Annotated in this window: 48 protein-coding genes, 2 pseudogenes and 1 other annotated feature (1 of these 51 running past the window's edge); of the genes and pseudogenes, 2 read left to right on the top strand and 48 right to left on the bottom strand. The window is 40.9% G+C overall.

The features are described from left to right. The 16 genes from D8793_RS06965 to treP all read right to left on the bottom strand — a co-directional run. Positions 1 to 4,005: KxYKxGKxW signal peptide domain-containing protein (locus D8793_RS06965; protein ID WP_185761031.1), on the bottom strand; the 4,005-nt coding region annotated here is incomplete at its 3' end. Positions 4,006 to 4,436: 431 nt separating this feature from the next. Continuing rightward, positions 4,437 to 4,613: an XRE family transcriptional regulator gene (locus D8793_RS06970; protein WP_125371290.1), complete on the bottom strand. Its 177-nt coding sequence runs from the start codon at positions 4,611 to 4,613 to the stop codon at positions 4,437 to 4,439. A gap of 71 nt (positions 4,614 to 4,684) precedes the next feature. Continuing rightward, positions 4,685 to 6,013, bottom strand: coding sequence for an accessory Sec system glycosylation chaperone GtfB (gene gtfB / locus D8793_RS06975; RefSeq protein ID WP_125371291.1), 1,329 nt, complete (start codon positions 6,011 to 6,013; stop codon positions 4,685 to 4,687). Between the two features lie 30 nt (positions 6,014 to 6,043). Continuing rightward, positions 6,044 to 7,573 carry an accessory Sec system glycosyltransferase GtfA gene (gene gtfA, locus D8793_RS06980; protein WP_125371292.1) on the bottom strand — a complete coding sequence of 510 codons (1,530 nt, stop codon included), beginning with the start codon at positions 7,571 to 7,573 and terminating at the stop codon, positions 6,044 to 6,046. Positions 7,574 to 7,587: 14 nt separating this feature from the next. Then, complete coding sequence (locus tag D8793_RS06985; RefSeq protein ID WP_125371293.1) at positions 7,588 to 8,442, bottom strand: hypothetical protein; 855 nt, start codon at positions 8,440 to 8,442, stop codon at positions 7,588 to 7,590. 267 nt (positions 8,443 to 8,709) lie between these two features. Then, a complete protein-coding gene (locus D8793_RS06990; protein WP_125371294.1) occupies positions 8,710 to 9,885 on the bottom strand; it encodes a family 1 glycosylhydrolase in 1,176 nt (391 codons plus the stop codon). 63 nt (positions 9,886 to 9,948) lie between these two features. After that, positions 9,949 to 12,864 (bottom strand): hypothetical protein, encoded by a 2,916-nt coding sequence (locus D8793_RS06995; RefSeq protein ID WP_125371295.1) that lies wholly within the window; start codon positions 12,862 to 12,864, stop codon positions 9,949 to 9,951. Positions 12,865 to 12,933: 69 nt separating this feature from the next. Further along, the gene (secA2, locus tag D8793_RS07000; RefSeq protein ID WP_125371296.1) at positions 12,934 to 15,321 is read right to left on the bottom strand and encodes an accessory Sec system translocase SecA2; all 2,388 of its coding nucleotides are present in this window, start codon (positions 15,319 to 15,321) and stop codon (positions 12,934 to 12,936) included. Further along, a complete protein-coding gene (asp3, locus tag D8793_RS07005) occupies positions 15,311 to 16,345 on the bottom strand; it encodes an accessory Sec system protein Asp3 (RefSeq protein WP_125371297.1) in 1,035 nt (344 codons plus the stop codon). The genes secA2 and asp3 overlap by 11 nt, the downstream gene beginning before the upstream one ends. Further along, complete coding sequence (gene asp2, locus D8793_RS07010; RefSeq protein ID WP_125371298.1) at positions 16,342 to 17,901, bottom strand: accessory Sec system protein Asp2; 1,560 nt, start codon at positions 17,899 to 17,901, stop codon at positions 16,342 to 16,344. Before asp2 ends, asp3 begins: the two co-directional genes overlap by 4 nt. Further along, positions 17,888 to 19,489, bottom strand: a complete 1,602-nt coding sequence (gene asp1, locus D8793_RS07015) for an accessory Sec system protein Asp1 (RefSeq protein WP_125371299.1) — start codon at positions 19,487 to 19,489, stop codon at positions 17,888 to 17,890. Before asp1 ends, asp2 begins: the two co-directional genes overlap by 14 nt. 6 nt (positions 19,490 to 19,495) lie before the next feature. Continuing rightward, positions 19,496 to 20,755: an accessory Sec system protein translocase subunit SecY2 gene (gene secY2 / locus D8793_RS07020; protein ID WP_125371300.1), complete on the bottom strand. Its 1,260-nt coding sequence runs from the start codon at positions 20,753 to 20,755 to the stop codon at positions 19,496 to 19,498. 166 nt (positions 20,756 to 20,921) lie between these two features. After that, on the bottom strand, positions 20,922 to 22,145 hold the full coding sequence (locus tag D8793_RS07025) for a glycosyltransferase (RefSeq protein WP_125371387.1): 1,224 nt from the start codon (positions 22,143 to 22,145) through the stop codon (positions 20,922 to 20,924). 348 nt (positions 22,146 to 22,493) lie between these two features. Continuing rightward, positions 22,494 to 23,291, bottom strand: coding sequence for a pyruvate formate-lyase-activating protein (gene pflA / locus D8793_RS07030; RefSeq protein ID WP_005590787.1), 798 nt, complete (start codon positions 23,289 to 23,291; stop codon positions 22,494 to 22,496). 378 nt (positions 23,292 to 23,669) lie between these two features. Continuing rightward, positions 23,670 to 25,295, bottom strand: coding sequence for an alpha,alpha-phosphotrehalase (treC, locus tag D8793_RS07035; protein ID WP_125371301.1), 1,626 nt, complete (start codon positions 25,293 to 25,295; stop codon positions 23,670 to 23,672). Positions 25,296 to 25,357: 62 nt separating this feature from the next. Continuing rightward, positions 25,358 to 27,325 (bottom strand): PTS system trehalose-specific EIIBC component, encoded by a 1,968-nt coding sequence (treP, locus tag D8793_RS07040; protein ID WP_125371302.1) that lies wholly within the window; start codon positions 27,323 to 27,325, stop codon positions 25,358 to 25,360. 185 nt (positions 27,326 to 27,510) lie between these two features. Here treP and treR point away from each other — a divergent pair, with 185 nt between their 5' ends. Continuing rightward, on the top strand, positions 27,511 to 28,224 hold the full coding sequence (treR, locus tag D8793_RS07045; protein ID WP_125371303.1) for a trehalose operon repressor: 714 nt from the start codon (positions 27,511 to 27,513) through the stop codon (positions 28,222 to 28,224). A 392-nt stretch (positions 28,225 to 28,616) separates the two neighbouring features. Here treR and D8793_RS07050 read toward each other — a convergent pair whose 3' ends face one another. The 24 genes and pseudogenes from D8793_RS07050 to typA all read right to left on the bottom strand — a co-directional run bounded on the left by D8793_RS07050 (position 28,617) and on the right by typA (position 53,528). Next, positions 28,617 to 28,958 (bottom strand): hypothetical protein, encoded by a 342-nt coding sequence (locus D8793_RS07050; RefSeq protein WP_260471086.1) that lies wholly within the window; start codon positions 28,956 to 28,958, stop codon positions 28,617 to 28,619. A gap of 8 nt (positions 28,959 to 28,966) precedes the next feature. Beyond that, complete coding sequence (locus tag D8793_RS07055) at positions 28,967 to 29,260, bottom strand: hypothetical protein (protein WP_125371305.1); 294 nt, start codon at positions 29,258 to 29,260, stop codon at positions 28,967 to 28,969. Positions 29,261 to 29,268: 8 nt separating this feature from the next. Next, entirely contained in the window at positions 29,269 to 30,780 is a 1,512-nt protein-coding gene (locus D8793_RS07060) for a hypothetical protein (RefSeq protein WP_125371306.1), read from the bottom strand. Then, positions 30,771 to 31,379 (bottom strand): hypothetical protein, encoded by a 609-nt coding sequence (locus D8793_RS07065; RefSeq protein ID WP_125371307.1) that lies wholly within the window; start codon positions 31,377 to 31,379, stop codon positions 30,771 to 30,773. The genes D8793_RS07060 and D8793_RS07065 overlap by 10 nt, the downstream gene beginning before the upstream one ends. A gap of 44 nt (positions 31,380 to 31,423) precedes the next feature. After that, a complete protein-coding gene (locus D8793_RS11900) occupies positions 31,424 to 32,032 on the bottom strand; it encodes a hypothetical protein (RefSeq protein ID WP_185761032.1) in 609 nt (202 codons plus the stop codon). A gap of 238 nt (positions 32,033 to 32,270) precedes the next feature. After that, complete coding sequence (locus tag D8793_RS12195; protein WP_260471087.1) at positions 32,271 to 32,609, bottom strand: hypothetical protein; 339 nt, start codon at positions 32,607 to 32,609, stop codon at positions 32,271 to 32,273. A 258-nt stretch (positions 32,610 to 32,867) separates the two neighbouring features. Further along, on the bottom strand, positions 32,868 to 34,205 hold the full coding sequence (locus D8793_RS07080) for a hemolysin family protein (RefSeq protein WP_125371308.1): 1,338 nt from the start codon (positions 34,203 to 34,205) through the stop codon (positions 32,868 to 32,870). A gap of 90 nt (positions 34,206 to 34,295) precedes the next feature. After that, positions 34,296 to 35,942 (bottom strand): phosphoenolpyruvate carboxykinase (ATP), encoded by a 1,647-nt coding sequence (locus D8793_RS07085; protein WP_125371309.1) that lies wholly within the window; start codon positions 35,940 to 35,942, stop codon positions 34,296 to 34,298. Between the two features lie 97 nt (positions 35,943 to 36,039). After that, positions 36,040 to 37,164, bottom strand: coding sequence for an AI-2E family transporter (locus tag D8793_RS07090; protein WP_125371310.1), 1,125 nt, complete (start codon positions 37,162 to 37,164; stop codon positions 36,040 to 36,042). 274 nt (positions 37,165 to 37,438) lie between these two features. Beyond that, entirely contained in the window at positions 37,439 to 37,741 is a 303-nt protein-coding gene (locus tag D8793_RS07095) for a DUF1827 family protein (protein ID WP_125371311.1), read from the bottom strand. A gap of 99 nt (positions 37,742 to 37,840) precedes the next feature. Continuing rightward, on the bottom strand, positions 37,841 to 38,293 hold the full coding sequence (locus D8793_RS07100) for an NUDIX domain-containing protein (protein ID WP_015605494.1): 453 nt from the start codon (positions 38,291 to 38,293) through the stop codon (positions 37,841 to 37,843). A 193-nt stretch (positions 38,294 to 38,486) separates the two neighbouring features. Beyond that, positions 38,487 to 41,279 carry an isoleucine--tRNA ligase gene (ileS, locus tag D8793_RS07105; RefSeq protein WP_125371312.1) on the bottom strand — a complete coding sequence of 931 codons (2,793 nt, stop codon included), beginning with the start codon at positions 41,277 to 41,279 and terminating at the stop codon, positions 38,487 to 38,489. Positions 41,280 to 41,331: 52 nt separating this feature from the next. Next, positions 41,332 to 41,535 (bottom strand) — a binding site (T-box leader). Beyond that, entirely contained in the window at positions 41,532 to 42,317 is a 786-nt protein-coding gene (locus tag D8793_RS07110) for a DivIVA domain-containing protein (protein ID WP_061910821.1), read from the bottom strand. (Overlaps the previous feature by 4 nt.) A 9-nt stretch (positions 42,318 to 42,326) precedes the next feature. Continuing rightward, positions 42,327 to 43,112, bottom strand: a complete 786-nt coding sequence (locus D8793_RS07115; protein ID WP_125371313.1) for a YlmH family RNA-binding protein — start codon at positions 43,110 to 43,112, stop codon at positions 42,327 to 42,329. Continuing rightward, positions 43,106 to 43,381, bottom strand: a complete 276-nt coding sequence (locus D8793_RS07120) for a YggT family protein (RefSeq protein ID WP_061422496.1) — start codon at positions 43,379 to 43,381, stop codon at positions 43,106 to 43,108. The genes D8793_RS07115 and D8793_RS07120 overlap by 7 nt, the downstream gene beginning before the upstream one ends. Positions 43,382 to 43,384: 3 nt before the next feature. Beyond that, positions 43,385 to 43,756: pseudogene (locus D8793_RS07125) on the bottom strand (cell division protein SepF); the annotation flags it as partial. A gap of 204 nt (positions 43,757 to 43,960) precedes the next feature. Next, entirely contained in the window at positions 43,961 to 44,632 is a 672-nt protein-coding gene (locus D8793_RS07130; protein WP_125371314.1) for a YggS family pyridoxal phosphate-dependent enzyme, read from the bottom strand. A 4-nt stretch (positions 44,633 to 44,636) separates the two neighbouring features. Next, positions 44,637 to 45,902, bottom strand: a complete 1,266-nt coding sequence (gene ftsZ, locus D8793_RS07135) for a cell division protein FtsZ (RefSeq protein ID WP_125371315.1) — start codon at positions 45,900 to 45,902, stop codon at positions 44,637 to 44,639. Between the two features lie 16 nt (positions 45,903 to 45,918). Beyond that, on the bottom strand, positions 45,919 to 47,283 hold the full coding sequence (gene ftsA / locus D8793_RS07140; protein WP_125371389.1) for a cell division protein FtsA: 1,365 nt from the start codon (positions 47,281 to 47,283) through the stop codon (positions 45,919 to 45,921). 123 nt (positions 47,284 to 47,406) lie between these two features. Beyond that, complete coding sequence (locus tag D8793_RS07145; RefSeq protein WP_125371316.1) at positions 47,407 to 48,606, bottom strand: cell division protein FtsQ/DivIB; 1,200 nt, start codon at positions 48,604 to 48,606, stop codon at positions 47,407 to 47,409. Next, a complete protein-coding gene (locus tag D8793_RS07150; RefSeq protein WP_125371317.1) occupies positions 48,603 to 49,673 on the bottom strand; it encodes a UDP-N-acetylglucosamine--N-acetylmuramyl-(pentapeptide) pyrophosphoryl-undecaprenol N-acetylglucosamine transferase in 1,071 nt (356 codons plus the stop codon). Before D8793_RS07150 ends, D8793_RS07145 begins: the two co-directional genes overlap by 4 nt. 1 nt (position 49,674) lies before the next feature. Then, positions 49,675 to 51,027, bottom strand: a complete 1,353-nt coding sequence (murD, locus tag D8793_RS07155; protein WP_125371390.1) for a UDP-N-acetylmuramoyl-L-alanine--D-glutamate ligase — start codon at positions 51,025 to 51,027, stop codon at positions 49,675 to 49,677. Positions 51,028 to 51,388: 361 nt separating this feature from the next. Continuing rightward, entirely contained in the window at positions 51,389 to 51,646 is a 258-nt protein-coding gene (locus D8793_RS07160; protein WP_005590808.1) for a DUF3165 family protein, read from the bottom strand. Between the two features lie 34 nt (positions 51,647 to 51,680). Further along, positions 51,681 to 53,528, bottom strand: coding sequence for a translational GTPase TypA (typA, locus tag D8793_RS07165; RefSeq protein WP_062122682.1), 1,848 nt, complete (start codon positions 53,526 to 53,528; stop codon positions 51,681 to 51,683). Positions 53,529 to 53,720: 192 nt separating this feature from the next. On the opposite strand from typA, the gene D8793_RS07170 reads away from it, so the two are divergent. Beyond that, on the top strand, positions 53,721 to 54,446 hold the full coding sequence (locus D8793_RS07170) for a 16S rRNA pseudouridine(516) synthase (protein ID WP_125371318.1): 726 nt from the start codon (positions 53,721 to 53,723) through the stop codon (positions 54,444 to 54,446). A 35-nt stretch (positions 54,447 to 54,481) separates the two neighbouring features. On the opposite strand, the gene D8793_RS07175 is transcribed toward D8793_RS07170, so the two are convergent. The 8 genes and pseudogenes from D8793_RS07175 to D8793_RS07210 all read right to left on the bottom strand — a co-directional run. Next, positions 54,482 to 54,718: a DUF4190 domain-containing protein gene (locus D8793_RS07175; protein WP_125371319.1), complete on the bottom strand. Its 237-nt coding sequence runs from the start codon at positions 54,716 to 54,718 to the stop codon at positions 54,482 to 54,484. 83 nt (positions 54,719 to 54,801) lie between these two features. Next, a complete protein-coding gene (locus D8793_RS07180) occupies positions 54,802 to 55,182 on the bottom strand; it encodes a rhodanese-like domain-containing protein (RefSeq protein ID WP_125371320.1) in 381 nt (126 codons plus the stop codon). Position 55,183: 1 nt separating this feature from the next. Continuing rightward, entirely contained in the window at positions 55,184 to 55,402 is a 219-nt protein-coding gene (locus D8793_RS07185) for a YqgQ family protein (protein ID WP_005590812.1), read from the bottom strand. A 418-nt stretch (positions 55,403 to 55,820) separates the two neighbouring features. After that, positions 55,821 to 56,573, bottom strand: a pseudogene (locus D8793_RS07190) (SH3 domain-containing protein); the annotation flags it as partial. Between the two features lie 80 nt (positions 56,574 to 56,653). Further along, positions 56,654 to 56,914 carry a phage holin gene (locus tag D8793_RS07195; RefSeq protein ID WP_125371322.1) on the bottom strand — a complete coding sequence of 87 codons (261 nt, stop codon included), beginning with the start codon at positions 56,912 to 56,914 and terminating at the stop codon, positions 56,654 to 56,656. Next, positions 56,911 to 57,318 (bottom strand): hypothetical protein, encoded by a 408-nt coding sequence (locus D8793_RS07200; protein WP_260471088.1) that lies wholly within the window; start codon positions 57,316 to 57,318, stop codon positions 56,911 to 56,913. The genes D8793_RS07195 and D8793_RS07200 overlap by 4 nt, the downstream gene beginning before the upstream one ends. Positions 57,319 to 57,330: 12 nt before the next feature. Next, positions 57,331 to 57,585, bottom strand: a complete 255-nt coding sequence (locus D8793_RS07205; protein WP_125371323.1) for a hypothetical protein — start codon at positions 57,583 to 57,585, stop codon at positions 57,331 to 57,333. A gap of 2 nt (positions 57,586 to 57,587) precedes the next feature. Further along, positions 57,588 to 57,671 carry the 3' portion of a hypothetical protein gene (locus D8793_RS07210; protein ID WP_125371324.1) on the bottom strand. 108 nt of this gene lie beyond the right edge of the window, so the window shows 84 of its 192 coding nt (coding positions 109–192); its start codon lies off the right edge, out of view; it ends in the stop codon at positions 57,588 to 57,590.

Below are 57,671 nucleotides of genomic sequence, written 5' to 3' on the forward strand. Positions count from 1 at the left end.
AGTACTTTGACTTGCAGATACAGACGCTGAGGCGCTTTGGCTCGCACTAATTGACGCAGACTGGCTCGCGCTTACTGAGATAGACGCTGAGTTCTGGTTGTTAGATGCTGAAGCTGAGGCACTGATGCTTGCGCTCACTGATGCTGAAGTACTTTGACTTGCAGATACAGAAGCTGAGGCGCTTTGGCTAGCTGATACAGATGCTGAGTGACTTGCACTGATGCTTGCTGATACAGAAGCTGAAGCACTTTGGCTTGCACTAATTGACGCAGACTGGCTCGCGCTTACTGAGATAGACGCTGAGTTCTGGTTGTTAGATGCTGATGCTGAAGCACTGATGCTTGCGCTTACTGAGGTTGAAGCACTTTGGCTTGCAGATACAGAAACTGAGGCGCTTTGGCTAGCTGATACTGATGCTGAGTGACTAGCACTTACTGATGCTGAAGCTGATTGACTTACAGATACTGATGCGCTAGCTGATTGACTTGCACTTACAGAAGCTGAGGCTGATTGACTTGAGCTTACTGATGCTGAAGCGCTTTGGCTTGCACTTACTGAGGTTGAAGTACTTTGACTTGCAGATACAGATGCTGAGTGACTTGCACTGATGCTTGCTGATACAGAAGCTGAGGCACTTTGGCTTGCGCTTACTGATGCTGAAGTACTTTGACTTGCAGATACTGAAGCTGAGTGACTAGCACTGATGCTTGCTGAGATAGATGCTGAAGTGCTTTGGCTCGCACTAATTGACGCAGAGTGGCTCGCGCTTACTGAGATAGACGCTGAGTTCTGGTTGTTAGATGCTGAAGCTGAGGCACTTTGGCTTGCGCTTACTGAGGTTGAAGCACTTTGGCTTGCAGATACAGAAACTGATGCGCTTTGGCTAGCTGATACTGATGCTGAGTGACTAGCACTGATGCTTGCTGATACAGAAGCTGAGGCACTTTGGCTTGCGCTTACTGATGCTGAAGTACTTTGACTTGCAGATACTGAAGCTGAGTGACTAGCACTGATGCTTGCTGAGATAGATGCTGAAGTGCTTTGGCTCGCACTAATTGACGCAGAGTGGCTCGCGCTTACTGAGATAGACGCTGAGTTCTGGTTGTTAGATGCTGAAGCTGAGGCACTTTGGCTAGCTGATACAGATGCTGATTGACTAGCACTTACTGATGCTGAAGCGCTTTGGCTTGCACTTACTGAGGTTGAAGTACTTTGACTTGCAGATACTGACGCTGAAGTGCTTTGGCTAGCTGATACAGATGCTGAAGCTGATTGACTTGAGCTTACTGATGCTGAAGCGCTTTGGCTTGCACTTACTGAGGTTGAAGTACTTTGACTTGCAGATACTGACGCTGAAGTGCTTTGGCTAGCTGATACAGATGCTGAAGCTGATTGACTTACAGATACTGATGCGCTAGCTGATTGACTTGCACTTACAGAAGCTGAAGCTGATTGACTTGAGCTTACTGATGCTGAAGCGCTTTGGCTTGCACTTACTGAGGTTGAAGTACTTTGACTTGCAGATACAGAAGCTGAAGTGCTTTGGCTAGCTGATACAGATGCTGAGTGGCTAGCACTGATGCTTGCTGAGATAGATGCTGAAGCGCTTTGGCTCGTACTAATTGACGCAGAGTGGCTCGCGCTTACTGATGTTGAAGCACTTTGACTAGCTGATACGGATGCGCTGGCTGATTGGCTTGCTGATGCACTTTGGCTAGCATTTACTGAGCTTGATGCTGATTGGCTAGCACTGATGCTTGCTGAGATAGATGCTGAAGCACTTTGACTTGCAGATACAGAAGCTGAAACTGATTGGCTAAGGGATCCGCTTTCTTTAACATTTACTTGAATGTCCTTAAAGTTAAGCTGTCCCGCTTCGTCAGTGATCTTATATTTGAGTGTTACAGTTCCTGTTCCAGTAGGCGTTCCAGAAATTTGGATAGATGGGATATAGCCAGTTTTACCAGCCCCTGGTTCATCGGTTCTAGTAGTAACTGTTAATCCAAGTGCTTCTAGTTCTTTCTTGCCATGAATCAGTTCAACCGCTTGATCTGCAAGGTAAGAACTCTGCCAAGAACCAACAGACTTATCTCCTTTGTTATTACCATCATGAACATATAAAGTTTCATTAACTCGTTTACCGACTTCAATCTCAGGAACTAGTGGTTCAGGGGAAGGAATTAGTGAATCTTTGCTCTTGTTGATAATTGACTCCTGCGCAGCCTCAGTTACAACTTCTTCTGGACGGCCTAGATAGCTAAAGAAGTCAGCATCCTTACCACCCGATCCATTAGTATGTCTGACGAGCACATTAGGATTTTCAGTTAAAACGGTCCCTGTAATAGTGACTTTTGGAACATAGGTGAAATCAGCACGCCTTTCCACCCCTGTAACATACCTCAAGCCACTATATTTGGTTGTACCACCATTACCAGTGTACAAAGACATAGAATTTTTAGCATCTTGCTCATATCTATACTGTTTATCATTATGGAAATATAAAGTTTCATTAACTTTGTCTCCTACTTTATATTTTGCAAGAGGAGCCAGTGCTTCTTGTTTCCCTTCAGCATCATACGTTACGGCAGGACCCTTAAACTGAGTAGTAGTAAGACTTACTTTTATGTTGGTTTCAGGAAAACTACGTCCGTCAAAGGTCGCATTCATATAAAAAGTACTGTTTACTGCTTTTGGATTGTCACTCTTGAAAGTTATATATGGGATATAACGTCCGGGTGCCACTTCCACACGACCTGTTTCCGCGGTAATATTATATTTCTCTTGTGCTTCTTCCCAGTTTCGAGTCTCTAGAGTTGTTCTTGGAGAAAGTCCTGCGAACTCACTATCCTTATATGAACCGTAAGGATATTCGTCTGCATCAAATTGAGACTTATGCATATAATATGTCACTGAGAAAGGAACACCTTCTCGTCCCAGAAAGACCCGTTGTCTATTTAAACGACCCGTTGTTTCTGGAGAATTGATGCTATATGGATCGGTATTTAGAAAGAAAGGTTCTTTTGATCCAGTATCGATCGGATTTGCTCTAAATCCAGAATACCCTGTCTTTGGTGCAGTCGCTACAGTATTGTCAACCTTTTGGTTTTTCTCAGCTTGCTTGGTTGTATCCTTACCTTGGGCTTGGTTCTTATCTGCTACAACACCAGCTGCGATGTTGTTGCTTGTTGTTGCTGCTTGGCTTGTGCTAAGAGCTGCACTTGCCAAACTTTGGTTAGCACTACCTGATACAAGACTTGCCGCAGGGTTGACCTTAAGGTTGAGCGATGCAGAAGCTGAGGTAGACACAGAAGCCTGAGCTGATGGTTCGCTAACAACTGATGTACTCTCAACTACAGAGGCAGGTGCTTGAGCGCTTGCTGACTCTGATGGTGTAGAGCTTACTGATGCAGATGCTTTTGCACTTGCTGAGACTGATGTAGGAGCTGATGCTGATTGACTTGCTGAGGCAGATTGACTGACTGAAGCTGACTGACTTGCTGAGGCAGATTGACTGACTGAAACTGACTGACTCGCACTCGCTTGATCCTCAACAGATTGACTGACTGATACAGAAGCTGTTGCAGACGCTTGTTCTGCTTGAGCTTTCTTTACTTCTGCTTGCGCTTGAGCGATGATTGAGTTGGCACTTGTTTCAGTTGTTTCAGCCGCTTTCGATTCAGCTGCGATGACTGTTTTATCCTTTTCTGTATACTCAGATGTTTCATCCGCATAAACAGTTTGCTCTTGAGTCATCACAAATCCTGCAGCCCCCGCGGCCAGGATTCCCCCTATACCCGCTAGCGTGTTAAAACTAAGGTGTGCGTGATCAAGTTCTTCAGTGTCTGACAGGGTACTAGATACAACTTCGCCCACCCCACCGATACGAAAGAGATCCAATTGAGAGTTCGAGGCTTTTACCCAGTTTTTACCCAACTTGTAAAGCTTATAACGCTTTTTCTCATCTACGATCTCGAAATCTTTGTTAAATTTTTTACTTCGAAACATTCGATTCCTTTCTTTTATCCAATTGCGACCCTTTGTTAATCTCATGACCATTAACAAAGTGTAGATTGCGCTGCCTCCCAAAACCAGAGTTAATAAAAGTTGCAGTCAGTTTCAGTTTTTATCCCTTTGACTCAGAAAAAGCAGATTCCATCTGGGATATACCAGCCGTTTTTATCCAGTATATACCACTCATCATTTTACCAAAACGGATTCCCCTTTTCAAGTAATTATATGTAAAATAACAAATGAAAATAGCTAATTTTTTCAGAAAATCCGCTTTTAAGCTTCAAATTGTTGAAAGCGTTTTATTATCTTTCGAACCCCCTACTCCCCCTTTCACACTAGTTCAATTAGATAGAGGCAAAAAAACCTTGACGATTTGCTCGTCAAGGTTCATCTTTTCCAGAGACCTCCTCCATCCAGAAAAAATCCTAGAAAAAGTGTCCCAACTGCATGATGATTGTGACCAAGAGGGTGATAAGAAAAAGAATACCGCCTAAAACTGCAATCATACTAAACTCTTGCTTCTCTCTTTTCAACGGTTTTCTACGATTATCTAGTTGCTCGTTGATATGTTCCTGCAGAATTCCCTTTTTCTTCTCTGGCATGATTGTCCTCCCTTACTAAATCTGCATGAAGGAACTTGCCTTCATCGAAAGCAAGCCCTTGTCTTCTTAGCTTATAAAATTGCCTTGTAGGCTTCCAGATCAGCCTGATTCGCCACCTGTTTTTGCTTAGCAAGTGCCGCTTCCATCTCTGATGAGTGGGCAAGGACACTTTGAATCTTATCCACCATGCCTGAGACATTTTCTGGCGCATAAATGTGATTATCCGCAATAAATCGATGGCTATGGCAAGTATTTTTGAAGCTGAGAATCAGCATGTTGTTCTCAAAAGCTGTGCGACATGCATTGAGGATTTCATCGCTGATATTGATATCTAGATACAAGTCACATCTCTCAAAAAGCTCTGCAACCTTTGCCGGACGAATATTTGGATAAAGCGAAACATTCGGATAACGATTGAGCCCCATCAAATGGCTAGACATTTCTGTGATGGCTCCAATATGGAAATGTACATTTGGCAACTGATTCAAGAGCTGCTCTATTTGCTCAAGTTGATCACTATTGGTCAAAATCAAGGCTTCTGGATTCATATTATTAAGACGCTGGTAATCATAAATATAACCAATATTGTGGAAATAGACTTTTTCTTCTGGTATTGCCAAGCTTTGAATTTTCTCATATACCTGCCTGTCCTGAACAGCGATGCGGATATTGCGATGAGGCATTTTCATAGCTACTTTCATATTTCCAGGTAAGGCTTCTCCGATAGGCTCTTGCCAGAAAAGAACATCTTCTGCACGACCATTTTTAGGACGAAGAGAGTAGGCGACCAAGAAGGGGGTTGCTAGAGAATTATAAATAATACGATCTGTATCATATCCACGATATTGCAGATAAAAGACGACAAATTCTTGTTTAGATTTAAAGATATGACGCTTTCCTTCAAGTGTCAAGATGATATCACCAGTCAGATGATTTTCCATAATGACCACGACATTGCTCTGGTCAAAATAACGAGTATGGGTCGGACGTTGTGTCTGGTCGTAGGTTATTTGTGCAAAAAGCCGTCCTTTGCGATTGTAGATATCTGCCGCTCGAACCTGCCCCTCTGTATCCAGCCATTCGACAGCCCGCACACGTCTTTCATGCGTCGGTTGGCGATAGAAAATATTGGCACGCTTCTTTCCCATATCCAAGATTTCCCCATTTACATTGCTGGAGCGAATCTCCCATAGGTGCGGTTTGGGGACAAGATTAAAATAAATTGGACGGCCCTCTGGTGTGTCCAAATCTCCTGTAAAATAACTGTAAGGAGACTCGACATCTGGTGAAAGATAGCCATCGTCTTGTACAACAACAACAGGACAATCAAGTCCTGTTGCTTTTAATGAACGTAATAAATCAAAACTTGCTTGATCATAGCGGTCAAACAAACAAATCATAGTGGTTATGCCTTTCTTTCTGAATCCTACTTAGTTAGTCTGAGCCGATTGGACAAGATCAGACCAGCGCTGGGCAATATGCTCATCAAGGTAAGGCTCAGCTATCTCGTAGGATACACGGGATAAATCTTCCTGAGAATGTTGAGTTAATAGCTGAACAATCTTTTCTGCGTACTCTGTCGTCATGGCATCTAGATCATCTGGACGAGCCTTAGGAATCAAGTAGCCATTTTCCCCATCACGGATAAAGGTTGGATTTCCATAACGTACATCAAAACCAATAATTGGCAGGCCAGAACCTACTGCTTCTAACAGAGTCAGACCAAAACCTTCACTTGTAGATGCTGCTAGATAAGCGGAATAATTTTTGTAAATATCCGCCATATGATGATGCCCCATCAGTCGAATATACTCTTCTGCTTGCAGATCCGCAATCAGCTTCCGCAGCATAGCTTCCTCACCACCGGTACCATAGATATCGAAGGTGATTTCCGGTAGTTGTTCATGCGCCTTCACCACAGAGTGAATCAGCCAATCAATATGCTTTTCACTGGCCAAACGAGAAGCTGTCATCAAACCAAAAGGTTTCCGCTGACCTTCTGGTCGGCGCAGCTGATCCAAGCTACCCACAGGAATAGTTAAAATATTCTTCGGCTTGATGTCGGTATATTGAGCAAACTGCTCTTTCAGAAGCTCTGTTTGAGCATCCGTCGAGTTGATGATGTAGTCCACCTCTTCCGCATATTCAAATTGATACTCGTAGTAATTATTCCACAAGATATACTCTTTTTCTGCGGGATTTTCACTGAAGTGGTCTGCGTGAACGATGACAGCTAGTTTAGCAGCCCCCTTATTAGCGAAGATTGGCTGGCCAATACCTGTCTCCCGGTCTAGAATCAGTAAATCCTTGTCTGTCAACTTCAAACTTCTCATGAAATAAGCAACAAACTCCTGCTTGGAGTAGAAGACCTGATCTGGAAAACGATAAACTTGCGTTTCTTGCTTACCGTCTACTTCATCGATAATCTCTTCGTAAGCCACACTACCGTCTTCATTGACCCAAGTCCGTTGGTAGAGACGAGCCCGACCATCTACAGGACTATAGTATTCAATAAAGTTTTTAGTATAAGTATAATATTCTTTCTGAATGAGACAGCCACGCGAAACAATCTCTGCCCGCTCAATCAGTTCATTATCCATATCGCATGAGTAGCACGTTACGAAATCATTATCTCCAAACAGGATCCGAAAGGTCTTGTTCTCAGGATTACGGACGATTTCTAGAGGTTCTCTATCAAAACTAGCTAAAACATGTGCCAGAGTGTAGGTCGTTGGAGCAATCTTAACATCTGTAAAATACTGATAGAGCCAAATGACCTCCGAGTCTTCAAAGCCGATATTCTTCGTCAAATGTTCAATATTATCGGCTGAAATAAAATCCATAAAGATGAATTTTGCCTCTAAGCCCACACTGCGAAGTAATTTTGCACGATAAATTTGTGCGTACTCAACCCCGCTGCTTGCCCAACCAATTCCTAGGTTGATGTTATAAATTGTCATAAACCATGTTCCTCTTACAAAAGATTATCTTTTTTAATTCTTGAAAGGCGTTTGATGATTTTTCCTTTCTTCTTTTTATCTTTTTCTTTATCTTTATCTTCGTCTTTAGACTTTTTGACAGGAGAAGTGAAGTAAGTAACGGGAACAGAGCTATCTGTACCTGTCTTAGCAAATGTTTGCTCAATATTTACAACTTCTTTTTGTGGAGCAGAGATTTCTACTGGGACTTCTTTCTCACCAAAAGCATCTGATTCATTTACTTCTTCTTCGTGCGCTTCAAGAGAAGCTTCATCGAATAGACTTTCAGCTTCAACTTGCTCATTTGAAGCTTCGTCTTCTTCCAAAGGCGTATCAAACAAACGCGTAGCTTCATCTTCCTCTAAAGGAGTATCAAATATGCTTGCAAATTCGTCGTCTTCCGAAGCTTCCTCAATTAGACTTGCGATATCAATTTGACCCTCTAAAGTTTCTTCGTCTAGAATCTGACCAATTTGACTAAGAAGCTCTTTGATTTTTTCCCTTTGCGCCTTATAGAGTTGTTCCGTTTCAAGACGTTTTTTCGTCAATTCATCGATCTCTTCAAGGATAGACGATCTTACTTGTAAGAAGTCTTTTTGAGCTTTCTCTAGAACCTCTTGAGCCTCTTTTTCTGCCTTTTCATGTGCTTCAATAATCAGCGATTTAGCATAAACAACGGCTTCACCGATTTCTCTTTCTTGGTTCTTTAAAGCATCCATTTTTTTATGTAAAGATTCAATTTTCTCATTCTTTTTACGAATTTCACTATCAAATCCTTCTTCTAACGATTCAATGTATTCTTCAACTTCCTTGGCACGATAGTTACCAAATAGGGTCTTTTTAAGTCTCATTCTGCTCCCTCTATTCTTCATTTATTCTAATTATATACTATCTTATCAATTGTAGCATAAAATGACGCTTATTACCATTGTTTTATAAGCCTCCGAGCAAAAAAATCCGGATACTACAAGAGCTAATAAAATTCTATCCACCTGCTAGTTCCATGGTTCTCTTAGTTTTGTAACCTTATTCTTTTATAAGCAAAAACACCTGAATAGATGATGTATGATCCATTCAGGTATTTTCATAAAAGGTAACTAGATGTAAAATCATCTAGTTTAGAAATTGAGATCTACCCAGCTAAGAGGTGTATAGCCAAGAAGTTCAACGCCATCATATTCTACTGTTTTAACGATCTCTTGAATATTCGTTTTTAGCTCTTCTATTGATCGGCTGTCTGACTCATCTAATACTAGATCATCTTCCACAATAAATAGTGGCTTTTGATAGCGGTCATAAAGATTATTCATAGCTAGACGAAGACCTACAGGATCAATTGGATTCTTATTGGTGTTATTATAGCCATATTTATTGATAAAGACTTCTTGAGAATTACTAGATGCATGGTAACTAAAGCTAACAAAATCAACCTTTCCGACTCGTAAGTCAAAGAAGTCATCATTTTCAATATCCAAAGCAATCTGCTCACGCTCTAATCGGCGCAAGAAATGGTTTGGATAAGAACCACGAACTTGTACATCTGTAAAGACATAGTTTTCACGGTTCTTAACTTCTGCTTCCATCGCATCAATCGCACTATCTAGATTCTGACTATAGTTACGACTGACTACCAACATGCCACCAAATTGAAATTCTGGATTAATTGATTTTCCAAGCTTAACAGCACGTGCCGAAGCGACTAATTGATAGTGAGCCGCCTGCCAGATTCGTTGGTTCCGATTTTCTCCATCTTCAAAGGACAGACCGCCACCAAGATATGGTAAATGGTGTAAAATATTAAATTCATTAAAGGTAATCCAATATCTTACCTTGTCTTTAAAATGTCTGAAAACAGCTTCTGTATAATGCTCATAAAGTTCAATCATCTTGCGGCTCTTCCACGCACCGTATTTTTCATACAGATGAAGAGGAAGATCGAAATGACTTAAAGTTACAATCGGTTCAATATCCTTTTGCAAAACTTGATCAATGATAGTCTCATAATATTTCAAACCTTCTTCACTTGGCTGCGCTTCTTCTCCAGTTGGGAAAATTCGTGCCCAAGAGATAGAAATTCTATAAACATTGAAGCCCATCGATTGAATCATATTCAAATCACTAACATAATCCGGTTGACTCGCTAAAGTAAATTGCCCCAAAAGATCATAGGCACCTATTGGTACTTTTTTGTAGTTGACTTCCCCTGTCAGTACTCCTATACGTGGTTCACTAATTGGTAATACATCCGTCGTTCCCAAACCTTTATTGCTGTTGGGCATCGTATTTCTAATCATAATGACTCCTTTTGATTTTGTGAATATATGTGGATACTATTGTATCCTCTAGTATCTTTAAAATTATCGCTGATCTTTCTTATTTTGAGCGATAGAAGCCAATCCAGATAATGTACTAGCGACATTTTTTAGGTCAGGAGAAATTGGCTGTAAACCTGGTCTTACCATCTGATATGCCTCTTGATCTGTCACGCTCAAGTTTGGAGTTGTAGAGACTTGAACAGACAAGCTTTCTTGAGATAGTGCAACTGCCTCTGAAAATTCCTGAGATGCAAGGTTCATACTATCAAGCGATTCTTGTTGATAAGCAAAACGCATGGATTCAGTTCTTGACAAACTATTTGAGAGAGATTCTGAGATGTATAAACTTTGTGAAATAGACTTAGACTCTGAAACGCTCTGTCTATAAGAAAGCAACTCTGAAACTGAAATGCTATAAAATTCAGATAACGAAACTCTCACAATACTTTGACTGATTTGCTCTGATTCACTCAGGGAAATCGATTCACTCAAACTAAAGGAAGTTGAGATGCTGACACTATGACTAAGAGATTCGGAAAGACTGATAGAGGTTGAGGTGCTCTGACTAGCCGACTCTGAAACTGAAATTAACTTGCTCTCATATGCAGATTGGGCAACAGAAGCACTAACTGAGAGTGAAGAACTGAGCCAATTATACTCTGAAATTGATTGACTCAAACTTAAAGAAGTTGAAAGGCTCGCACTTTCACTTAATGATTCAGAGATACTGAGACTCTGGCTAAGGCTTTCGGACTCACTCAAACTCAAGGAGCTTGAAACACTCAGGCTTTGACTCAAGGATTCTGAAACACTGAGGCTCTGACTAAGGCTTTCATACTCACTCAAGGAAACTGATTCACTTAAACTAAAGGCAGTTGAAAGGCTTGCACTCTGACTGAGAGATTCTGAAACACTCAGAGAGAGTGAAGCACTCTGACTAATAGAGTCGGAAAGCGATGTTAACTTGCTTTCCAATTCAGATTGGGCAACAGAAGCACTAACTGAGAGTGACGAACTGAGCCAAGTATACTCGGAAAGTGATTCGCTCAAACTAAAGGAAGTCGAAATGCTTGCACTATGACTCAAGGATTCAGACACACTAAGACTCTGGCTCTCTTGTTCAGATTGACTGACTGAAATTGACTCACTGAGGCTTAAAGAGAGTGAAGTGCTGACACTCTGGCTCAAGGATTCTGAAAGGCTGAGACTCTGACTAAGGCTTTCAGATTCACTCAAGAAAGTTGACTCACTCAAACTGAAGGAGCTTGACGCACTGAGACTTTCGGATTCACTCAAGGAAACTGACTCACTCAAGCTGTAAGAAGTGAAGACGCTCACACTCTGACTGAGAAATTCTGATACACTAATAGACTCGGAAATTGATGTCAATTGGCTTTCCAATTCGGATTGAGCAACAGAGGCACTAACCGACAATGAAGAACTTAACCAAGTATACTCGGCAATGGACTCACTCAGGGAAATTGACTCGCTCAAAGAGATTGACTCACTGAGACTGAGAGAAGTTACTGTCCATTCACTCAAAGATTCTGAAAGAGAAAGGGACTGGCTATAGCTAAGTGATTCTGATAGCTGCTGACTCTCCTTAGCTGATTCAGATTCAAAAAGAAGTTGAGAAAATGCTTCACTCAAAGAGAGAGACTGACTGATGCTCAAAGATTCAGATGCCGAAAGGCTAAGTGAAGTAAACTCAGACTGAGCCAACCATTCAGAAGTAGAGAGGCTCAGGCTAGTGCTAAGAGAAATCAAGAAAGTATCCGGCTTATTCTCGTTTACTGAAGATGAATCAGCTTCCTCCTCATAAACTGGATCTGAAAGACTCAGAGAAGCCTCTTCTAAGGCACTGAGAGACTCAGATTCTGAAAAACTCAGACTAGCACTAATGGATTCTGACAGAGAAACTGACTGACTATTCGCTACCGAAGTTGAAACGAATTCGCTAAGAAGGATAGAAGCCGACTCGGAAAGGCTCTCGCTGGCACTGATAGAAGCGGATAACCACTCACTCTCATAGAGTGAATCTGAATCTGATATGCTGAGAGATTCAGATTCAAAGATACTCCAGTATTCAGACTCGGAAAGACTTTCACTTGCACTGATAGAAGCGGATAGCCATTCACTCTCATAAAGTGAATCTGATTCTGATATGCTGAGAGATTCAGATTCAAAGATACTCCAGTACTCAGACTCGGAAAGGCTCTCGCTTGCACTGATAGAAGCGGATAGCCATCCACTCTCATAAAGCGAATCTGACTCTGATATGCTGAGGGACTCAGATTCGAAAATACTCCAGTATTCAGACTCGGAAAGACTCTCACTCGTGCTGATAGAAGCGGATAGCCATTCACTCTCATAAAGCGAATCTGACTCTGATATACTGAGAGATTCAGATTCAAAAATACTCCAGTATTCAGACTCAGAAAGACTCTCACTCGCACTAATAGAGGCGGATAGAGATTCATCCTCAAGAACCAGCTCAGATTCTGAATCTGATTGATCGATAATGTGAGAAGAAGAGTCTAAAGAATAAGTCTCTAATGAATAAGTCTCTAATGAATCATTTTCCCACAGCGAATCTTGAAGAGGACTCTCACTTGTTGAAACAGAATCACTATCGAAATGTTCAGCAGACAAACTCATTGAAGTCGAAACACTCATTGATAAACTTTGGCTGACATTTTTTATCAGATCGTCTACTACCAAGCTATTGTTGGCTTGAAAATCTTCAAAGTCTTCCATAATAGAAATTGGCTCTGTCTGTGGTTTTAATTCTTCATTAATACCTAACACAACCTGATTCTGCTCTTGGGGTTTTCGGCTAATCGGTTTTAAGATGGCTGCATCCGGATCATAATAATTATCATCCTCCGTCACCAATCGTTTAAACTTCGATATAACGCGCTTAAACCCCTTTGCTTTTGCTTTATTATTCTTACCCATAAATATACATTTTCTCCCGAATGCAGTTATATCCTTATTATAAAGTCTATAGCACAATCTGTCAAAACTTTAGCCAAAGAAAACCTCTAATTTCCCTGTAGGCTGAACATTGACATAACTAAGCGCCATATTTTTTATAATTTTAAGATTCATGTCTGCATTCATTCTCTTATATGACTCAAAAGCCTCTTTATGAAACTCAAATACAGGATTCTTTTGTGCATAACCTTGACTAACCACTAAAGTTTGAAATTGTTGGAGATAGTCAACTTGCTCCACCCAGCAATCATCCACTGCTCTTAACACTGCGATGCGCTGAAGCTGCCCAAACAGTTCTGAATCCTCAATTCTATCGCGTTTTCGCTGATATTCTTCAATGAAAAGCTTAGATAGAAACTTCTTAACCTGACGAATGTTTGTCACATCTAAATCTCTTGGAATTCCTTGACAATAGTAACTAATGTTATCCAAAACAAATCGATACAGATCGGCATGCTCTCTAAATGGATGCTTATTTATATAGGCGTCCATAGCATCTGATAAAACAGATAAAAAATATTCTAGTTTAAAGTCAGAATGAGCAATAATGTCATTGCGCTTGTTATAAATGATCTGCCGTTGAATTCGGATACTTTCGTCATACTGCTCTGTTGATCGTCTTGAAGCAGCTGCCGCATTGTCGCTGTTTCTCTGAGCTTCTGTCACCTCATATTTAATACGAACAGATTTTAGATGAACCTTCTGTTTTTCCTCTGGCTTGGCGACTTCTTTTTGATAAAAATCATTGATCCACTTACTGCCAGTCTTTGTGATAATATCATCTTCAAGTGAAACAAAGAATTTACTTAGTCCAGGTGCGCCTTGACGGCCTGCACGACCACGAAGCTGCAAGTCCACTCGTTCACTGGACATTCTCTCTGTTCCAATAACCGCCAGTCCGCCTAATTTAGCAACACCTTCTTCTAGGATAATATCCGTTCCACGACCAGCCATAGAGGTTGCGACGGTTACCGCAGAACGCCGACCAGCCTGTGCAATCATCTCTGCTTCTTTTGCTGCATTGTAGGCATTTAGCACATTATGAGCAATCCCTTCCTGCAACAGGAGCATGGAGTAAATTTCTGACATTCTTACCGATCCTGTCGCAATCAAAACTGGCTGCCCCTTTTTGTGTAGTTTTTTAATATAATCCAAAGAAGCATAAAGTTTTTGAGGGATAGTTAGATAGATCTCATCTGGATAATCAATCCGTTGATTGGGTTTTCTAGTTGGTACAACGACCACTCCCAAGTCATACACTTCACGAAATTCATCTTCACAGACCTTGCCTGTACCCGTCATCCCCGCCAATTTAGGAAACATCTTGAACAGATTTTGATAGGTAATAGAGGCCATGGAACGTGTTTCTAAGGAAATCTTTACGCGTTCTCTCGCTTCCAAGGCTTGATGCAAACCAGATTGAAGTTTATTCCCTTCTAAAACTCGCCCTGTTGCCTCATCCATCAACTTGACTTCGCCATTTTCTACAGTATACTGACGATCTTTTTCAAATAAATGATTGGCCCTTAAGGCCAAATTGATTTGACGGATCAGTTGGTAGTTATTTGGATCGTAAGCATTTTGTACACGGAAGTATACTTCTGCTTCCTTGACACCTTTTCTCGTCAACCAGACTGAAGTCCGAGTCGAATCTAGCTTAAAATCTTCCCCTTCCTTCAAGGTCTTAACAAACTCATCACAGGTAACAAATAGATTGGACTGAACCCGCGGAGAGCCTGATATAATCAGAGGCATCTGTGCACTATCCAAGAGAGCTGCATCAACCTCATCCACTAAACAGAAATAGAACTTAGGCAAGAATTTCTTTGCTTGAGAGGTCGCTAAATTTTCTTCAAGGTAGTCAAATCCCAGCGCACTATGTGTTGTATACACGATATCACTTTGATAAATCCGCTGCTTTTGCGCAACCTTCAATTTTTTAGCTGGATTTTCTGAAACACCAATCCCAACTGTCATCCCTAAGTAATGAAAAACAGGAGCCATTTGTTTAGCGTCACGTATCGCCAAATACTCATTGGCCGTAACCAAGATGGTGCTGTTTCCAGTCAAGGCATTTAAGTACAAGGGAAGAATTGCTGTTAGTGTTTTGCCCTCTCCCGTCCTCATCTCGGCAATCTGATTGTCTTGCATGACTAAGGCACCTAAGATTTGTACATCGTAAGGATAGAGCCCCAAGACACGCTTAGCCGCTTCACGAATGGTGGCATAGGCTTCTGGTAAAATTTCCTGCAGCCTTTCTCCCTCAGCAAGACGGCCCTTAAACCATTGAGTTTTAGCCTGCAATTCTTTATCTGACATGGCTGTATAATTATCAGAAAGCTGATTAATCTTTTCTAAGATTTTTTTATAACGCCTTAGTTTAAAGGAATTAGCTAAATGTAATTTTTTAAGCTTCATTCTTTCTCATCCACTCTTCCGTTTTCTCCAAGTCTATTTTTTGAAGCAAAAAGGACTGATCCAACAAATAATCAATTTTGGTTAGTACCCGTGGCCTATTTTTCAGATGGGCATACTCTTTTACTCTAGCTGAATTGAAGCGTTCCAGCAGCAAATCTCTAAATAAAGGATAATTCACCCTATTTCGATAGCGATCAAGAACATGCTGATAATCCAATTCTGACATAAAATCATCAGTCACTAAAGCATAGGCATTTTCAAATTGCTGTGAGTAAAGTAAGGCTGCCATATTTGAAATCGGCCCATAGCCAGCAAAAGCGACCTTTTCAAAAGAATATTCTCGAGCCAGCTTTTCAATTGTTCCAAGTAAGATTTCGAAGAACTCTTTTTCCATATACAAAAGAGCGTCTTTGTAGGAAGAATTGACTACCAACAAATTTGGAAAATGCTCCCGAACAATTTCTGGAATGTAGCCCGTCCGATTGAAATCAGGCTCCGTAAAGCAAACGTAAATCGTCTCTTGATTGACGTCCTTATGCAACAATTTCGAAATCCAATAGCGATCGACAGTATAATCTGCCACACCTTCTTCAGCAATATAGATGCTTTCAAACAAGAAACGATGGCAACCTGAACTCACTAATTGAATTTTATAATGATGGGTATTGTTAGGAACACGAACGCTCATCGTCTCACCCTGCTTAATGATTTGATTAAAAATCTCCTCATCACGCGCATTCATAAATTCAATCTTCAAGTAGGTCGAATTTTCAGGAAGAGTCTCCAGATGGCTGCCAAAGATATATTTTTCTCCTCGCTTCAATTCAGGAAGCTGGCTTGTATTGCGCAAAGCCTGATAGTTTGCTTGCGAATGCCATTCATGAATGACTGTACCAGACGGCATGAACTGATTCTCATATAAAACATGCCCATCTGCTAGCAGCTTCACAGACGATCCATATAGATACTGTGATACACTTTGCATATCCCAATAAGCAAAATAGATTTCTTCCTTGTATCTCACGAATCAAACTTCCTTTCAAAACTATTCACTAATAAAGTCTTATACTGATTAAAGAACCATTCGACAATTCCTTGCGTATCATCATTGTGTCGTCCAGTCAATCCTTTACTAATGATATTAACGCGATAAGCTCGCTTCCCTAGCTCTTCTAGCATATCAGGGTAGGCCGTACCATCGTAGTCATCATGATACATATAAGACACAATAAATTTCGTCCTTGAAAAATTAGCTTCTTTGAACGATGTCCAGAAGTGCTCATTAAGTTGAGCTATTCCTTTCTCTGATAATTCTCCTGTTGTACGAAACACCAAATCTAAAGAAGTAGGGAAACCTCCAGGACGAATCGTGGATTCATTCTCTGCAATATCGCCTAAATTTACTAAGGGCTTACCGACAATCACTGCATGAGGCTCTAACTTGGAAGCATAATACAGAGCTCCAAAGGTCCCCATTGATAGTCCGGATAAGGTCAACTGGTCTCTTGTAAAGCCTAATTCATCTAAACAGTGATGAATGACCTGAACAAGCTTTTGCTCTAGCTCTTCTGAGCCGAGATAGAAAGCACCACCCTCAGAACGCGGATCTCCAATCAACAAGAAAGGCGCTCCCAAATTGTTCATCATCCAGTATCCCTCAAATCCTTCAGCTGGACGATAACCAGAAAAATAAATATTGAGAGGTGGCTTCAAATCACCAGGATGGAAGTAGTAAATCAATTCCTCCCGATTTTTATCCACGACACGATTTCCACCGATCAATAAATCCCCATAACCCAAATGAGACTGGCGATGGTGGAATGGTCCAATTTTCACAATTCCTTGACCTTTTACTTGAACACTGACGCTTAGGTAATAAGAATCGCTGGTATCTAAAACGAGAGGCTTCTCAAAAGATTCTTCATCATAAATCCATTCTTGCATAGGAGAATTGCCAACTGGATAACCCTTGATGACATAACGAATTGCGCAATCTTCAGAATTTCTGAACTCTGGCCATAAATCCAAAGGGGCGTCTGCACTCAGAAAGATATTGTACTGATAGGTTGCTACAGTTTGGTAATCCTCACCATATTGGCCACACAGACGGAGATAGTTAGTTCCTTCATAGTTAATCTGACCTGAAAAGGAGGGATTGACGGCTAGGTGATTAACACTGAGCTTGGTACCACTTTGCTTAGAAGAAAAGCCTCTTGAAAATAGATACAGCATCTGAGCTGGATCTTCAAAAGTAGACTGAACGGCCCTTTTGCGTAAAAGGAATCTTTCCAAAGTTTTTGTAGTGATCTGACAGCGCTCATGATAAAACAAGCGATAAACCTGAATTAAGCTGTCCAATACTGTGATGTACTCAAGATGCTCAACAGTATCGACCAATACAACATCATAGGGCTTAGCAGCCTTCGGTTTCTTCCCATCCTTTTTTAAAATACCAATATCTTCTGGCAAGAGAGACATGATATCTTCTGGTTTAACAAATGTCCATGCGATATTACTAGGAATCTCATATTGGTGCTGCCAATTCTCATTGGCAATCTGTAGGACACTAATTCTGTTCATTTAGCTTTAATTCCTTTATCGTATTTTTCCACATTTCGACAATTTCTCCCCTTGTATACAGCTCAATCCTCTTAACCGAATGCACCAAAGACTGATTCCAGTGTTCCAAATCTGTGAGGTAATACAAGAGTGCCTCTATCAGGTTAGAAATGTCATTCATGATCCAACCATTTTCGCCATGCTTCACATAGGAAGAATTATACAAATTCACTTGAGGAATTCCTCCGCTGATACCCGCAATTTGAGTTCGGATATCTGCCGGGCTTCCCAAATCCAAGATGACCCGAACATACTTCAGAGCCTTTGCCAAATCGGTATCACTATGAATCACCACAGTATCAATTCGCTCTCTGAGGCTATCATCATCTTCTAAGCGTGGATCACCACTCTTAGCAGCCTTATCCTTGTCAACAAGGAGCAATTTTTCTGCATACTTTGTTGATGATAAAGATTCCTCAAGAAACTGTCGAATAGAAGCTTCTCGACCAAAATCTTGACTCTGCGTCCCAACCAATAAGTCAATCCACTCATGTTGCAACATCATATCAAACAAGGAAGTAAAAACATATTGAAGATGATGTTCTGATAAAGTATCGAAATTGACATAGATAATCAACTCTTTTTTCCGCTGACTATGCCCAAGATTCAACTGTGTATCATAGGGTGGAATCTCATAATAAGCAGGAAGTTGCTCTTCTTCTACTTCCCCCACTTGTTCTGCAATCTTCACAATTTTATCTAAGCTATCTACCACAAAAAATGGGGTATCTTTTAAATCAGAGAATAATTGTTCTGTATTCGTAATCGGATAGCGATTGCCAAAGAAGGACAGAACAACAAGATGATCCTTCTTAATCTGTTGGAAAAAATGATTATGCTGCACATCTGCTGAAACAATAATCGAATCATCCTTGGTTAAAACAGAAGCCAAATGCTGCTCTAGCTTTTCTTTAACAAGCTCCTCAATATTCTGATAGACATCCTTGGCAAATGTGCCCTGTGCCTCAGGATTGATAATGACCTGCTGGTTATCAGCTGTCAAAAATTCTCTGAATTGCCATATCCCTTGTGCATTCAGATAGTCCTGATAATAAGGCTGATTGTGCTCAAAATAGATAATACTGGAGACAAAGCCACGGTCATCAAAAACAAGCTGATAATCTATCTGATTATTTTCAAAATAGGTAATATCAAAAATATTACCTATTTGTGAAAAATTAATCTGAGCATGAGGTAGGTGATCGACGTGAACATCTACAATAAAAGGAGTATAAAAGATTTCTGCTCCTTGCGGCCATTTCAAATCATCCAAACAAATTTTTCGTGCAGGCACATCTGTCAGACCTTGTATGCTATCAAATAGATTCCACATTTCATCTGATGAAAGTCTTTGTTGATAAAAGAAAGTCCGGATATGAGGTGAATAATTCAAAATCAGGACAGAGTTGGCTTCTCCTGATTGTTGAAACATCCGCAATAAATTTACGGCATCATCAAACATCATATTTTTCGGCTGCAGATAGAAAGGTAGGGCAGTAGAATACCATTTTCGATCTTGTTTATACCAAGAAGGTACAAAGTAAAACATATCCCTCTATTCTCCTTTTACTTCTAGTTCTTTATGATAATAAGTCCCGATTCTTAAGATTCGTATTTCTTCACGCAAGGGCAAGAGCATGCTGATCAAAATGACTAGTGTGCTTGGCAAGGTCAAAAAGAAACTTGGTAAAGGCAAGAAGAAATTAATAAAATAGGGCAGGCCGACATACAAGATGAGATAAATAGCTCCTATATTTGATTGCAAAGAAATATAGTGTTTTAACACTTTTAAGGTTTCTTTCCCAGGCTGAATATAGTCAAAATATTCTCCCTGACGCTGCAAGCGTTTCGCTGTCTCTTCCGGTTCCAAATTGATATAGGCAAACAAAATACCCAACAAGTAAATCGCAACTAGATAAACAAATAGACCCAAGGGCTTTGTAAAGTCAAACAAATTCCCAAATTTTAGTGAAAATCCTTTCCCCGTCCAGTCTAGTAATAATTGGAACAACATCAAGACACTGGTTGCATACATAATGGGCATTCCACCAGAAGGAATGAACTTAATTGGCAAATAAGATTTATCATAGTAGCGACTGCTTAACATGATCCGATTGAGAGGCAGACGTATCTCGGCTTTCTCACACACAACAGCAACAAAGGTCAAGAGAAGATAGGCTAATAGAGCCACAACTAAAATCATTCCTCCTCGGACAGAAGACAAGGATTTCCCAAGCAAGACTATTAATTGGTCAGCAAACTGGAGTAAAATCCCTGAAATGATAATAATGGTTGACCCTCCCACTCCCTTACGAGTATTAAGACTTGACAACCAAATAATGATAAAACTGCCTGTCACAACTGTGAGTAAAACTGCTAGATTATAGAGCCAATCATCTACAAGAAGTAGAAAGCGACCATTTCCTCTATAAGCGGTGTACATAATGGCTAGTCCCTGCACAATCGCAAAGAACAAGGTTAAGATTTTTTGAAAGAAATCTGTTTTTTTAAGGGACCAAGATTGTATATTCCAGCTTTTCTTTAGGTTCATGACTTGCCATACAATCATCGTCGTAATCCAAGGTCCTAAGCCCAAAGAAAATACTGAAATCTGAGAAACATCAATTCCTGCCAGCAAATAGAAAGCGGCCAAGGGATTGTCTTCCTTTATCCGAAAAGCTTCCATACTGCCATTGTAGCCTGGAAGCAAGATATGTCTTCCTAATATATAAATAGCTATAATGAACAGTGTAAAGAGGATTCTCTTTCTAAAAATATTCTGATGCTTCTTTTTCTTAAGACCAAAGTGCTCCATTTATTATCCTTTATTTGTATTTTGGACTTGCCCAGAGTCCTCTTTTCATACATAAACTTGTCTTTTAAGCCAAAGACTTAAGAAAGCAAGCCCATTCCATAGAATTATAGATAAGGAATCAACTTGCTTTCTCTATTTTGATTACAAAATGTGGGGCAATCGTCATTTAATTAAAATCTGATCGAATTTTTTCCACCATTTCCTGATAATTCTCATGTGAGAATACTCGCTCTGAAACCCCTTCTGTTTGTACATTATCAAAGGCATAAACAGGCTTACCAGACTCTTGAAACTCTCTAATTACAGTATCGAATTTCTGATCGTGATTGATATCAAGATAAATGTCGCTGCTCGCAAGTAAATCTCTCAAAGGATATGGCAAAATTGCAGGGTGCAAACGAACATTTTCATAAGCCATCAGTTTGAGTAACTTATCAGACATCTGTGTGTAGGCAGCAATATGAAACAGGCAATTTGGCAATGCTTTCACCAAATCTTCAATCCCCTCTAACCTATCCGAGTTTGTCAAAGTTACACAGTGGAGAGCAAAGCCTTCATCCCTCTGTTTAATAGCTTTCTCGACATCAAATTCATCTGTCTCAATAATTGTAGACCAATCAAGAGAATTGTAAAACCACCATACTTCACGCAGACGCATGTTGGAAACAGTGTTCCATGGTTTTTGACCAGAAATATAATGCAAAACAGCAGGTAGTGGAGAGAGTGGGATTTCGAAAATCCAGTCATGCTTATCTAGCGCAGCTCCCATGTCAAAACCGATTTGAAAATTGTAAGTATCTTCCAAATCAAGTTTTTTGCCCTCAAACATCAAATTCAAGATAGACTGATCACCTTCAGTAAAATTGGCTAATTCTCTATCTGTCAACTCAACCAATTGCTGAGCCATGTTTTCTTCACGCCAACGCTTATTATTGATGAGCATCATTCCAGAATTAAAGCCAAAGCCTACTCCATATGTCGCGCGAGTCGTTGCTACATAATAATCCTCCAGATCTATCTCAAAAAGATGGTCCAGATTTCGTGTCACAACAATATCACAATCTAAATATAAAACTTTATCTGCTGCAACATAATTCGGTATAAAATAGCGCCCATAAGCCATGTAGTTAATGTGAGCGTAAGTTCCAGCTTCCCATTTTGATTTCACCTGATCGTCAATCTGGTCATTGAATAATTTCACATCGTTCAACTGACTGCCAGCTGCTTCTACCTTCCGACGCGTATAGTAAAACCATTCTTGAGGAATATCCTGATTAAAAACATAAATATCTAAATTTTTATGGTGACAGCAAAGAGATTTTATTGTCGTCTCGATCTGTCTAATATACCCATAATCTCCCGAAACCACAATGGCTTTTTTCTTTTCCAAAACACTACTCCCACTAAGCTTATTCAATTCTCTAAAAAAATCGCTATTAGGCTTTATTATACCATAAATTCCGCCTTTATTCAAACACCTTCTTGAAAGCTAGACCTAAATTTTCTAGCCTTAAAATAGAGGTGAAAGCTACTCACACGAAAAGAAGAAAGCTTGCTATAAGCGCTTCTAATATATCCATCCTTTTAAAATCAGACAACCACTACCTGCAACGTACTTAAATGTGTGCTCTCATGCTATCAAATCTTATAAAATTAGGCTATCCCGAAGAATTAGCCGGTGTTTTATTGAAAAAAATGGACTGGCTTTTCTCCAGTCCATTTCCCCTACTTACATCAACTAGTTATTATGCACCCGATTCATATATTCGGTATAGGACTCCGTTTGCATCAGCTCCTTGGCATTTTTGACCCGGTCAGCAGTCGGTGGCTTCACACCTTCCAGTGAATAAGGAATGCCCAACTCCCGCCACTTGAATTCTCCCATAGTATGGTAAGGAAGGATTTCAAACTTATCAACGTTCTTGAGTGTTTTGACAAACTTACCTAGCTCAATCAAGTCCTCATCACGGTCCGTTAAGCCTGGCACCAGAACGTGACGAATCCACACTGGCTTTCCAATATCTGAGAGATATTTTGCACAGGCCAGGATGTTTTTATTGGTCTGGGTAGTCACGATCCTATGCTGCGCTTCATTAATTTCCTTGATATCCAGCAAAACCAAATCCGTCACCGCCATCAGTTTATTAAACTTTTCTAGATAACGAGGCGTATTTCTAAAAGGCAGAGCACAAGTATCCAGCGTACAATGAATCCCCAGCTCTTTAGCCTTGGTAAAGAAAGCAATCAGAAAGTCGATTTGCAGAAGGGCTTCTCCCCCGCTGACGGTAATACCACCTTTATTACCCCAGAAACCTTTGTAACGAAGGGCTTCTTGTAGGATATCATCCACAGTCCGCAGTTGAGACTTGTTAGTCTCCATCTCCCAAGTATCTGGATTGTGGCAATATTGACAACGCATATGACAACCCTGCAAAAAGACGATGAAGCGGATACCTGGTCCATCCACTGCTCCAAAACTCTCCGTAGAGTGCACCATTCCCGTTACTTTCCCATAATCAATCGCTTCTTCAACCATAATAATCCTCTTTACCTGAAAACGTTTTACTATAACTACATTATACCACGATTCGAGTGAAAATAGATAGATTCTGCCTATTTTTTAGAAAATAAACTGTTTTTCAGTTTCATTTTCATTGTGTTACAACAGATAAAGTTTTTCAGTTTTTCTTGAAATTGCCTCTCTCCGTTTCCAGCTTTCTCCATAAAAAAAGCCGCCCTAGAGGGCGACCTTTTCGGAGATTGTTATGAAAAAAAGGTGCGGAACTATAGCTATAACAGCTGCTCATCTGTTAAACTAAAGGACTCCTTCTATCAAATAAAGTTAAGAGGTCTTCATTTGATGCTTCTAGTATACTGCACCATACTTAAAAGAAGCTTAAGCTGATTTTAATCATTATTTCACTAGAATAGCTAACGTTTCATAGGGTTTCAAGGTCATGGTCGCGGCTAATGCTGGCTCCTCGTAATTTGAAATCAGCACCTGACCGCTTTGATAGTCTGGTAGGATGTCCAGCGTAATCGGATCAGCATAGAAGTTGTTAAGTACTAAAAGTTTTTGTCCTTGCCACTCCCGCTCAAAGGCATAAATCTGAGGACTATCCTCATAGGCTGGCTGATAGCTGCCCTCTGCGATGATAGGTAGTTCCTTGCGCAGGGCAATCAATTTCTGATAAAAGGTAAAGATCGGTCCCTTGATTTCATTTTCCACATTGATGAGAGGATAAGATTTGCCCGCCTTCAGCCATGGAGTTCCTGTTGTAAAACCTGCATTGACTGAATCATCCCATTGCATAGGCGTCCGAGAATTATCACGAGATTTAGCCTTGATAATCCTGAAGGCTGCTTCTGGCAATTGACCTTCAGCAAGCAGGCTCTGGTAAGCATTGAGAGACTCGACATCCACATAGTCTTCCATGGAGTCGTAGTTAGGATCCACCATGCCAATCTCCTCACCCATGTAGATATAAGGCGTCCCGCGCGACAGATGAATACTGGCTGCCAGCATGGTCGCTCCTTCGTTGCGGAAATTCTCCACATCGACAAAGCGGTTGAGAGCTCGTGGCTGATCATGGTTGTTCCAAAAGAGAGCCGACCAGCCATCATGATCGCTCATTTCCTTGCCCCAAGTATGGAAGAGGCGTTTTAACTCTTCAAAGTCAAAGGCCTTAAGACTCCACTTCTGTCCAGCTTCATAGTCCACCTTGAGATGATGGAAATTAAAGGCCATAGATAGCTCCTGCCGATCTGGTGCGGTGTAAAGGATGCAATTTTCAATCGTCGTAGCACTCATTTCACCAACCGTCATAAAGGAATCGTCCTGCCCAAAGGTCGCTTCGTTCATCATACGCAGATAGTCATGCACGATTGGCTTATCGGTATAGGCCGGCTTACCCTCCTGCTCTGGACAGTCTGCCAGCACCTCATCTTTTCCGATGACATTGATGACATCAAAGCGGAAGCCCTTGACTCCTTTGTCCCGCCAAAAATTCACCACCTTGAAGAGTTCTTGACGCACATTAGGATTGCGCCAGTTAAGATCTGCTTGAGTGACATCATAAAGATGCAGATAATATTTGCCCGTATCGCCAAATGGCGCCCAGGCACTGCCGCCAAACTTGGACAGCCAATCCGTCGGCTCATCTCGCAGGATAAAGAAGTCCTGATAGTAGGAATCCCCAGCCAGTGCCTTTTGGAACCACTCATGTTCAATCGAGCAGTGATTGAGAACCATGTCCAGCATGAAGTCAATACCATGCTGCTGGCCGACCTTGACCATCTCTTCAAAATCCGTCATATCCCCAAAGATAGGATCAACTGCAGTGTAGTCAGAAATATCATAACCGTTGTCCCTCTGTGGACTCGGATAGAAAGGATTGAGCCAGATCATATCCACTCCCAGCTCTTTCAGGTAGGGAAGTTTTTCAATAATCCCGCGAAAATCTCCCAAACCATTGCCAGTCGTGTCTTTAAAAGATTTTGGATAAATCTGGTAGACAACCTTTGTTTTATCAAGTGTCATATCTTCTCCTTTTTTGATAAAAGGGAGGGGCTCAGAGCCACCATCCCATGAGTTAACTATTCCTAGATGCGTTTTGCTGTCATCAATTTATCACCGCGTTTGATATAGCCAGGATATTCTCCACTTATATCTGCTACAAAAGCATCCTGGTTGGTGATAATGATAGGTGTTTCTGTCACGAGCCCTGCAGCCTTGATAACATCCATATCAAAACTAATCAGTTTTTGTCCAATAGTCACATGATCGCCTTGCGCAATATGGGCCTCAAAGCCCTTACCGTCTAGACCGACCGTATCCATACCGATATGCATAAGCATTTCCACACCCTCGTCCGATACGATACCGACGGCATGCTTGGTTGGGAAGAGAACAGTCACCGTACCGTTCACAGGTGACACCAATTCACCTTCACTTGGCTCAATCACTAAACCTTGTCCCATCACCCCTGATGAAAATACTGGATCAGTTGCCTGACTGAGTTCTTTTACTTGACCAGCAAGAGGACTAACGATTTCTACTGGTGTGACAATCTTTGTTTCCTGATGAGCGAATTCTGCTTCTTCTTGAGCTGCAAATTCTGCTTGCAGTTCTGTATCGTCTTCCGTTTTTGTGAAAAATCCTGCTTTGCGGAAGAAGAAAGTCAAAGCCATTGGTACAACGATTGCGACAAGCATAACCCCCGCAAATGGAAGCATATATTTTGCTTGGATAGAAAGAATACCCGATAAGCCACCAATCCCGATAGCATTGGCTGTGATATTAAAGGTTACAGAGAGCAGACCAGCAATAGATGAACCAATCATTCCCGCAACGAACGGATAGATGTACTTTACATTGACCCCGAAGAGGGCTGGTTCAGTGACACCTAGGTAAGCCGAAATAGTAGCTGGCAAGGAAATTTGTGCTTCCCGTTCATCGTGACGATTCATAAGGTAATAAGCAAAAACAGCTGAGCCTTGAGCGATATTTGACAGAGCAATCATTGGCCAAAGACCAGTACCACCAGCATCCGCTACCAATTGAGTATCAATCGCATTGGTCATATGGTGAAGACCCGTGATGACAAATGGAGCATAAAGGGCACCAAAGACAGCACCAAAGAGCCATTTAACAGGACCAGTCAAACCTGCAAGAACGACTGTTGAAAGCCCCTGACCAATTGCCCAACCGATAGGACCTAAGACTGTGTGAGCCAAGATCAAGGCTGGAATCAGAGATAAGAAAGGCACAAAAATCATAGATACCACTTCTGGAATATGTTTCCGCCAGAAGATTTCTAGATAAGACAAGGAAAGTCCTGCCAGCAAAGCTGGAATAACCTGCGCTTGGTAACCGATACGATTAACAGTGAAGAAACCGAAATCCCAAACCCAATCCTTAGCAATTTCCGCTGCTGGTGTCGATGCCACTGCGTAAGCATTGAGCAACTGCGGTGACACCAAACAGATACCCAATACAATACCCAGAATCTGGCTAGTCCCCATCTTACGAGAAACAGACCAAGTGATTCCTACTGGTAAGAATTGGAAAATCGCTTCACCTGGAAGCCACAAGAAATGGTTGATCCCAGCCCAGAATTGAGACACTTCTGTGATGGTTTTCCCATCCAACATAGACCAATGAACGCCTTCAAGAACATTCCGAAATCCGAGGATCAATCCACCGACAATCAAAGCCGGAATGATTGGAGTGAAGATTTCAGCTAGAGTCGTCATGACCCGCTGAACTGGATTTTGATGACTCTTAGCTGCTGACTTGGCTGCTTCTTTGGAAACGCCCTCAATACCTGATACAGCTGTGAAATCATTATAAAAAATCGGCACGTCATTTCCAATGATGACCTGGAACTGCCCAGCATTGGTAAAAGTTCCTTTTACGACTGGAATGGCTTCAATGGCCTTAACATTAGCTTTCTTTTCATCACCAAGTACGAAACGCATCCGAGTCGCACAGTGAGTGACCGCTGTGACATTCTCTTTGCCGCCAATCGCCTTCAGCAAATCCTTAGCTTCCTTTTCAAATTTTCCCATTTGACTTGTGGCTGGAAATCATCCAGCACTCTCCTTATATTTTGATGTCGCTAGTTTCCTGACTAGCTTATGAACTTAATTGTAACCGATAACAATCCTGTACGCAACTTGTTTGTTGTAAAAATAGAAGATTTCTGCTAAAATTTTGATAGTTGTATGGTAAAAAGAATACAAGAGAGGAACTTATGAAGAAATACAAACAATTATTCAAACAACTTGAAAGAGATATTTTAGGCGAAAAATACCAGCTCGGTGACTTTCTTCCTAGTGAACATCAGCTAATGGAAATCTACCAAGTCAGTCGGGATACGGTTCGCAAGGCTTTAGCGCTCTTGCAAGAAGAGGGACTGATTGAGAAAGTGCGGGGGCAGGGCTCCAAAGTCGTCAAACAGGAACAACTAGACTTCCCTGTTTCTAACTTAACCAGTTATCAAGAATTAGTGGCACAGCATCAGCTTCAATCCAAGACCAATGTCATCAGCCTTGATAAAATCACTGTAGATAAAAAGCTCTCAAAAACAACCGGCTTTCCAGAGTACCGCTTGGTTTGGCGCATTGTCCGACAGCGAGTGGTCGACAGCATCGCTTCTGTCTTGGATATTGACTATCTAGATAAAAGCTTGGTGCCAGATCTGACCAGAGAAATCGGGGAACATTCTATCTATTCCTACTTGGAAGAAACCTTAAAGCTTAACATTGCCTATGCCAGAAAAGAAATTACCATCGATCATGTTAGTGACCAAGACCAGATCCTTCTGGACATCGGCCGAGACCAACATGTCGTTTCCATTAGATCTCAAGTCTATCTAGCTGACGGTCGCCAGTTTCAGTATACAGAGAGCCGACACAAACTAGATAAATTTCGCTTCGTGGATTTTTCTACACGGCAAAAAGAATGAAGGCTTGATTCAGCAAACATAAAAAATCTCCTCTGTCAGCTAAAATCTAGCGAGCAGAGGAGTTTTCCTGTTCTTTGGTTTGTTGTTTAGTTTTATATGTTTTTTATATTTAGGAGATGATATGAAAAATATATGAAATGTTGATACGAGAATCTATTTCTTGCTTCTATTGCTAGTACTGGTTAGGCTGCTTCGTTTAACTTGGAGCGAATGAATGATTTCTGATAGGTTACTTTTACTTTATATGTCATTGGACTGTCCTCATTTCTTATTTGTTGAGACCAGTATAAGACTTTCAGCTTAAGCATTCCTTATAAAAATCTTGCGGAAAACTTAAAATATCACTATGTATCACTTTTTCATAGTGAATTGATATATGATATTTTTACAGTCTAAATTTGAGAGTTTTCAGCTTTCTTTCTTTTATAATATTCTTCCTCCAATCGTTCTAAATCTTTCCGATACTTAGCGGTTACTTCTTCCCTCTCTTCACTAAGTGCATCAAAAGATTTTTTGACGGACAAATCAAATTGTTCCATATTGTCATTCATCTTACTAAGTGCTAGATATATCTCATCTGTTAAATGATCTCTAGAATAGTAAAGTAATTGGTCACTCAATAAATCTGTCTTTCTCCGAGCATCTAATCTCATAGAATCCAGCGCTTCTTCAACTTGCTCTATTTTCTTTAATTCTTGCTTATATTTCTCTTCTAGTCTGAATATCTGTTCCATAGCAGACCTCATTTAATAGGGTTTTGCAGATTTGGTTGTGGAATACTTGTTAGATAATTTGTCGCAGCTGTCGCAGCCTTCCCTGAAAATCCACCCTTGAGACTGTTATTGAGAGTAGCAGTAGCAAAATCAGACATCTGCAGCTTTTGCTCAGCCAACCAGGCGGTCAAGATAGTAGACTGTGCCTCAACTTTAGATTTTTCCAACTGAATCAAAGCATTGATCGTCTCTCGTTCTTGCGCTTTCACTAATTCAAAAAGATTATTATTTGCTGTTAATTCTATCTTACTAAGATTTGCCATAGTTTCTCCTACTTGCTACTAAACTGTATACTCCCTTGACGATCCACTTCTTCAAGCTTATCAGCTGCTTGACGTATATTAGAACCAAAAATATCTAATTTTTGTTTGTAAGAAGCTATCTCACTTAGAGTTGCTTCTTCCACCCCACTATCCCAACAAGTCTCCAATGTAAATTGAGACAAGAGCGATTCTAACTCATCATCTGACAAGTAGATTTTGGTCCCATAAACCATCATTCGGAGTAATGTCACCTTATTTTCAATAATTTGCTTATATTCATTCAATTTTTGCTTGATTTGCTCTTCAAATTCTTCTCCTTGCTGTTCAGCTAAATCTGCAACTGCAGTCACAAGATCTTTTCGTAGATAAATCAACTGGCTACCACTAAGACTTGAAAGTTTTGTCTGAGCAGAAGAAATTGTTTCAATGGCACGATTAATAGTCAATAATCGCTTATACCTAGCTTCAGGTACAAAATCACCATATATCTTTTTATACTCTTTAACATAATATTCTTCATCGTGTTTGTCCCAGATAGGCGACTGTTCAGCTTTGATTTTAGCGGCTGCGCGTACCTGCTTCTCCGTCATCCCTGCAAAAAATTCGCCTTTTTTTGCATACCAGTCTAAATCTAGCATATTGCCAATCTTGGGTGGAAACTTTTCATAGTATTCGCGAATGAAGTAAGCCTCATCGTGTTTGTCCCAGATAGGGGTTCGTTCAGCTTTGATTTTAGCAGCTGTACGCACCTGATCCGGAGTCATTCCTGATACAAACTCACCTTCCTTAGCATACTTTTCTGTATTAAGTTTGTTGCCAATAATATAGAATTTTGCAGGGTTGTGATCTTCTGCAGGCGAATGCAGTCCTTGCGTTCCTTCACGGGAAATGATATTAGCGTAAGGAATCCGTCCACCACTACTATCCATAATGGTCGTATCTTTTGTATTGGCATCATAGGTGGTAACATGGCGATTGATATAAGATAAGTCACTACTACTGAAATTTCCCTTATCAAGAGCAGCCTGTGCCCCCCAATCTGTAAAATTGACAACCATAGGGACATTATGATCCGCTGCTACCTTGACAACCGGAGTCGCTGATTGACTAAAGCCACTCATGGCATAAATCCTGACCGGCTGGTTTAGCTTCTGGCCACCTACTTCTGTAATCTTCTGGACTCGCTGATAAAAAGCTTCAATATCCTCATGTTGAGCAGTCATTCCATCCCCGTAGGCACCTCCAAAGGCATTGGTAGTTGATGCCCAATGGTCTGGACTGAGAGGGTTGGCAAAAACTGGCTGAGTCCCTGCGACTGTCACAATGGTCTGGGAGACAATAGGCTCACCATTAGTATCCAAGGGAGCTACTGCGATAGCCTGAGTGACCCCCTCCATTCGGTCGATGATTTGAAATGTTTGACCTGTATCTGGATTATCTATATACTTCTTTGATGGGTGTGTTGCATAATATTTTGTCTCTTCTTGAAGATGCTGAATGTCTTGATGTGCTATTGCCATTTATCCAACTCTCTTTCATCAATTCGTCTAATTTCCAAATTATAGACAATCTCAGCCTCGGAACTACCTTGACTATTTTTTTTGACTCCTTTCAAATGCCCTCCATTGACAAATCCAGTCATCACTTTATCCGTAAATTCCTCTTTTTGTAATTTTAACTGTTCTGGAAGGTGTTGATATATTTCTGAGCTAACAGACTCGCGTTCATTATTTCGTAGGTAGATAATCTCTGACCCATCATTGACATTAAAGCTTAAGTCAAGACCAGCAAGGGTTCCATAATCTGGCACTGCCATATCTAGCACTCCATCATTTCGGAGATAGACTTTATTTCCATAACTATCATAAACTACTGGAACTATGCGAGCGTTTACAAAACCTTCTCCTCCTCCCCCACTGATAAAAATCGGAGAAAATTCGATTTTACTGATACCGCTGTAATGCTCTTTTAGGTAAGTCGCGATTTGTTCCTCATAAAGCTGAAAACCATGCCGATAGAGATTGTCCACTTTCATTCGATCCATATAAAATTTACCTCCTATTACAAGTACGAAAATGCAAAGCAAAGATAAAAGAATAGATTTTACTCGTTTAGTCATACAAACCTCCTTTTCTTTCTAGTCCAACTTACCAAATTGGTGGATTACTTCCATTCATAAAACTCCCTCCCCTGTACGCGTCTAATTTCTAAATTATAGACAATCTCAGCCTGGGGACTGCCTTGGCTATTTTTTTCAACTGCCTTTAGATGACCCTCGCGAGAAAAAGCATCCATCTTTTCATCTGTAATTTCATCCTTATTCAATTTTAATCCATCTGGCAAATGATGGTAACCTTCCACACTAACAGATTCATTCTTATTATTATGTAAATAAATTATTTCTGAACCATCATTGACATTAAAATCCAATTCAATTCCGGCTGTCATTTCATAATCTGCCACACCCATCTTTAAAACACCATCATTGCGCAAATATACTTTATTACCATATGTATCATAAACAACTGGGACTATACGAGCATAGACAAAACCTTCTCCTCCTCCCCCACTGATAAAAATCGGAGAAAACTCGATTTTGCTGATACCGCTATAATGCTCTTTTAAGTAGGTCGCGATTTGTTCCTCATAAAATTGAAAACCGTGCCGGTAGAGATTGTCCACTTTCATTCGATCCATATAAAATTTACCTCCTATTACAAGTACGAAAATGCAAAACAGAGATAAAAGAATAGATTTTACTCGTTTAGTCATACAAACCTCCTTTTCTTTCTAGTCCAACTTACTAAATTGGTGGGTTACTTCCATTTGCCTATCTCCCGTACATCTACTCGTCTGATTTCTAAATTATAGACAATCTCAGCCTTGAGACTACCTTGGATATTTTTTTCTACTCCTTTTAGCGATCCTTTTTGTGAATAAGCAGTAATTATAGCATCAGTACTCTTATACGTCTTCAATTTTAAATGTTCTGGGAGATGTTGATATTGTCCTACTTCAACAGATTCGTTTTTTCATTATACAAATATATAATTTCCGACCCATCATTGACATTAAAATCCAATTCAATTCCAGAAGTCAAAACATAATTAGGCACTAAAGTATCAATAGTTCCATCATTTCGAAGATAGACTTTATTTCCATAAGTATCATAAACTACAGGAACAATGCGAGCGTGGACAAAACCTTCTCCACTACCTCCACTTTTAAAAATCGGAGAAAATTCAATCTTACTGATACCGCTGTAATGCTCTTTTAGGTAGGTTGCTATTTGTTCTTCATAAAGTTGAAAACCGTGCCGGTAGAGGTTGTCCACTTTCATTCGATCCATATAAAATTTACCTCCTATTACAAGTACGAAAATGCAAAACAGAGATAAAAGAATAGATTTTACTCGTTTAGTCATACAAAATACCGTGTCTTTCTAAATGTAGTTTACCATAAAAATTGTGTAATCGGAATCTTAAAACCTTTTCTACAATTTTACTATTGAATCATTTCTACCTCAATGAAACACCTTCCCTATTGCGATAACCAAAAACAGACCTTCTTTATAAGAAAGCCTGTTTGATTTACAAAGAGTCAACTATTAATTAGTTTCCTCATCGATTTCCACTTGTTCTGAAATTTCAACCTTAACTTTAGTGACACGACCATTTTTAACCTTGTCGTTGGTCAAAATCAGTTTTTTATTCTGGCTTTCAACTTCATAGCTGAGCCGTTCTGTTGGATTTGGTATGGTTCCAACACCAGTCAGATAATAACCCGCAATAGTATCCACATCATCACTATCGATTTCAACTTCAAAGTATTCATTGAAGTCATTGAGGGTCATCGTTCCTAAAACAATGTAGGTGTTCTCACCGATTTCATGAACCTCGATAGCAACCTTGTCTGTTTCATCTTCAATTTCACCGACGATTTCTTCCAGCAAGTCTTCGAGCGTCACGAGACCTGCCATACCACCATACTCATCCAACAGAATCGCCATTTGATTTTGGGTATTCCGGAGAGATTTGAGCAAATCATCTACAAAAATCGTTTCAGGTACAAAGAGTGGCTCTTGCAGAATCTTGCGGAGGTTTAGATTGTCGAATCCATTGGCGAAGGCTTCATTTAACAAGCGCTTGGTGTGAATCAAGCCGATCACATTGTCCTTATCGCCATCATAGACAGGAATTCGTGAGAAATTTTGCTTGAGGATACTTTCGATGATTTCCTGGGTATCATCCTGAATATCAACCATAAAGGCATCTGTCCGTGGCACCATGAGTTCACGCGCCACCATTTCATCCAGCGAGAAAATCCCCTGCAGCATTTCGATTTCGTCTGCATCCAGCGTCTCCTCGCTCTTGGTCAGCATGTACTCAATCTCATCCCGCGTCATCTTTTCGTCTGCATCGTCGAACTGCATTGGCGTAATCCGACTAAGGAGATTAGCCGAAGCTGAGAGCAACCAAACGAAAGGACTGACGATTTTCCCGAGGAAGATAATCACTGGCGCAGTGCGAATCGCCAAACTATCCTTGAGATTCATAGCAATTCTCTTAGGATAAAGCTCCCCTAAAACAATAGAAATATAGGTAAGGAGGGCAAGAGCCAAGAAACTAGCAACTGCATGTGCCGTCTTGGAATCACCCATCCAAGAAGCAAAGATTTTCCCTAGATTATCCGCAAAGCTTGCCCCCGACAGGATATTAATGACGGTGATACCGACCTGAATCGTTGACAGAAAGTTATTGGGACTTTCAAGAACTTTTAATAAACGAACGTATTTGGCATCGCCTTCTTCGGCTTTCTGCTCAACGCGAGCTCGATTGAGCGACACCATCGCCATCTCAGAAGCTGAGAAAAAGGCATTTAGTAAGGTTAAAACAAATAGCAGTATTGCTTGCAATAAAATACTCTGACTGCCAGGGTCTTCCATGGATTCTTCTCCTAAAAATTATAATCAAGTTTGATTATAACATATTTTTGGGATTCGTGCACAAGGATTTATTAGAAAGCGTTTTGCAGACTAATCCTCTAAGTCCTGCAAGACTTCTTCTAGCCGAGAAATAGCTCCAACAGGCAGGGCTGTCTTGGGATATTTCTGATTAAAGGCCAATAGAAAGTTTAAACGGACCTGCATTCTTTCACGAATGAGCTGTCTGTACTTGTCGTCAAAGCTTGGAACAGCATAGCCCTTATAATCTAAGTATTCAAAACCTTCTAAAGAACCGAAAGGTCTAAATTCTGCCTTCCCATCTACAATCTGCTCGATAATATCTAAAGATACTTCCTTTGAGATACCTTTGCCCATGTAAAAACCAGTATTGATAATGTAGCAAGCAACTCCCGATTCAAATAAACGACGGAATTTCCGATAATCTTCCACCAGTGGATAAACGCGGAAAGGGTTGGCATAAGGCTCAATAACCAAGTCTTCGTGCAAGCCAGTGACATTCTCAGCATTGGAACGCTTGGTCATCAGGGTGCAGCCCATTGTGGAAGCCATCAGCGGATCATTGATCTTAACCAGAGGCGGTAGAGAGTCATCTTTCATAATCCAGAAGATAGCGTTGATGGGCTCATCAATCCGATCTACTCGATTTGGAGTCGCAAAGCGCGATTTAACAGTCCGTCCATTCCCGTTACGGATGTCCTCAGTCACTAGCTTTTTCCGCCCATTTTCATCCAGCGTCACTCCACAATTCTGCACAGTGACAAAGAAATCCTGCTCACTATGGCCCGTAGGATAATCATTGGTCTTGTCAAAATAAGACGGTTCGAGGGCAATAGAAGAGCCATCCTTAACCGAGATAATGAAGGCATCGTCATGGAGAACCTTGATATCATATTTATGGTCATGTTTGGCATGCGTCAATGTGGATTTTCCTGAACCAGATAGACCAAAGAAAGATGCAACATAGTCTTCTTTTTCCGTCTTCTGCTTGAAGATTTTCAGACCTCCGTGGCAGGCAACATAGCCATTTCTAGCAGCCGTTCCCCAAGCCAAAGTCAAGGTTGCCTTTTTCAGCTCCCCGAAATAATTTAAGCCCAGAATAACGGCACAATTATGATTGGTATCAAAGTAAACCAAACCTTCTGGATAGTCTGGATGCTTCCATTTAGGGTCAAAAAAGACAAAGATATCGTTTTCTTCGTACTTTTTAGAAGCTCGTAGGCGGTTCTTAAATTCCTCATCCAAAATCTGGAAATTCAAGAGCCAAGAATAGAGATTGTTGATTTCTTCCTGAGGAACCATCAGATGGGCGCAAACCATGAAGTCCTCATCCAGCCCCACGACTGCATCTGCCTTATAAAAGGTCCTCTGATGTGCCTGATAAACAGCACTACGAACCAGAAACAGCAAGTGCTCATCTTCCTGACTATCTCTGCCATAAATTCGTCTAGCCTTAGCAGTTCGGCCGACAACAGCCCCCGAGTTAGTTAATAAAACGCGGGCATAAGAAGGAAGTCCCAGCTCCTTAGTATGAATCACCGGCATGTCTAGCACAACCGTTCCAGCAGCTACCGAGGCCAGTTGATAGGCCTCTTCTACGGTCTTGATTGCCTGAACCTGATTCTCATAAAAGGCTGTCTCTACAATGGTCTTCAAGGGCGAAAAATAAGAAGAATCTTTTCTTATTTCTTGCGGAGAAAATTTACGACGTGTTACCATAACGATACCTCCTTTATGCTATTACTATTATTTTAGCATAAATATCCAGTGATGAACCATAAAAAATGCAGTAAAAAAGAGAAAGGCGAGCTTTCTCCTATTTTTTTATAATACCAAATTCTTCATTCTTCTTTTGTTGCTGAGCTTCCTTGTGATTGTCATAAAGGTTGGCAAGGAATTTCACGATTTCCTTGAGGATAGAGTAGGTCGGAATCGCTACAATCATGCCCATAATACCATAGATATTACTTGAAAGAAGCAAGAGAACCATAATCGTAATAGGGTGCACCTTCATAACGCTCCCAACAATACGAGGATAGAGGATATTCCCATCAATCTGCTGGATGATCAGCATATAGATCAAGGCTGCCAGCATTTTATGAGGGTCGGTAAAAAAGTAGGTGATCAACATAGGAATCAAGCCGATACTAGGACCCACATAAGGGATCAAGTTAGCCAAAGCCGAGAAAATAGCAAAGACTAAGGCATACTTGAGTCCAATAACACTGTAACCAATATAAGCTAAGGTCCCAATCAGCAAGGCATCTATCGAAATACCACTGATATAACGGGCAACGGTCGCATTGAGATTGGTCAAGAGACTAGATATATTGAGCTTATCGCGCTTGAGAATGGTCCGCTCCAACATAGGCAGGAGCTTGTGTCCATCCATCAGGAAGTAGACCAAAAAAATCGGGGTCATGATGAGAATCATGAGGGTATTGATGACAGCAGACACCACACTACCCAGACTATTGGTAACACTATTTAGAATATTTTGTAGAATATCGACATAGGACAGATTGAGCTGCTGGATAGTAGACTGAATATTTAAACTCTTAAATAAAGGATTTTTGGATAATTGATTGACAAAACTCTGAATTTCCCAATAGAGATTTTGCGTCGAGTTGATCAAGCTGGACAGCTGGTTAATCAAGATTGGCAAGAGGTAGATTACTCCGATTGTCACTAGGCCAAACAGCAGGAAAAGAGTGATTAAAATCCCGAAAATTCGATTGATTTTCAACTTTTTTTCGAGCAGTGTCACCAGAGGATTTGTGATATAGTAGAGAAATCCTCCCATAACAAAGGGAATTAAAATCGTATTGATAACGCTCACCACCGGCGTAATCATATCTCCCATCTGGCGCCAGATGAAAAAGATAATCGTTAGCAGCAAGACTTCACTGGTCCAAAACATTAACTTACTTTTATGAAACATCTTTACTCTCCTCCAAGTTATTTTACCATAATTTATCATAAAATAAAGGTGATTTCATAAAAGAAAGAATAAAAACGAAAACATTATTAAGTTCGAAGAACTTGGCTAGTCAGAAAATATCACACAATTCAAAATCTAAATCAGACAAATAAAAAATCACCTGAAAGCAAGAGCTGAAAAGCAAAGTCTTTCAAGTGATTTTTGATATCACTTCCATCAGGAAGCAGATGATCAATTGATAATGCTATAAAAGTTTAAGATCTTAAGCAGATGATTAGCCCTTAATCGGGATTGAAATCTCAATCAAACTATTGGCATAGATCGTCCGAATGGCAGAGGCGTCAATATCCTTTTGGTCAATTTTTCGTTTCAAAAAGAATTCTCTAATTTTTTCAATTTCTTGCTCTCGTATCGCACGATGCTTATTTGAAATGAGAATTTCGTAATGGCTAGGGGCCTCTGTGAAAATAACATCACTATTGCCCGCAGAATAAACCTCTACAAGCGTTGCGTCTGTACTTTCCAACTGATTTTTTACTAATTCTGCGTGGGTATTCGTCGTATTTATAAGCTTCATTCATTTGCCTCCTACCTTAAATCGTCGCTATTATTATAACACGTTTTTCCGGAATTGTGAATGATTGCCTGTAATTTATATCATTTTAAATATAGCAGGCTAGTTATTCTGATATTTACGCTTCCACTGCTCAATTCCCCATTTATGACTGCCACGTTTCAATTTTTCAATTGCAAGATCGACAGGAAACCATGCTAGATTATTGAAGTCTTCCAGCGGCTTTTCTACTTCCTGATAAGAAAGGGCTTCGTAAATATAGGCAGGATTATAGAAATGCGTGTCCCGATGGCGAGAATAAAAATACTCGTCCGCCTGGCCAAAGTAATCTCCTACTTGGATGCTAAAGCCAAGCTCTTCCAGCAATTCCCGCTCGAGAGTAGCCAGCTGGTCCTCTCCTTCTTCCATTTGTCCTCCAGGAAGAAACCAAGCGCCATTAGGAGCTTGTACTAAAATAATATTTTCTTTCTTTTCATCCGGAATCACTGCGTAAACTCCATAGCGTGTCACATACTCGACATTTTCCTCATGAACTCCAAAAACTGGATGGGTCATTATCTTTCCTCATTCCTTCTAATCTCTACTACTATCATAAATAACTTATACTAGCCTGTCAAGAGTTTGAACTTATTTTTTCAGTTTTCACAAGGAAGCTTAGCACCTTAGTTCTCAAGTAAAAAAGCCCGCCTCAGTTGAGACAGGACTTCTTCTACTAGCCATCAGTCAAACCTATTCATGTTAGACTGGATTATTTTTCTTCAAATCCTTCTGCAACTGCATCCGCAAAGTTTTCTTCTACGATGCTTGCACAGTGGTCACAAATAACTGCATGGTAGCTACGGTCTGCAGTAGTTGGATCGATACGACGGCAACGGTCACATACTTCACCTGCAGCGCGTTCAACTGTGAAGGCAACATCCTCAAAGCTAACTGCGCCTTCTGGAGCTGCTCCTTCTGCGATGGTCAATTCTGACACGATCAAAAGTTGAGCTACATTGCTATCCACTGCTCCGAGAAGAGTTTTCACGATTTCATTAGGATAAACAGTCAAGTGAGCTTCAAGTGATTTACCGATCACTTTGGCATTACGAGCTTCTTCCAGAGCTTTTTGAGCTTGTCCACGGAAGTCCATGAAGGCTGCCCATGTATCCAAGATTTCTTCTTGGTTAGCAAAGATTTCCGCTTCTGGTAGTTCTGACAATTGAACGAAGTCTTCTGCTTCATGCTCAAGATATGACCAGATTTCCTCTGCTGTATGAGGCAGGATTGGTGTCAAGAGCTTCGTGATTTTGACAAGAATGTCATAGAAGACAGTCTGCATTTGGCGACGTTCAAGTGATTTGGCGCCTTCAATGTAGACAACATCCTTGGCAAAGTCAAGGTAGAAGGCTGACAAGTCAACGTTGATAAAGTTCACCAATGCCTTGTAGATGGTCAAAAATTCAAAATCAGCATAAGCATCACGAATGGTCTTGACAAGCTGGTTAAAGCGAATAGTCATGTACTTATCAACAGAACGAAGCTCATCGTAAGCGACTGCGTCCTGCGCTGGGTTAAAGTCAGATGTATTGGCAATCAAGAAACGAAGGGTGTTACGGATCTTACGGTAAGTTTCAGAAACTTGGCTCAAGATATCCATAGAGATACGCACGTCGTTGCTTGAATCAACACTTGTTACCCAAAGACGCAAAATTTCAGCGCCGAATTGTTTTTCAACATCGCTTGGAGCAATGGTATTTCCAAGAGATTTAGACATCTTCTCACCCTTACCATCAAGAGCAAATCCTTGTGATAAGATTTGTTTGTATGGTGCTACGCCATGGTTGGCAACTGATGTGATAAGTGAAGAGTTGAACCAACCACGGTATTGGTCAGAACCTTCTAGGTAAAGATCAGCTGGGTATTTGAGTTCTGGACGGTTGACCACTACTCCATTCCATGATGAACCTGAGTCGAACCAAACGTCCATGATGTCCGTTTCTTTCTTGAACTCACCATTTGGTGAACCTGGATGGGTAAATCCTTCTGGCAAGAGATCTTTAGCATCACGTTCCCACCAAACAATAGAGCCGTGCTCTTCAAAGAGTTGAGCCACGTGTTCGATGGTCTCAGCTGTCATGATTGGTGTTCCGTCTTCTGCGTAGAAGATAGGAAGGGGAACTCCCCAGGCACGTTGACGAGAGATAACCCAGTCGCCACGGTCACGAATCATGTTGTAGAGACGTACTTTCCCCCATTCTGAGTGGAACTTCACTTTTTCAATTTCGTCCAAGATTTCTTGGCGGAATTTAGATACAGAGGCAAACCACTGTGGTACTGCACGCCAGATGATTGGTTTTTTCGTACGCCAGTCAAATGGATAGGAGTGAGAGATTTCTTCTTGCGCAAGGAGAAGATTACCAAGTTTTTCGATAACAGTTGGTACAACCTTGTCATAGAATTGACCCGCAAAATCAGGACCAGCATTTTCCATCATGATCCCGCGTTCGTTTACAGTTACAGCAACTTCTAGTCCATTAGCAACACCGACATTGTAGTCATCCTCACCAAAACCAGGGGCTGTATGGACAATACCTGTACCAGAGTCAGTCGTAACGTGGTCACCAAGGATCACCAACTCATCTACAGCTGTATCCCATGGGTGGACTGTCACAATGTGGTTCAATTCTTGACCACGGTAGGTTGCCAAGACTTGTACATCAGCCCAACCAAATTTCTCAGACAAGCTATCCAACAATTCTGAAGCAACCACAAACTTACGAGCTTCGCCAGCAGGTTGTACGACCACGTAGTCAATATCTGCTCCAACTGTCAATCCACGAGAAGCTGTGATGGTAAATGGAGTTGTTGTCCAGACAACGATATAGGTATCCGTGTCTAGCACACCTTTTCCATCTTTAACTGGATTGGCATAGTAAAGGGAAGTTGAAAGCAAGTCATGGTATTCAATTTCCGCTTCAGCCAGGGCTGACTCAGAAGACCATGACCAGTAGACTGGCTTGGCACCACGGTAGATATAGCCTTTTTTAGCCATTTCACCAAAGACACGGATTTGAGCCGCTTCATAGTCTGAAGTCAAGGTCACATAAGGATTTTCCCAGTCACCAGAAACACCCAAACGTTTAAAGTCTTCTCGTTGTTTATCTACTTGAGAAAGAGCATACTCACGGCAAAGTTTCAAGTACTCAACCAAGTCCATTTCTTTTCGTTTAACACCCTGTTTTGCCAAGACTTGCTCGATTGGGAGACCATGTGTATCCCAGCCTGGGATGTAAGGCGCATAAAATCCTGACATTGATTTTGAACGAACAATAATATCTTTAGAAATCTTGTTCATAGCGTGTCCAACGTGGATATTTCCGTTTGCGTATGGAGGTCCATCATGCAAGGTGAAATGCGGTTTTCCTTGGTTCAATTCTTGACGACGTTGGTAAAGTTTTGCTTCTTCCCATTCTTTTTGCCAGATTGGCTCTTTATTTGGCAAGCCAGCACGCATTGGAAATGCAGTTTTCCCAAGATTCAGGGTTTCTTTGAGTTTCATTTAGTCTCCTTATTCCATCATAATTTTCAAAATAAAAAACCACAAACTTCTCCGAAAGGACGAAAATTCGTGGTACCACCTTTGTTTAGACAGGAAAAAACCTGTCCCTCTTAGCCCGTAACGTAGGCGGACGTCGTTTCTTACTCGCTTCAGAAACGATGAAGCAGAATGATAAGTCAAACAAAAGGGATTACAGGTCTTTCACCACCACCTGCTCGCTGAAAATATTTTATTTGCCTTGTGTTTCTGCACTTATAAAAGATCCACTTGAACTTTAGAATCTTCATCCAAATCTGAAAGTTCTCCAGATTCTAAAATTTCTTTCTGTTGTGCTTGGATCAGCTCTTCATCTATAGTCTGAAGAGTCTGTGTTTCTGCCAAATCTCGATTTGCTTGCTCAATTCGTTCTTGCAATTCAGCTAATTCTTCAGGTGAGAATTGGCGCGTAACATCTACTTCTTCCTCTAGCTCGACTTTTTCTCCAATCGCTTCTTCAACCACTTCTTTAAAGGCTTCATCACTGGTTTGGAGATAGGCAGCAGTTGGGCGAAGGATATCTTCCCAATCTGGAGAGTCAACAATACTTAGTTGACTTTCAATTGTCGATTTGAGACGCTGATGGAAGACACGCGTTTTATTTTTCAATTCTTCTGTCTCAACAGCTACTCTTTTGGCGTTATCTGTAGCCTGACGAAGAATATCATTTGCCTTATACTTGGCTCTATCTAATAAACGTTGCGCATCTTGCTCTGCTTGCTGCACAATATTTCCTGAACGTTCTTGTGCTGCCTGTTTGACCCGCTCTGCTGTATCTTGTGCAATCAAAACAGATTGGCTGAGCGAATCTTTCATTTCATCAAAATAAATTAGACGTTCTTCAAGATTACGGATTTTTGCTTCTTTCTCACGATTCTCACGGATTAATTCCTCATAATCATTGACAATGATATCAAGAAATTCTTCAACTTCATCAATATCGTACCCTCTAAATCTGGTTGAAAAACCTTTATCTCTAATATCTAATGATGTTAGTGCCATGTTTCCTCCTTATTTACTAGGTAATAATTCAACTGTTAGTTTATGCTTCCCGTTTTTGGAAAAACCATTTTCTGTTAATATCTTAAATCTTCCATATTTCCTAACGCTAATCAAATCCCCCAGAGAGAGCTGTTGGCTAGGATTATCAATGGTTCTGTAGTTCTGCTTTACCTGCTTCCCCATGATTAGTTCCACAGCTTGACTACGTGATAACTTAAAGACTGTGGCTACCAGCTTATCCAATCTGAGACTAGAGACCAAAACATCTGTTGTTTTAGTCGCCAGTGCGTCTTGTAACTGATCTTTGAAATCAACTCTTCTTAGCCGAACTGGGACTTTAGCTATTTTAGAAACATTCGTAATGAAATATTCTTCTAATCTTCTATCCACAAATACTTGTGCACGGTCATCCACAACGATAATATCGCCAAACGTCCGCCTCTCAATCCCTAGCTGATGCAAAAGGGTTCCCATAATTTGTGAATGAGTTACCTTGTAGAACTTACTTGCATAGGTAATCTCTAGCAAGATCACATCAAAATCTTCGAGTTCTAATTGATAATAGCTAGGTGCAATCAACACTTTAGCAAACTCACTTGGAAAATAATCTGAACTAGCAAATACTTGCACATCATATTGCTTACTCAAATTTTTGAGAATATTGACCTGATGAGGATTTAAAAAAGCAGTCGTCTCATAGCTATATTGATTTTCTACTCTTTGAAGCAATTCCATGCTTTTATCCAGAAAATCTTGATCATCCTGAGAATAATGCTGATAGATATTGTTTACCATAGCAATAACAAGGAAGCGAGGAAGTGTAGAAATAAGGTATCAAGCACTCTCAAGGCAAAAAGTGCCGCCAGAACAGTAAAGTCTAATCTACCAAACTGCAAAGGCAACCTGCGGAACAAACGCAAAAATGGTTCAACCAGAGAACCGACAAGCCTTCCTAGGGCTGTTTGGTAAGCTCCAGGGAACCAAGACAAGAGTGCATAGACGAAGACGAGAAGGGAGTAAAGATCAATTAGATTAGAAACTAATTTTAAAATAAAGTAAATCATTAATTATCTGCTGCGTTTCATATCAAAATCGTATTCACTCAGATCCACATCGTTTGGAAGGCGAATATCTTCTACATTGACGACAACATTGATTGGAGTGAGCAAGTACATGGTACTAGCAACTTTTCTCAAGTTCCCAGCCAAAACATAGCGTGCCCCATCAAGGTAATCCAAGCAACGTCTTGCTTGTACCTCCGTCATATATTGAAAATCAATTAAGATACTCTCATTCGCTACAAGTAAATCAACAACCTCTGTTGCTTCCTCATATTTTTTCGGATAGCGAACATCAATCGTAACCTTCTCACTAGATTTCACTCGATGCTGAGCCAGTTCTTGTTGGCGAGCATGCAATCTAGTAATATTTTCCGTTGCAGGCTTTTGTTGGACTTGTGAAGAAGCTGAACGAGTACGTGCGTTTTCCTTTGCTGATGCAGCCGGAACTGGCTCGATCTCTGCAGGCTTCAAAACAGAATCAGATTCATCTGAAGGCTGTACTGGTAAGTCAGACTTCTCTCCATCTTCTGTAAAGTATTCTATAAATTTATCAAATTTATCTTTAAATGACATTGTTCTTTCCTATTTTAAAAATGCTGTTCCGATTCTGACATAGGTTGAGCCGTTGGCAATCGCTTCTGGATAATCACGGCTCATTCCCATACTCAAATCAGAAAAGGGCATGTTTTTTAACTGTTTGCTTTGTAAGTTTAATTGAAGCTGATGTGCCTCTGAAAAAATCTGATTCAGTTCTTGATGATCAGCTTCGAGTGGAGCCATGGTCATCAGGCCAACAATGCAAATATTTTCTAAGGCTGAAAGCTCTGGTAAAACACTATCTAGTTCTTCAACTAAAAAACCGTGCTTGCTTTCTTCTTTTGAAATATTGACTTGCAAGAAACAATTAATCACATGATCTGCTCGCTTGTTGATTTCTTGAGCCAATTTGACAGAGTCTAAAGCATGGAAATAATCAACATAGTTGATCACATCTTTCACTTTTCTTCTCTGCAAACTACCAATTAAATGCCAAGTAAGATTCTCTTCCTTTAAGGCATGATATTTTTCAAGAAACTTATCTACTCGATTTTCTCCAATATGTTTGATTCCTGTATCCACGAGTTTTTTCGCTGTTTCACAGTCAACATACTTGGTAACCGCAATAATGTTTACGGAGTCCTTCAATCGATTTTCTTTTTCAACTATTTGAGCAACATTTTGAAAAATTAAATCTTTATTTGCTTGAAAATCCATTTAATTAGCGATTTCTAAAGAATGGCGGTGTTTCAAGTTCGTCATCTTCTTCCTTAATATCTGTAAAGCGCTCTACACGGCTAGAAGGCACTGGTTCTGCTTGACGAACGATTGATTCACGACGTAAATCCCAGTCTCCAAAGGCTGAAGCTCTAGAAGTTTCTACAGTTGAGCGATGAGAAGGAGCTGGCATTTCTCTTGTTTCTGCCATATCGAAGTTTCGATCATAATGAGCAGATGATTGTGCTGAGCGTACTTGCTCAGCTCGGCTTGCAGGTTTAACGCCTTGCAATCCACTTACTTTATCAACCTTATCCTCTTTAACACCTGTTGCAACAACAGTCACACGGATTTCATCCTTCATAGATTCATCAATAGAAGTACCGAGCCAGATGTTGACACCATGACCAGCTGCCTGATTAACGATTTCAGAAGCTTCTTCCGCTTCAATCAAAGTCATATCTAGGCCACCAGTAACGTTGACGATCACGTCTTCTGCACCGTCAATAGTTGTCTCAAGAAGTGGAGAGTAGATAGCTTTGCGAGCTGCTTCGATCACACGTTCTTCACCGCTTCCGATACCGATACCCATCAAAGCATTACCTTTATTTTCCATAACAGTCTTCACGTCTGCAAAGTCAAGGTTAATCAAGCCAGGGCTAGTAATCAAGTCAGTAATACCCTGAACCCCTTGGCGCAATACGTTATCAGCTTCACTCAAGGCTTCGAGAAGCGGAGTTTTCTTGTCAACAATTTCCAAAAGATTGTTGTTTGAAATGATCAAAAGAGTATCTACATGTTCACGCAGTTCGTTGATTCCTTCAACGGCAAAATTACCACGTTTGTTTCCTTCAAATCCAAATGGACGAGTTACAACTGCTACAGTTAGGGCGCCTACTGATTTAGCGATGCGGGCAATAACTGGTGCAGCACCTGTACCAGAGCCACCACCCATACCAGCAGTGATAAAGACCATGTCTGCTCCTTGAAGGGCTTCTGTCAAGACTTCTTCGCTTTCTTCAGCTGCTTTACGACCAACCTCAGGTTGACCTCCTGCACCCAGACCACGAGTCAACTTAGGACCAAGCTGGATAACTGTTTCTGCTTTTGCACTGCTAAGTGCTTGCACATCTGTATTTGCTGCGATAAATTCTACGCCAGCAAGACCTTCATCGATCATACGGTTAATAGCGTTTCCGCCGCCACCGCCGACACCAATTACTTTAATGACTGCGCCTTGTGCAGCAGCCGCATCAAATGAAAATGTCATAATCTATTTATTCTCCTTACTCAAACATATTCCCAATTAAATTGCGCATCTTATCTGTAAGACTAGCTTTTGGTTCCTCTTGTGGTTCTTCATTTCTAAGCGGTGCAATTTCTGGTTCCACCTCTTGAACTGGTTGAACTGGTTCAACCGGCTGATGATCAAAGCGAGGTACTCTATGACTTGGACGTTCAAAGCTAGTTGCTTGATGACGCAACTGCTCGTCTCCACGAACAGCAGCTTGTGCAATTCGATCCACTTCGGTCAGATTGCCCGCATACTCTGAAAGACTAATCACGTGGGCAAAAGCTGGATTACGGATACCGATTTGATTTGGTACATATAATTTAGCGTGAACGCCAAATACTTCCTGAGCTAATTCTACAACGCCAGGCAAGATTGCTCCACCACCAACGATGACGATACCACCAGGAAGATCTAACACGTGTCTTCTATCTAAATCTTGCTTGATTTGTTCAAAAACATGTTTGATACGAGCAGAGATGATTTCAGCTAGATAGGTTTCTGTTATTTCAACTGGATTAACTTCCCCGATGACTTCAACTGGGAAAGATTCTGGGCCTGCAAATGGTACATAAGCCACACCATAGTTAAATTTCAAGCTTTCTGCCAATTTCTGAGAAGTTTTCAAGACTTTTGAAATGTCTTTTGTGACATAGTCGCCGCCTTCTTGATAGATATTGGTAAATTGTAATTCTTGATTTTTTACAGAAGCAACTGTAGTTTGTCCGCCACCCATATCAATGACTGTCGCGCCAAACTCCCGTTCTCCTTCGTTCAGGATAGATTTTGTCATCGCTAAAGGAGAAATGATAATATTTTCCAATTTCACTCCTGCACGCTCTACTGTTTTACGGAGGTTATGCAGGATTGTACGAGGACCAGTGTAGAGTAGGCCGCGCATTTCTAGGCGAATCCCCATCATACCACGAGGATCACGGATCCCTTGGAAGCCATCAACAACAAACTCTTCTGGAATGAAGGTAATTACTTCACGGTCAGGAGTCATGCTCTTGGTCAAGGCAGATCTTACCACGCTCTCGACATCTTCATCGGTAATTTCTTTGGAGTCACTAGTCACAGGAATCATTCCTTGAGTTGGCTCAATTTGCAGTAGATTTGCAGGCAAGCCAACATTCACTAAGCCAATTGAAATCCCCGCTTTTTCCTCTGCTTGAGAAATTGCTGACTTAATAGCTGCTGCTGCTGCTTCAATATCGACAATAATCCCATCTTTAACGCCAGCACTCTTTGCATTGCTGACTCCAATAACATTCATTTCACCGTTGATGTGCTCTGCCACCAACACTTTAATTGTGCTACTTCCTATATCTAATCCAGTAAAAAAGCCATCTCTAGCCATTACATCAGTCCTCTCTGTCTTCCACGTTTCCATTCTAATACAAATAACTCTAGAAAATAGGGTTATCCAAACTTTATTATATCATAAAAATACGAAATTGGCGCAGTTTTTTATCTATAATAATTAGTTATTTTCAGAAATCTCTGGCTTTTCTGCCTGAGATTGAGCAGAATGCTCGGTAGATTGCTCTGCACGTTGAGCCGAAGATTCCGTATCTTGTGCATCGTTACTAGCTTCATGGATAGCTTCATTTTCTGTGCCTTGCGCATAGCTAAAAATACCAGCCTCCATATCAACCACACTTGGCACTTCCAACTGAGGATGAATTCCTTCATAGTAAGGAAGTTTCTTAGCAATATGAGAAATAGGAACTAAAATTTGGTGTTCATCAGACATGGTAATAGTCACTAAATCCTCTGTCACCTTGCTAGGAGTTAAATCAACTTTTCTAATGCTCTTTTTGACTGAATCAGGAACATTCTTCAGTTGTTGAACAAACTCCTTGATCAAACCTGCATCCGAGAAGGTCACATCCATCCGCTCTTCCGGCAAAGCATCAGTCGCAACCTCTTTTTTTACGTATTCTCCACTCGTTAAAATAGGATAATACTTAGAATCTTTCTGCAAATAACCTAAAATGCCATATTCCTGAACATCGATTTTGAAAGTCAGCGGAAATTGATAGGTCATTTCTACATTTTCAATCCAGGGGCTAGAAGCTTTCAGATTTTGCTCGTAATGATGGCGATTTTTGTAAACAGTGACAGTGTAATCGCGCTGATCGATTTTGCTACTGCTTTTTAGTTCTTCCTGACTCACAACCTTGTTTCCAGTAAATTCAATGGTCTTCATGGTTGCAAGTGGCGTGAGGAAATAAAGAGAAGCTAAAAAGATCAGAGAACTTGTCACTAAAACTGGCAAAGCTCGATACCAATGAATTTTCTCAATTGGAACTTTTGGAAGCTCAACCTGCTCTACTTCTACTTCTTCTTCATCTTGCTCTTGATCCTGAGCTTCAGCTTCAGCTCCCTCCTCAACTTCAGACTCACTTTCAGAATCTTGAACTGCATCTTCTTCACTTGTAGGAAAGTCTGTGTCAATTTCTTCGGAGACTGTATCTTCTTCGTTAGAAGGCTCCTGATTTTCCAGTTCCGCCTTCATTTCTTCTTTTTTCTGCTTTAGTTCAGCTCTTTTTTTCTCTAACTCAGCTTGCTTTTTTGCCTTTTCTTGAGCTTTTTTCTCAAGATACTCTTTGTTTCTGACTTGCCATTCAGAAAGAGAAAGTTGAGCAGTTTCTTGCTTATCTTCCTTGCTTTTTTTCATTTTTTCCCTTTGTTAATATCTTGCTTCAAAATTTCATAAAAATCATCTACCGATTTTAATTCAGGTGCTTTTTCCATTCGTTGATAGTAAGCATCCTTTTCTCTTAGTAAATCATCCACTGCTACTTGGAGATTAACCCGATTCAAGTTTTCTTCATTGATTTTAAGCGCATACCCTTTTTCCAAAAAGTAGTTGGCATTTTCAATCTGATCTCCTCGACTTGCCCCAAGCCCCAAAGGTACAATTACTTGCAACTTCTTCATCGCCAGTAATTCAAAAATAGTATTGGAACCGCCTCGTGTCACGACGACATCTGCCATAGCCATCAGTGGCTGATACAGATCTGTCACATAGGACACTCGGTAAATGCGATGGGAAAGCTCATCCAAGTTAGCATCGCCCGTCAGATTGATAATATTGTATTTTTCAATCAAGCGATCCTTATTTTTGGTAATAAAATCATTGAAAACTTTCGCTCCTCCTGAGCCACCAACAAAGAGCAAGGTAGGTTTTCCTTCTGTGAAATGGGCCTTAATTTTCTCAATCTCAGCCGGTTCCGTTTGAGGGAGGGCAGCGATCTTGGTCACCGCTCCAACATGTTCAGCCTTGCTCAAGCCCTCAGCTTGCTCAAAAGTCGTGAACATCTTTGTCGCACATTTATAACCAATTTTATTAGCCAAACCAAGCGACAAATCAGACTCATGGATAAAGACTGGAACGCCTGTCACCTTCGCCGCAATCACTGGCGGAACAGACACAAAGCCTCCTTTTGAAAATAGAGCTTTGGGACTGACTTTTAACATGATGCCCAGCGACTGGAGAATGCCGCCTGCCACTTTAAAAACATCCCAAAGATTCTGCCAAGAAAAATAGCGACGGAGCTTGCCAGTTGCAATCGAATGGAAAACAACAGGTAGACCTGATTTTTGAATTTCCTTGTACTCAATCCCATGGCGGTCACCGATATAATGGACTTCCCAGCCCTCTTCGATAAATTTAGGCATCAGCAAAAGATTGAGGGTCACATGGCCAACTGTCCCTCCGCCTGTAAATACTATTTTTTTCATTTTATTCCTTTAATTCTTTAAACACGGCAAGGAATTCATCGCCCCGCACTTCAAAATTCTTATACATATCCCAGCTGGCATTGGCTGGACTGAGAAGAACAGCATCCCCAGGCTCCGCCACAGAAAAGGCTTTGCGAGTAGCATCTCTGACATCTGAAGCGTCCAGATAGCTTACTTCTGCCTGATCCGCAGCCCGCTTAACACGTGCAGCCGATTCTCCCAGAATCACCATCTTTTTCAAGCCCTTGATATCTGGCACCAATTCATCAAATTCATTGCCACGATCCAGGCCACCAGCAATCAGAATGACCTTGCTATTGTCAAAGCCTGATAAAGCTTTTTGAGTCGCTAAGATATTAGTTGATTTGCTATCATTGTAAAATTTGACTTGATTGATTTCGCCCACATACTGGAGACGATGCTTGACACCACCAAAATGAGCCAGAGTTTCTTTAATAACTTGATTGTCAATCCCACGAAGTTTGGCTACTGCAATGGTTGCTAGAGCATTTTCTACATTATGGCTACCAGGCACGCCTAGTTCAGAAGCTTTCATAATGGCTTCCCCACGGAAAGTCAGCACATCGCCGTCCAAGTAAGCTCCATCGACCTTTTCTTTAGTTGAAAAAGGAAGCACTTTGGCAGCCGTCTTCTTAGCCAATTCTTTCGCCAAGTCTTGATTGAAATTCAACACGACATAGTCAGAAGCTGTCATATTTTTTTGGATATTCCACTTGGCCGCCACATATTCCTCAAAAGAGCCGTGATAGTCCAGATGCGTCGGCATCAGATTTGTAATGACCGCTATTTCTGGATGGAAGGCTTCGATTCCCATTAGTTGGAAAGAAGAAAGTTCCATGACCAATGTGTCTGTTTCACCCGCATCTTGGGCAACTTGACTAGCTGGAAATCCGATATTCCCTGACAAGAGACCATTTTGTCCGCCTGCTGTTAGCACTTCCGCAATCATGGTTGTCGTAGTCGTTTTTCCATTGGAGCCAGTAATCCCAATAATCGGTGCATCCGAAATCAGATAAGCCATCTCGACTTCAGTAATAACAGGAATCTTCTTTTCCAAAGCCCTCATGACCATAGGATTATTGTAAGGAATGCCCGGATTTTTCACCATCCATTCAAAATCTTCATCCAACAATTCTAATGGATGACCACCAGTTATGACCTTAATTCCTTCTTCCAGCAAAGATTGGGCAGCTGGATTTTCTTCGAAAGGTTTCCCATCATTGACCGTCACAATCGCTCCCAGTTTATCCAAAAGACGGGCAGCTGACTCCCCTGATTTAGCTAAACCCAACACCAAAACTTTCTTATTGGCAAATTTTGAAATAGTCTTCATCATGTACCTCTTCATTCATACTACCTTCTATTTTACCTTTTTTTGCGAAAATAAAAAAGTCATATCAGGCTTTTATTTTAACTGTTATCAGCTTTTAATAAATAAGAAGAAATATTATTCTATTTGAAACCTTTGGCAACATCTTTTTATACCGGCAAAGTGCTATCTAAAACATTTGATTACCAGCAACATTCAAAAAAACATGTTCTCGTTAGATGAGAAACTACCAGTATTTGTATGTCATTTCTAGCCAGTCAAAACCACCATCGAAGAATCTCGCTTTAGATAAACAAAAGGAATTAGGCTACCAAAAGTCTACACGACCTTTGAAATCCTAATTCCTTCCTTATAGTTTATGGGTTCAAAGTTCTTTTGATTTCTGAGATGGTACTAGACGCTCGATGTCCATCAAGGCCCACACTGTAATAATAATCAAAAAGATACTCACAAATAATTCTCCAGGCAATTTAAAAATTTGAAAAATTGCCAAAGCAAGCAAAATGATCAAGGCAACCAGCAAAAGTACAAATGTCAAGACATTCAACGTCCCCTTAATACTAGTTGGAATGGCAAATACATAGAAAAGCAAGATTAATATTCCAATAATCAGGTAAATCATGCTGCTCCTTTCTACCACCAGTCAACTCAATGATTTATTCTGCTGCTTGTTTTTTCTTGTTTTTATTAGCTTTTTCACGTTCTTGCTTGTTCAAGATTTGTTTACGCAAACGGATAGACTCAGGCGTTACTTCCATGTACTCATCGTCGTTCAAGAACTCAAGTGACTCTTCAAGGGTCAAGATACGAGGTGTCTTGATAACCGCTGTTTGGTCCTTAGTAGCTGAACGAACGTTGGTCATTTGTTTGGCCTTAGTGATGTTAACTGTCAAGTCGTTTTCACGAGAGTTTTCACCGATGATCATTCCTTCGTAAACCTCAGTACCTGGGTTAACAAAGATAGTACCACGTTCTTCGATCGACATGATTGAGTAGGTTGTTGCCTTACCAGCATCAATAGATACCAGAGCACCACGGTGACGGCCTCCGATTTCACCTGGAATCAATGGCAAGTATTGGTCGAAGGTATGGTTCATGATACCGTAACCACGCGTCATTGACAAGAACTCAGTTGAGTATCCGATCAAACCACGCGCTGGAACAAGGAAGACTAAACGAGTTTGACCATTACCAGTTGAAATCATATCCAACATTTCACCCTTGCGCTCAGAAAGGCTTTGGATAACAGATCCTTGGTACTCTTCTGGAGTGTCGATTTGGACACGCTCAAACGGCTCACATTTAACACCGTCAATTTCTTTTACAATAACTTCTGGACGAGATACTTGTAGCTCATACCCTTCACGACGCATGGTTTCGATCAGGATTGACAAATGCAATTCACCACGACCTGAAACCGTCCACTTATCTGGTGAGTCCGTTGGGTCAACACGAAGGGAAACGTCTGTTTGTAGCTCAGCCTGCAAACGTTCTTCCACCTTACGAGACGTTACCCATTTACCTTCACGACCAGCAAATGGTGAGTTGTTGACCAAGAAGGTCATTTGAAGCGTTGGCTCATCGATGTGAAGAATTGGAAGAGGTTCAATGGCATCTGTCGGTGTAATCGTCTCACCAACAAAGATATCTTCCATACCGGATACGGCAATCAAGTCACCCGCTTTTGCTTCTTGGATTTCACGACGCTCCAAGCCAAAGAAACCAAAGAGCTTCGTAACACGGAAGTTTTTCGTTGTTCCGTCTAGTTTAGAAAGGGTAACTTGGTCCCCAACTTTCACACTACCACGGAAGACACGTCCGATACCGATACGACCTACGAAGTCATTGTAGTCCAAAAGTGACACTTGGAACTGCAAAGGCTCATCTGAGTTGTCTACTGGAGCTGGGATATGGTCGATAATGGTATCAAAGATTGGTGCCATTGTTTTTTCTTGATCAGCAGGATCGTCAGAAAGTGAAGAAGTTCCGTTGATAGCTGAAGCATACACCACTGGGAAGTCAAGCTGGTCATCATCTGCACCAAGCTCGATGAAGAGTTCCAATACTTCATCCACTACCTCCGCTGGACGAGCTGACGGTTTGTCAATTTTGTTGACAACCACGATTGGGACAAGATCTTGTTCTAAGGCCTTTTTCAATACGAAACGAGTTTGTGGCATGGTTCCTTCGTAGGCATCTACAACCAAAACAACACCGTCAACCATTTTCATGATCCGCTCAACTTCTCCACCGAAGTCCGCGTGTCCTGGTGTGTCCATGATGTTGATACGAGTTCCGTTGTAAGCAACAGCTGTATTCTTAGCCAGGATGGTAATTCCACGCTCTTTTTCGATATCATTTGAGTCCATAGCACGCTCTGCCAATTCAGTACGTGCATCAAGAGTTTCAGATTGTTTCAATAATTCGTCAACGAGGGTTGTTTTACCGTGGTCAACGTGGGCGATAATCGCAATGTTACGGATATCTTCTCTTAATTTTGTCATGATTTCCTCTAAATCTTATTATTTATTTCCAACTAAAAATTATAACACAGTTTTTTCCAAAAAACACGGGCTAACCAAGTGTAAATGTTTTCATAGGTAAATCGTAAACTGTAGCCATTTTTGCAATTTTACTCCCGAAAGTGTATGATAAAAAGAAAAAAGAATCGATCCAACCCTTTGAAAGGAAAACTCATGCGCCTTGATAAATTCTTAGCCCTAGCTAAGATTAGCCGGAAAGAGATGAAACAAAAACTGCGACTAAGGCAGATCGTAATTGACGGCCAAGCAGCTCGCTCCCTCAGCCAAAATGTCGATAGCGGCCTCCAGTTCATTAGCCTAGCTGGTAAACCATTAAACCACCTAGCCCACCATTATTTTCTGATGAACAAGCCCGTCGGTGCTGTCACTGCCAATTCTGACTCGGACAAGATGACTGTCATAGATCTAATTGCCCCAGAAGATTTTAACGACCAGCTTTACGCCATCGGCCGTTTGGATCGTGATACACGAGGTCTGCTTCTGATCACAGATAATGGGCCACTGGGATTTCAACTCCTCCATCCACAATACCATATCGCAAAGACCTACTATGTCGAAGTCAACGGCCTTCTTGGCCAAGAAGCCACAATCGCTTTTCAGCAAGGCATTATCTTTCTGGACGGAACTCAATGCAAACCCGCTCAACTTCAGATTCACACGACCAGCCCAGAGCACTCCACCGCCTCAGTTACCATTTCTGAAGGGAAATTTCATCAGGTCAAGAAAATGTTTCTAGCAGTTGGTGTCAAGGTCACCTATCTCAAACGCACCCATTTCGGTGATTTTCAGCTGGATCCCAATCTAGCAGAAGGCAGCTATCGACCGCTGAATCCTTCCGAACTCGAGATTATCAGAGGCTATTTGGAACAAACTTGGTAAAACAAAAAGGCTTATTCAAGCCTTTTTATTATTTATTACACAAATCCATTCATAGTCAGAAGAATTCCTGCAATCCAGTTGATGGCAGAAATGACAATACCGACAATAGCTATAATTCTTTCTGTTTTATAATCAAGTCCAGATTCTTTTTGACGTGTGTTAGCTTCTATTATAGCAAGAGTTCCTAAAATAATGCCTGGTAATGGAAGCCAAAGACTACCTACGATTGATAGGATACCTATATTACGTGAGGTTTTATTCTTTTCTTGCATGTTCTAAAAACTCCTTAAAAAATATTTGCACTTACCTATTATAACATAGGAAATTGGTTTTGTATATATATTTCTACAAAGAATCAGCTTGTCTTAACCTTGCCCGTCCAAGAATCAAGACCGTAAGACAGGATATAAATATCATTAAAACCTTGCTTTTTCAAGTAAATCGCCGCATTGGTCACACGTTGCCCACGGCTATTTTCATAAAGAAGAACTGGTTTGTCTTTGCGAAGCGCATTGATACTAGACTTGAGCTGTTGGGACGGAATATTGCGCGCCCCCAAGATATGCTTGCGATGGAAATCCGATGGATCACGCAGGTCAATCAATTGCCCTTGACGAATCAAAGCTTCAAACTCACTATTATCTACTACCTTAGCTGCACGACGAATACGGAAATAATTGAAGCCCATCCAAGCTAACATTCCCAGCAAAATTGCCCATAAAGTCCAAATTCCCATTCTAGTTTCTCCCTTTATCTTCTAAATACTTCAACTCTACTTGATGTTCTCTGCGAAGAACCGCCTCAGCCTCCAGATAATCAAGCTTATCCATCAGGCCAGCATCGTAAATCCGCTCCAGCTCAATTTTCATCATCTCAATATCATAAAGACGCTTGCCCATATAGATAATGATCCCGAAATTTTTAAGAAATTGCTGCACATCATAGAGTGTTTTCATGAGCTATATTTTATCAGATTTTAGCAAAGTTTTCAAGATGACAAAACAGAAAAGACAGCCACATAGGCTACCTTTTCAGGAGATTATTATGAAAAAGGTAAAATGAAATATTGTTAAATAAACTTTCTTGGAGGATGTCCCCTCCAAGTCCCCGACCTTTTGGACAAGGTCTTTTTTTACAAAAAGCTCTAATCTATTTTGTATAGTCTTTCGAAAATCAGACCAGCATCACTGCCAGTCTGCCAAGTCCGACAGAGCGGACATTTTCTAGATTTTCCGTTATATAGGCAATTATTTATCTAACACTATATAAAAAAGCCCCAGCTAAAAAGCTGGGGTAGATTAAAATTTAAGAGAATGTTTTTTTATCAAGATTATCTCAAGATAATCTTCCCGCAGTTTCCGCTGCGGTTTTGCTTTAGCTCAAATCTCCCCAAAGGGTAATCCGATTACCAGCCTCGTCAGTTTGACCGATGGCCATGTAATTGCGGTTGCCGGATTGGCCAATGTACGAAATCCAGCGGTAGCCGTTAGCTGAACCCTTGCTGTCATAATTAACAGATTCTCCAGGTTCATAGACATGCACGATTTCGCCATTAAGATTTGGGGCACGGCGCACATTGATGGCTGCTTCTCCTACCTTAAATGTGCCTGTTTCAGGCGTAAGCTCAATTTCGTCTGATGTTGGAGTTACGTCAGCTGGAGTAGCTGGCGCTGCGCCATCGCTGTATGGTGGATAAAACCAGCCAATTACGTCCTCAAAACCTCGATTATTGTATCGAGCTGGGCCTCCAACAATTAAAGCATCTGCATTTCCGTCGACATTTTGCTCGACAGTTCGCATCGTAATACCATCAGAATCCTCAATAACGATACCGCAATGGCCATAGTTAACACCACCAAACCAAGCATTCATATTGAAAAACGCTCCAGCTCGTGGGTTTTCGTCAGTTGGCATGCGGTGTACTTCCCAGCCAGCTGCTTCTGCCGAATCTAGCAAATCAGCTGCGTTGCCCCATAGATCTACACCGAAAAAGTGTTTTGATGGATAGGTTAGCAAATCTGCGCATTGAGTGCCTGCGAACCCATCTTTATCAACACCCATGCCTGAGTTTGCTAGGCCAATCGTAAATTGTACAAGTTCATTTGCTGTTGTCATATTATTTTCCTTTCAAATTTTCAAACGCCACAAACCAAAAATAAGTCGCAGCAAAAGCAAGTAGAGCAAGCTTCAGCGCCTGCTCTTTTATATTATTTCTTAGGCTCGTCATAACTCAAAGCCTTCTGGCTGTCACCTAGCCCAGCAGTCGTCGGGTCGTTAACAACCCCAACAAGCACAAGCAAAGCAAAGAGTACATTGATAAAGACTAAAATCTTATCAATCGTTACTCCAAGCTCCAGCTTAAGACCGAAGATGTCGCCCGCTGCCTGCAAAAGCAAGGCAATAGCGGGCACCAGAGCCAGCCAAAAATTCTTGTTTTTAAGACGAACTGTCCAGTTAATCTTATTCACACTTTATCCTCCTTGATTGGTAATTTTGAGAATTTCTCAAACAAAAGCTTGATGGCTCCATTGCCACCAAGCTCAACGTAGCTTTCGTAGAGGCGGGACAGCTCTTCTAGCTCATGCTGGGTAGTCTGGCTACGCCTCAACGCTTTTTTTAGATTTTCCTGCAATCGAAAACGCTGAAGTCGTTGCAAACCTTTCTGGATCAGGTTTAGATCCTGATTGTTTCTGTTCCCAATATTTTGTATATTCGTCACAGACTCTTTCAGGTCGCCCAAATCTTCGACTAAGGCTTCGATTCGCTTGTCGGTTTCCTTGCTATTTTGATTGCTGCGATAGCTAAAATAGCTAGGGATAATCACGACTAAGACAGGCGTGAGTTTATCCACAAAGTCTATTAAATGGTTCACATTTCACCACCCCTATTTTTTCTCAGCTCCTTTTGCCTCCAGCTCCGCTATGATCGCATCCTCAGTGGCATAGACTGCGTTTTGGAATGCCTGTTCTTGCTTCCGCACTTCGTGACGATTGGCGGCGTAGGCTTCAGCATTATCGACCCAATCGTTAGGTGTTGTTACACCTTTATCGTCAATATCTGCAGTCATTGTCTTAATGACTGTGTCGTCAATTTTGATACGACCTACGATTTTAGTTGTTTTTGTGATTTCCAATGCCATGTTTATTCTCCTTCTTTAGCTGGTTCCGTTTCTTTTGCAAGTAAAGCTTCCAGCTCTTCGACTTTCGCTTGCAATTCAGCATTTTT

Origin of the sequence: Streptococcus cristatus (assembly GCF_003943465.1) — a bacterium.
Taxonomy (GTDB): domain Bacteria; phylum Bacillota; class Bacilli; order Lactobacillales; family Streptococcaceae; genus Streptococcus; species Streptococcus cristatus_C.

Coding starts and splice junctions, on each gene's coding strand:
- gtfA (WP_125371292.1), bottom strand. CDS start 7,573: ATGACAATTTATAACATCAACCTAGGAATTGGTTGGGCAAGCAGCGGG.
- treP (WP_125371302.1), bottom strand. CDS start 27,325: ATGGGAAAATTTGAAAAGGAAGCTAAGGATTTGCTGAAGGCGATTGGC.
- D8793_RS07175 (WP_125371319.1), bottom strand. CDS start 54,718: ATGCAAGAAAAGAATAAAACCTCACGTAATATAGGTATCCTATCAATC.
- D8793_RS07160 (WP_005590808.1), bottom strand. CDS start 51,646: ATGATTTACCTGATTATTGGAATATTAATCTTGCTTTTCTATGTATTT.
- D8793_RS07100 (WP_015605494.1), bottom strand. CDS start 38,293: ATGACCCATCCAGTTTTTGGAGTTCATGAGGAAAATGTCGAGTATGTG.
- D8793_RS07120 (WP_061422496.1), bottom strand. CDS start 43,381: ATGATTTACTTTATTTTAAAATTAGTTTCTAATCTAATTGATCTTTAC.
- asp2 (WP_125371298.1), bottom strand. CDS start 17,901: ATGAACAGAATTAGTGTCCTACAGATTGCCAATGAGAATTGGCAGCAC.
- D8793_RS12195 (WP_260471087.1), bottom strand. CDS start 32,609: ATGGATCGAATGAAAGTGGACAACCTCTACCGGCACGGTTTTCAACTT.
- D8793_RS07180 (WP_125371320.1), bottom strand. CDS start 55,182: ATGGGAATTTGGACTTTATGGGCAATTTTGCTGGGAATGTTAGCTTGG.
- treR (WP_125371303.1), top strand. CDS start 27,511: ATGAAGAAATACAAACAATTATTCAAACAACTTGAAAGAGATATTTTA.
- D8793_RS11900 (WP_185761032.1), bottom strand. CDS start 32,032: ATGACTAAACGAGTAAAATCTATTCTTTTATCTCTGTTTTGCATTTTC.
- treC (WP_125371301.1), bottom strand. CDS start 25,295: ATGACACTTGATAAAACAAAGGTTGTCTACCAGATTTATCCAAAATCT.
- D8793_RS06985 (WP_125371293.1), bottom strand. CDS start 8,442: ATGAGACTTAAAAAGACCCTATTTGGTAACTATCGTGCCAAGGAAGTT.
- D8793_RS07060 (WP_125371306.1), bottom strand. CDS start 30,780: ATGGCAATAGCACATCAAGACATTCAGCATCTTCAAGAAGAGACAAAA.
- D8793_RS07110 (WP_061910821.1), bottom strand. CDS start 42,317: ATGGCACTAACATCATTAGATATTAGAGATAAAGGTTTTTCAACCAGA.
- D8793_RS06970 (WP_125371290.1), bottom strand. CDS start 4,613: ATGCCAGAGAAGAAAAAGGGAATTCTGCAGGAACATATCAACGAGCAA.
- D8793_RS07185 (WP_005590812.1), bottom strand. CDS start 55,402: ATGAAAACACTCTATGATGTGCAGCAATTTCTTAAAAATTTCGGGATC.
- D8793_RS07050 (WP_260471086.1), bottom strand. CDS start 28,958: ATGGAACAGATATTCAGACTAGAAGAGAAATATAAGCAAGAATTAAAG.
- D8793_RS07115 (WP_125371313.1), bottom strand. CDS start 43,112: ATGGTAAACAATATCTATCAGCATTATTCTCAGGATGATCAAGATTTT.
- D8793_RS07085 (WP_125371309.1), bottom strand. CDS start 35,942: ATGGTAACACGTCGTAAATTTTCTCCGCAAGAAATAAGAAAAGATTCT.
- secY2 (WP_125371300.1), bottom strand. CDS start 20,755: ATGGAGCACTTTGGTCTTAAGAAAAAGAAGCATCAGAATATTTTTAGA.
- D8793_RS07080 (WP_125371308.1), bottom strand. CDS start 34,205: ATGGAAGACCCTGGCAGTCAGAGTATTTTATTGCAAGCAATACTGCTA.
- typA (WP_062122682.1), bottom strand. CDS start 53,528: ATGACAAAATTAAGAGAAGATATCCGTAACATTGCGATTATCGCCCAC.
- D8793_RS07170 (WP_125371318.1), top strand. CDS start 53,721: ATGCGCCTTGATAAATTCTTAGCCCTAGCTAAGATTAGCCGGAAAGAG.
- D8793_RS07090 (WP_125371310.1), bottom strand. CDS start 37,164: ATGTTTCATAAAAGTAAGTTAATGTTTTGGACCAGTGAAGTCTTGCTG.
- ftsZ (WP_125371315.1), bottom strand. CDS start 45,902: ATGACATTTTCATTTGATGCGGCTGCTGCACAAGGCGCAGTCATTAAA.
- gtfB (WP_125371291.1), bottom strand. CDS start 6,013: ATGATTTGTTTGTTTGACCGCTATGATCAAGCAAGTTTTGATTTATTA.
- D8793_RS06990 (WP_125371294.1), bottom strand. CDS start 9,885: ATGATTAGAAATACGATGCCCAACAGCAATAAAGGTTTGGGAACGACG.
- D8793_RS07065 (WP_125371307.1), bottom strand. CDS start 31,379: ATGACTAAACGAGTAAAATCTATTCTTTTATCTTTGCTTTGCATTTTC.
- murD (WP_125371390.1), bottom strand. CDS start 51,027: ATGAAGACTATTTCAAAATTTGCCAATAAGAAAGTTTTGGTGTTGGGT.
- D8793_RS07205 (WP_125371323.1), bottom strand. CDS start 57,585: ATGGCATTGGAAATCACAAAAACAACTAAAATCGTAGGTCGTATCAAA.
- ftsA (WP_125371389.1), bottom strand. CDS start 47,283: ATGGCTAGAGATGGCTTTTTTACTGGATTAGATATAGGAAGTAGCACA.
- secA2 (WP_125371296.1), bottom strand. CDS start 15,321: ATGAAGCTTAAAAAATTACATTTAGCTAATTCCTTTAAACTAAGGCGT.
- D8793_RS07150 (WP_125371317.1), bottom strand. CDS start 49,673: ATGAAAAAAATAGTATTTACAGGCGGAGGGACAGTTGGCCATGTGACC.
- D8793_RS06995 (WP_125371295.1), bottom strand. CDS start 12,864: ATGGGTAAGAATAATAAAGCAAAAGCAAAGGGGTTTAAGCGCGTTATA.
- asp1 (WP_125371299.1), bottom strand. CDS start 19,489: ATGTTTTACTTTGTACCTTCTTGGTATAAACAAGATCGAAAATGGTAT.
- D8793_RS07130 (WP_125371314.1), bottom strand. CDS start 44,632: ATGGATTTTCAAGCAAATAAAGATTTAATTTTTCAAAATGTTGCTCAA.
- D8793_RS07095 (WP_125371311.1), bottom strand. CDS start 37,741: ATGAAGCTTATAAATACGACGAATACCCACGCAGAATTAGTAAAAAAT.
- D8793_RS07145 (WP_125371316.1), bottom strand. CDS start 48,606: ATGAAAAAAAGCAAGGAAGATAAGCAAGAAACTGCTCAACTTTCTCTT.
- D8793_RS07055 (WP_125371305.1), bottom strand. CDS start 29,260: ATGGCAAATCTTAGTAAGATAGAATTAACAGCAAATAATAATCTTTTT.
- ileS (WP_125371312.1), bottom strand. CDS start 41,279: ATGAAACTCAAAGAAACCCTGAATCTTGGGAAAACTGCATTTCCAATG.
- pflA (WP_005590787.1), bottom strand. CDS start 23,291: ATGGTTGAAGAAGCGATTGATTATGGGAAAGTAACGGGAATGGTGCAC.